Genomic DNA, 56,659 nt, shown 5'->3' on the forward strand with positions numbered 1-56,659 from the left:
ACCCCCATTTTTTATTGTACCGGGGACAGTACCATATTAGCTTATTCTATAGCTAATTTTTTCATAACACTATCCCATATATGTTGGTAAGGATAAGATGAAGACAACAAGAATTTAATGCTCCTAGTATTTCTAATAATTACTGCTCCAATTTTGAACAATTTTAAACGCACCGTTCCTACCAAGGCTTTAGCTAATTCAGTACCTTGTAAAAACTTATCACGTATATATTCTACTAATGTATAGGCAAGGCTTGACAAAATTAGTCTGAGTTGATTATCCCACCATTTATGGCATGAAGTGCGATCGGCAAATAGCTCTAACTGTTGCTCTTTTATACGATTTTCCATATCTCCACGTGCACAGTAATTTTTATCATATAAATCTTCTGGCTTACCTGCTAAATTAGTTACTATATATCTTGGATTCTCACCAAGGCTAGTTACTTCTGATTTACCAACTATCTTACGATGACGACTCCAGCTATCAGCTTTATATTTAAATTCACTAAAAAAGCGTTGCTTCTCTTTGCTAATTGTGAAGGCTTCGTTAGATTGTTGCATCAATGGCTCAAGCAGCTTGTTGAGTCTAGTATTTTGGGCTATTCCGACTATATATTTTACATTATTTTCATCACACCAATCCAGCATCTGATGACGACAAAATCCACCATCACCACGAAAAATAATCTCTACTTCAGGCCACGATTGACGAAAACGCTTGACTAATAGAGATAATATTGCCCAGCTATGCTTTGCTTGTTCTAGCTTTGAGCTGCGAAGATTGCTTACTAACAGCTTTTTTCCACAAAAAACATATAAAGGTAGAAAGCAATTATGACGATAATATCCATGATAAAACTTCCCCTCTTGATTGCCATAAATTTCATCATCAGTGGCATCAAAATCAAGTATTAATTGTTTCGGCACGGTTTTATGAGATTCGACAAACTTGTCAATCATCACCTTATGAGCTTTAAGAGCAAATCCACGATCTGCTTTATTTTCTAAACGGCATAAAGTAGAGCTACTAGCCATATCGTCCAGTGTGTCTATACTTGTTTGCAAAGCTGGACATTTTCTTAAATTATCGTGATCATTTAAATCTTCATAACCAAGAGCAATACCATAAATACGCTGTTTGAGCATTGTTAAAATAGTATGAGTAATTTTATCAGAATCTCGCTTATCAGGAAAAATCTTAGCCAGTTCATTAGTTAGACCAAGTCTTTTATCTGCTTCTCTTAGCAATAATACACCTCCATCGCTACTAATATTACCTCCTGTGAAATTTATTGTCCCAAAATTTGGTTAAAACCTCCGGCTTCAGCCGGAAAAGACTTCAGTCCTTGTTCTAAAATATTTCAATTTACTAATGTTATCATATATATTATTCTCTGAATAGAGAATAATATATATGACTGATTATAGTAAGTCTAGCCACACCGTATTTTACCACCGCTTCCATATCGTTTGGATTACTAAGTATCGATACAAAGTACTCACAGGTAACCTCAGGATTAGAATTAGAGAAATTATTGCTCAGGTAGCAGAATATCTTGGTATCAAAATCATCAATGGAATATTATCTGCCGATCATGTCCATATTATGGCTGAAATTCCACCTCATATATCCATTAGTCAGTTTGTTAAAGCAGCTAAAGGACGTTCATCATATAAAATTCAGCAAGAATTTCCTGAAATTAGAAAAACTTACTGGGGACGCCACTTTTGGGCTAGGGGCTTCTTTAGCTCAACCAGTGGTAATGTCACTGATGATATAATCAATAACTACATTAACAATCATTCAGATGCACATCAGCCTAATAATGTAATGAATATCTCTTTAGAGTAAATCCGTGACTTCTAGTCGCAACTTCAACCTACCAGCTTCAGCAGGTTAGTCAGAACGCCCTCGCAAAGCGAGGGGCTTGACGGTTATGAGCAGCCCAAAGGGCTGCCATTGTTAATTAAAATTCTCCTGATTCGTCAGAGCCTAAACTATCAAGTTGCTCTTGATTCTTAATGTAGTGTTTGATCTGATTCTCTTCAAATCCTACAGTTGAGACCGCATAACCTCTAGCCCACAACTTTTCTCCATTAAAATTACGTTTTCGTCCACCAAACTGCCTAGCAACGGCTATAGCACTTTTCCCCTTGATATAGCCTATTACTTCAGCTACAGAATATTTAGGAGGAATCTTGATGAGCATATGCACATGATCTTGTACCATATGCCCCTCTATGATCTTGCTCCCACGTTGAAAAGCTAACTCATGGAATACGTTCCCAAGATATTTTCTAACCTTCCCGTACAATTCTTTTTTACGACACTTTGGAATAAACACAATATGATATTTGCAATCCCATTTAGAATGATTTAAACTTTCGTATGTTGTCATATATTTTCTCCTTTGACCGTCAAGCCAAAGAAGTTATATATGATAACTTTTTATTTTATACTAAATCTAAAGGCCAAGCCTTGATGGTCTCACTAGTCAAACTAGTGGCTTACCTATCATTGAGTTATTGAGTTCTATTTGACGATTTTTTACTTTCGATTGGTAAATTAATCCTGTACAATTTGTCATGGCAAAACCCTCTATGTAATCTTCTTTTAACACTGATATTATATAGTATTACAAGGGTTTTGTCTCTATTCTTTCATGCAATATTCAGGCTAGGCTCTGTGAACAAAATTTTAATTATTTAGATTTTGAGTATTTTTAAGCGAAAATTAATAAGATTTTTGCCGGAATAGTTAGTTCTATTTCAAAAAAATCTTATAATTTGCAGCTAAAAAGAGTCGAAATCTAGTAATTTAAATTTTGTTCACAAAGCCTAAAGTGGCTCTAAGCCAGATAGCTGTGAATTTAACGTAACGCTAGGAAATTGTCGAATTAGCTATATTATACCGTTGAACGATCCTTATAAAAATACAGAGCTATTAAACTTAAAATAGCACAAGCAATTATGTAATAAATAGACGAAGTAATTGTACCAGTTTCCTGTACAAGATATGCTATCACTAAAGGCGTTGTACCACCAAAAATACTAGTTGCTATATTATAAGATAATGATAAAGCCGTATTTCTGACATTGGTTGGATAGAATTCAGCTTGCAGTGCAGGCTCAGGACCAATATAACAGGCAGCTAAAATTGATAATACTATTTGAGATATAATTATAACACAAAAATCGCCAGTTTCAATTGCCTGTATCAAAAATGGAATAACTAAAATAATTACCAATAAATTGAACACAAAAATTTTCTTGCGACCAACTATGTCCGACAAATAGCCAGAACATAAAGTAACAATTGCCATGATTATATAACAATAATTAGCTAAGTTATTAACTTCATCATTAGTAAAATTACGATTTATCTTCAAAAATGACATGAGATAAGTAGCTTGTAAATAAAATAGTACTGAGCCTGTGGAATTGATAAAGATGGATATTATAATATCAAACCAATAGACAGAGATAACTTTTTTTAGAGGAGACTTTAATATTCCACCATCTTCCTTCATACTTTGAAAACTAGGAGTTTCACTTGTATATTTCTTGATATAAAGTCCAGCAAATAAAATAAAGATTCCTAATAAAAATGGTATTCTCCACCCCCAATCATCAAATTGCTCTGCTGATAAAAAGCTTTGTATGCATTGTGAAATTCCTGAACCAAATAATAAGCCAATACAAATACTGGACATTGATACGCTACTACTAAAACCACGGTAGGCTACACCTGCATGTTCAATAACAAATGAAATTGAGCCAGTAAGTGCTCCGCCCATTGATAAACCTTGCAACATTCGAACTAAAATCATCAATATAGTTGCGGTAATACCTATCTCGTCATAAGTTGGTAACATACCAATTAAAGCTGTTGGCAAAGACATACAAAATATAGATGCACTTAAAGCCGTTCTTCTGCCAAAACGATCTCCAATCACTCCAAAAAACACCCCGCCTATTGGTCTCATTAGATAACCGAGAGCAAATGCCTCAAAAGCATGTAATAAAGACGAGCTAGGGTTTGATCCAGGGAAGAATTTTGCCCCTATTATAGGGGCAAAAAGACTAAATAGTGCGTAATCATACCATTCAAATGCATTTGCTATACCGCTTGCAAAAACTAATTTACGTTTATTCATGCGATATTTTATCATCTTGGGTCATACTATCTTTCTCAGAATATATTATAAACAATGTTGCAGGGATTACTATCAGAGCCCCATATAAAGTGCTACTTTCAGGAATTTCATTAAAAACAATATATCCAGCTGATGCTGAAATGATTAACTCTAAATATCTGTAAGGAGCGATGGCAGTAGCATCAACTAAGGCGAAAGCCTTTAATAGAAAGAATGAAATTACCCCCCCTCCTGATCCTACAATAAATAGCAGAATAAATTCTGAAATATTAGGGGTTTTCCAATACATTATTGATGGTGGTATTGATAATAAAGAGGTTACTAGAGCAGAATAAAATAACATGCTAATCATTGATTCTTTTACTACAAATTTCTTGTTGATAATATCTAACATGGCAAAAGATATAGCAGTTAATACAAAAATCAATATTTGTGGATTAAAATCACTAGCATTAGGTTTCAGAGTAACAACAATGCCAATAAAGCCAAATAAAGTTGCTGCCCATCTTTGCCAAATAATATTTTCATTTAAAAAAAATACTGCCAAAACCAAGGTAAATAAAGGTATAGCCAGGCTAACAACTGTAGCAGTAGTCACTGGTGCAAGCTGTAAACCATAAGTCCAAGATGTTATACCAAAAAATAACAAAACCCCTCTTGCAATATGGACAAAAGGACGATTAGTAGTTAAAGTTTGTTTCCCGTAATAAAAAATAAATGGCACAAGAATTAAAGTACTAAAGAGAAAGCGAAAAAAAGCTACCTCAAAGCTATGTAACCTGAATCCAAGATATTTTGCCGTTATATCATTAGTTACACTAGTTATCATACTTAATACAAACCAACCAATACCAATAAAATAAGTGTTTAATTTATTATTCATATATACCTAAAATTTTTTAGTTTATTTGTTTTTTATACTTAGTGTTTCTTATATTTAATGTTATAGTATCATCATTGTTAGACAAATTTAAAAAATCTTATTATCATTTGATTTTCAGATAATAAGAATATATATAGTACAGCAATATATTTAAAGCAAGAGAAGGTTTATAGTTATGATAAAAGTTACAAAAAAGTTAGGGGTATTTCTATTAATGAGTTGTGTTAGTATTTCTAGCTTTGCTAATCATGATTCAGCTGATAATGATTATGGTGCTGACTATAATGCTAATTATTATGAGAATGATGGTGGTTTACTATTTAGGATGAGAGCAATTGGTATAAAATCTAGTGCAAAGCAAACAGATTTTCCTAATGCTACTGTCAAAGACCCAGTATCGATTGGTACCTTTGCCGAAAATGGTTATGGTATAGAGGCTTCCACCTCAGTATTTTTTGCTAATTACGTTGCCGCAGAGTTATCTTTAGGTTTCGATGTATTACGTAATAAAAATAGCAATTTAAAGAATGTGGCTTATAATTATGGCACTAATCCAGAAGAAGTTGCCAAAAGAAGAGCTCTTTATATGATTCCATTAACTGTTACAGGACAATACCATATAGCTCCTTTTGGTGCTATCAGACCTTATATTGGCGTTGGTTACCATGGAGCTTATTTTGTTAATAGCTCTAAAGGGTGTACGGTCAGAAATGGTCACGGTGCCGTGTTACAGCTCGGAGTTGATTTATATGCTAAGGATGATACATTGATTAACTTAGATATAAAGCAATATTTCCTTAATACCACGGTTGAGTATAAATCTCCTTTAGTAAGAAAACCTATCTCCTCTAAAGTAAAGTTTAATCCGTTAATGATTGCCATAGGCGTTGGTTTTAGGTTTTAGGTATCAGGGCGATTTAAAAGTCTATTGTTGACTTATCAGCTAGAAGAGATTATATTTTTTAGAAAATCACATATTAATATTATATTAGTTTACTATGAATTCACAACAGAAATTACCTATACTGCCTAGAGCAACTGCTATTTGGTTAATTGATAATACCGCATTAACATTTAAGCAGATAGCTGATTTTTGTGGAATTCATGAGTTTGAAATTAAAGGCATTGCTGATGGCGAAGTATCTCACGGTATTAAGGGGTTAGACCCAATCGCTGGCGGACAGTTAACCAAAGAAGAAATCATACGTTGTACAAAAGATTCAACTAGTAGTTTAAGGATTTCTGTTAATGCTGCATACGATTTGATAAATACCAAGAAAAAACAACAATCTAAGTACACTCCTATTGCTAGACGTCAAGATAAACCAGATGCGATATATTGGATACTTAAAAATTGTCCAGAAATTTTAGATAATCAAATTGTTAAGTTAGTTGGTACTACCAAATCTACCATAGATGCTATTCGTGATCGTAGTCACTGGAACATGAAAAATATTCGCCCACGTGATCCAGTATTACTTGGAATTTGTAGCCAAGTGGAATTAGACAAGAATATTGAGCAAGCAAAACTTTTACTCCAACAAGAAGAAAAAACCTCTAAAGAATAGGACTATAGTCAAATTGCGAGGAGGCACTTTAGTGGTGGCGAAGCAATTATAAGTTGTCTATTAGTGAGCCACCGTAGGTGGCGTGGCAATCCATTTTTAATCACTTTTCTGGATTGCTTCGTCGGTCTAAGATATCCTCGCAATGACGGTTTTTCAATTATTGTTTTCTTAAACTGACGCCTATGTGCAATAACGCTGCAGAACCTTCTGTGCATCGCCTAACATAAATAGGGAGCAAATAAATAGTGAATGAATACGGTAATATAATCAACGGTAAATATTTTGCAGAACAAATATTATCTAAAATAAAGATAGAAATCAATTTACTCAAGAAACAACATAATTTGATACCAACTCTTGCTATTATACTAGTGGGCAATAATCCAGCCAGCAGTATATATGTAAGAAATAAGCTCAAAGCAGCAACAAAAATTGGTATGAATGCTTTGCAAATAAATTTGCCGAATGAAGTTCAAATTGACCATCTACTGAATGAAATCAATATACTTAATAATAATTCAAATATCTCTGGGATTATCGTACAACTTCCTTTACCTAAACATATCAATAAAAATTTAATCTTATCTGCTATTGATCCTAGCAAAGACGTTGATGGTTTTCACCCCATAAATGTTGGTTATCTACATATAGTCAATTCAGGAGAATTGGGTAGCAGGAGCGATGGAGCGACGCTTATAAGTAATCGGCGAGCATTGAGCAACGACATCAGCAACTTCTCATCAATTGACTATAGTAACTCAGGTGATGGTTTTATACCTTGCACAGCTCTTGGCTGTATTGAGTTACTTAAACAAGTTGAGAAAAATTTAGCTGGCAAGAATGTTGTAGTTATAGGACGTTCTAATATTGTTGGAAAACCATTATCAGCTTTATTACTTAGAGAAGATTGCACTGTTACTTTATGTCACTCAAAAACTCAAAACTTACATTCTATAACTTCCCGTGCCGACATAGTAATATCAGCTATCGGCTCACCTTTAACATTAACAGAAGAATATTTTAACCGACAATCTATAGTGATTGACGTTGGTATTAGTAAACTTGCCAATAGTGACAAAATGGTTGGAGACGTTGATTTTCCAAACGTTGTAGATAAAGTACGATATATATCGCCAGTTCCAGGCGGCGTTGGACCAATGACCGTTGCTTTCTTGCTGAAAAATACCCTCAAAGCAGCAAAACAAAATAACCACATATATCCATAATAAACTAACGTCATTGCGAAAAGGCGAAGCCGACAGGAAGTGTAATATAGTGAATTATTAAGCAGCATTTAGTACCGCAGTTTTCCATTTGCTAGACCAATCATTACTATGGATTATAGATCTTAATTGCAAAATAGGATTTAACCCCTCTCTAGACCATCTCATGTGTTGCTGCCCTTTACATCTTTGATTGATTAAACTCTCAACAGTTGATTCAGCAAGATTACTAGTAAAGATCAGCCCTTGATCCTTCCTTGTTGAGTAATCCACAATTTTATCTTTATTATTATCAACATATTACGTCAATTCGGGATAAGGATATTGTGAACATGTAGATTAAAATCAAATTTTGTTGAAGGTTTATTTTTCTTTAATGAGTAAGCAACAAGAGTAGATAATATATGGACAAAGGCATTTATTGGTGATCTATGTCTAGTATGTTCAAGGTTCATTTTATTTTTTAGATAATCAAAAACTGTTTCAATTAAGTTACGCTTTCGAAGTAAGATTTTTTCTTTCAAATCCATTAATTTATTTTCCATATTCTTCTTAATTCCATGAATCATTTTTAAGCCTCTTTCATATAAATTTAAGAACAAATTTTGCTTAATATAACCTTTATCAGCTGCTATAATTCCAGTTAATCTTTTTGTTAACTCCGGTACTGGAACCCTATCATCTACATTGCCTTTGGTCACTTTTAATGCCATAAACTCCCCTTTATTATTGATTATTACATGTAATTTAAAACCATAAAAATACCCCATAGAGGATTTACTATGTTTGGCTAATCCTTTAAAAACTTTATTGCTATAACGCCTTTTATTGTGACAAGCTTTAATCGTTGTAGAGTCAATAAAATAAATACCTGTTTCCTCACCAAACAACAAATGAATCAACATATTTAGCGGTATGAATAATCGTGCCATTAATTCAACAAATCTATTATAACTCAAGGCTTTGGGAAAATCATCCTTATGCATGCACTCTATATAACTTTTATAGAAAAATTTAAAATTCTTAGCATAGGATGTATGAAACATAATTATTATTGTTAACATTTCACTTAGACTCATGCTACAACAGCGATTTCTTTGCTTATTTGATGGTAATAACTTTCTCTGTTCATACTCCAAATAAATTTTACAAAAATCATCTATAAAACTATATAATTCTGTGATATCTTTTTTCATGCCTGTAGTTTGTTTTTTTGTTTAAAAATATAAATACTGCAGGCACTCCTTTTTGACAATCCTTTTATCTATTACTATTTCATCTATATCTTATCCCGAACTGACGTATATTGGGATAATTTTTTAATCCTATCATGATGCTGTTCTTCTTTTGTCAGTGCTAATATTTCTTTAAATCTTATCATCGCCTTCTCCACATCTCCTCTCCATAAATGCCACTTGATATGCATCAGATCTTCTTTTAGCCTTTTTGGTAACGATATATTCTCAAATTTCATACCCAAATGAAACCAATCTAAAATATAAGTTATTTTAGCACACAAAGGCTCTAGTGCCTTTGCTATATTCCAGCAATTTGCCGCCCCATCACATAGTGCGGTAATATGTGTTTTTGGGCTTAAGCCTTGTTTCAATGCTGCAATAATAGTAGAACTTATAATTTGTTTTTGACGATCATCCTTAATTGACGCTGCACAATTCTTACTTATAATATAATTCCTGGTATCTTGACTATTTGATTTTATAGATTCTGGTTTGTAAACTACAGCCACCATAGCCTCCATACTACGTTGATCCTCCAGCAATTCCAAATATGACATTATGGATACATAGGGAAATTTTAGCATTGCGATCCACTCAACTTTAAGACGAATAATCTATTTTTCTGTTAAAGATTTGTATGTATTTTCTTGAATTCTATAAATATTTTTATACAAACTTATCATAATTCACGTTATTGTAATCAATTTGGTAAAAACCAACGGTTAGCAATAAATAAGTCTATTGCTCTAGAAAAAGCTTTTGATAGGTCGAATCTATATTGGCGGGACTCTGTAATCTCGTTTGCCAGCTAATATCTCCCATAACATTTCCATTGATTCAAAGAAAAAAAGGTCTACTAAACTTCTTATTCGTTCCCATAACGATCCTAATCTACCAAATTGCTCCCTCATTTCTTGAAATAATTTATCAACTAATTGGTGTATTTGATGAATAGTAAATGCTAACAAAGTAAAATTGTAGAAATTATAACATAGATTCTCAGAACCATGACCGTAATTATGTTCTATATTATAACCATGATTCTTTAAGCTATTAAAGCATTCGTTCTCTATTTTCCAACGTGCTCTTGCTCCGTCTATTATTGTTTTAGCATTATCTGAGGTGATTTCTAGATCAGTAATCCATTTACCATAATACTGACTTTTGTTACTACCATCTTTCTGCGGCACTAGCTCCCATGCCGCTATATAATTTGTTCTTACCTTAGTGCTAGTAAATAATTCAACATCATTAACCCATTCAATTATCAATTTGTTCCTTCTAAGGCTCAATGTCTCTATCTTTGATTTATCTACAGATTGAACATTATCCATTAATGTCTTATGATTATTGGGTTTTACTTTAAAAATATAATTAGCTTTATGATCACGAATTGTTTCTATCACTGGAGTTGTTGCATATAAGGCATCAGCATTGATTATTATCCCTAATTTATCATGATCCTTTCTAAATCTTGTCAAAAATCTCTTGAAAGCATTCGTCTCACAATCCTCTTTCTCATCACCATCTTGTACACGAATTTCCTCAGGCATTACTGGTATTACTTGTCGTAACCCAAATTTTACAATAGCCCCTTGTAATACTTGATGACAATGATATTGGTTATTTTTATGCCCTCTAATTAGGCAACGTTTACAACTCACTTTATCAGAGCTGTAATATTGTGTACCATCAACATTTAATAAGTATTTACCAGGAAATATTTGATATTGTTCTAGATGCTTCCCTCGTTGTAATTTACTAAATAATTCTTTGAAAATAGGTCTAAACGTTACGTCACTATCTACTTGGTCTATTACGTTCCTCATCCCCTGATCGCTAGGAAGCGATTGTACTGTAAACATGCTACGCAGATTATTACGTTGTTCCTTCCTTTCCATACGCCTTTGAAATTCTAGCAAAGATACTGATTGAAAATACATACACGCCAAACCAGATAACATAATATCTGCTATACTATTACTACTATTTACACCCCTTCTATCTTCTATACCAGCAAATCTATCTGCAATCATACTTCTGATTGCACTAAAACTTAAATGTTTCTTTGAATGCATAACTTGATACCAATATTATATTGATATTATCTTAGATAATTTATCCAACTTTGACTACTTTTTTAACTATTCCTCTACGAAAAACTTATTCCATATCCTTTTACTTACCTTCCTTCTATGACATATTTGGAATCGCTGTCATATACACCATAACATTGGTTAGACAAGAAATGATTTTTGATCCATTCCCAAACTTGTTCCATTGCATTAAGTTCCGGTGCATAGGGCGGAAGCGGTATCAAAGTGATATTGCTTGGCACAGTTAGTTTTTTGGCTGTGTGCCAACCTGCATTATCCGTTAGTAAAGCTATATGTCGGTTGCCTTGAATACTGCGAGAAAGCTCTTCTAAGAATTTATTCATTGCCTGTGTGTTTGCATATGGTAAAATTAATGCAAAAGCTTCTCCTGTATCATGGCAAGCAGCTCCATAAATATATGTTGAAATGAATTGCTGTTGCCGAACTTTACGGGGTCTAGTGCCACGCTTAGCCCATATACGAGTTAAGCTACCTTGTTGCCCAACTCGAGTTTCATCCTGAGACCATATATCAACTTTACATCTATCGATATTTTTTGGTAATAATTTTGTTAACATGTCTGGGAAGTTTTTTTATATGTATTTTGAGTCTCTTGATTTGACTTTGGATGCATTGAACGAGAAGTAATCCAGCTAAAACCAAGGCGGTGCATAGTATTGTAGACTGTTTTTAAAGCGCATTTAGCACCATATTCCTCAAGTAACATGATATGTAGCTCCTTTCCAGTTATATACCCACCAGTTTTACTTTCACTGAGCGTATTGATTTTATCAAAAAGAGCAGACTCTTGTATAGTGTTAATCTTCCTAGGGGCGCCGCTTCTTTGTGATTCAAATAATCCTTCAAAACCATGATTCCTAAATCTTCTGAGCCATGATTGCACAGTTTTCCAGTGTGACTTCACTATTTCAGATATGGCTTTTAAAGATTTGCCTAATTGAAGGTGATACATCGCCAATAAACGTATACGATTTCGACCATGCGGCTCATGTTTCATCATTTTTATAAAATCATGACCATGAAAACCTTGTGGTAATATTAACCTAGCCATTTGAGTACCTTTATCAGTTAAAAACCCATTTTACACCACTGCGTTAATTATTGCAATTGGTATAAGTTGGCGAATCTCCATTAGTTTGGAAAGTGAATTTTGTGTAACAGCCCTTGAAGACGCTATAGAAAAATATGGTATGCCAAAAATATTTAATACTGATCAAGGAGTACAATTTACCTCGGAGAATTTTATTAGTATGCTAAAGCTACATAATATCTTGATTAGTATGGATGGTAAGGGACGAGCCTTAGATAATATTTTTATTGAACGTTTTTGGCGATCATTAAAACAGGAAAAAATTTATCGGATTATTTTAACAACAGTAAAGGAGGCAAAGACAGCAATTAACGAATATATGGACTTTTATAATAGACAAAGGATGCATCAAGCTTTGGATTATAAAACTCCAGAATGTGTATATTTTGAAAAAAATATTGTATAAAAACAACAATTTAATTTTTGTGAATTATATCTCTATTTATCTAAATTTTTGTCTAGACAAAGGGGACCACCTTACATCCCTTACTCTCTCAGCTACTTTGCCAGTTAATATTCTTTTACGATATTTTGGTATCACACTAAATGCACTTTTAAATCGTGTTTACTATGGCTATTAGTTCTATAACTCCTCATCTTATTTCACTAATTCGTCGTTAATACGACTTCATTATATCTTCCCTTCGCCTAAAGGCGAGGGTTTTTTATAATCCCCGTTGGGGGACAATAAATTCTTGAAATTATTATTTCCTACCCTTCCGAAGAAAGCCTGCGACATGTATCTTTAACAGAAAAATAGATTGTTCGTCTTAAAGTTGAGTGGGTCGCAATGCTAAAATTTCTCTATGTATCTATAATGTCATAATATTTGGCAATTGATTATATGACCAAGAAATGGGTTATGCCGATTCCAAACTGGAACGAAGCTATGGCTCACTTTTTGATAAAATTTGAAGGTAGAATTTAAGCCCTATGAAAAATTTACACACTTAATTAGAAAGGCTCTTGTTTTTCTTCATTTTTCCTCTTAAGTTTAATTCTCTTTATTCTAACTCATTTCGGAAACTTGAATACACTATTTTCTGTCCATTATAAAAAAAACTTGACTACTAGTTTAATAGTAGTTTTAATTAAAAATTCAGTACACATAAGTTAACCACTCTGCACTTGCAGTGCATATCTTAATATTACGGCATAAATGCCTAATGTATGTACTAAAAATTAGAAACTATTTGTGTATGACTATCCCAAATGCTAAGCCACCGCTTTCAGCGGTGGAATCATAGTGTTTGACATATACTAAAGATATCCCTAAATGATTTTGCCGCTCAAAGCAGAATCAAGAAGGATAATGTATATGCCAAACTATAATAGTTTAAACCACTGTACATGGGAATGTAAGTACCATGTTGTTTTTACACCCAAATATCGCAAGAAAACAATATTTGGATTTATTAGGAAAGAGTTAAAAGAAGTATTCCATCGTTTAGCGGGTCAAAAGGAATGTAAGATAGAGGAAGGATATTTAATGCAGGATCATGTGCATATGCTAATATCCATTCCACCCAAACATTCTATTTCAACCATTGTGGGTTTTATTAAAGGTAAAAGTTCTATATGGGCAGCGATTCCAAATATGTCATAGAAGGAAGGTAAGTAAAAGGATATGGAATAAGTTTTTCGTAGAGGAATAGTTAAAAAAGTAGTCAAAGTTGGATAAATTATCTAAGATAATATCAATATAATATTGGTATCAAGTTATGCATTCAAAGAAACATTTAAGTTTTAGTGCAATCAGAAGTATGATTGCAGATAGATTTGCTGGTATAGAAGATAGAAGGGGTGTAAATAGTAGTAATAGTATAGCAGATATTATGTTATCTGGTTTGGCGTGTATGTATTTTCAATCAGTATCTTTGCTAGAATTTCAAAGGCGTATGGAAAGGAAGGAACAACGTAATAATCTGCGTAGCATGTTTACAGTACAATCGCTTCCTAGCGATCAGGGGATGAGGAACGTAATAGACCAAGTAGATAGTGACGTAACGTTTAGACCTATTTTCAAAGAATTATTTAGTAAATTACAACGAGGGAAGCATCTAGAACAATATCAAATATTTCCTGGTAAATACTTATTAAATGTTGATGGTACACAATATTACAGCTCTGATAAAGTGAGTTGTAAACGTTGCCTAATTAGAGGGCATAAAAATAACCAATATCATTGTCATCAAGTATTACAAGGGGCTATTGTAAAATTTGGGTTACGACAAGTAATACCAGTAATGCCTGAGGAAATTCGTGTACAAGATGGTGATGAGAAAGAGGATTGTGAGACGAATGCTTTCAAGAGATTTTTGACAAGATTTAGAAAGGATCATGATAAATTAGGGATAATAATCAATGCTGATGCCTTATATGCAACAACTCCAGTGATAGAAACAATTCGTGATCATAAAGCTAATTATATTTTTAAAGTAAAACCCAATAATCATAAGACATTAATGGATAATGTTCAATCTGTAGATAAATCAAAGATAGAGACATTGAGCCTTAGAAGGAACAAATTGATAATTGAATGGGTTAATGATGTTGAATTATTTACTAGCACTAAGGTAAGAACAAATTATATAGCGGCATGGGAGCTAGTGCCGCAGAAAGATGGTAGTAACAAAAGTCAGTATTATGGTAAATGGATTACTGATCTAGAAATCACCTCAGATAATGCTAAAACAATAATAGACGGAGCAAGAGCACGTTGGAAAATAGAGAACGAATGCTTTAATAGCTTAAAGAATCATGGTTATAATATAGAACATAATTACGGTCATGGTTCTGAGAATCTATGTTATAATTTCTACAATTTTACTTTGTTAGCATTTACTATTCATCAAATACACCAATTAGTTGATAAATTATTTCAAGAAATGAGGGAGCAATTTGGTAGATTAGGATCGTTATGGGAACGAATAAGAAGTTTAGTAGACCTTTTTTTCTTTGAATCAATGGAAATGTTATGGGAGATATTAGCTGGCAAACGAGATTACAGAGTCCCGCCAATATAGATTCGACCTATCAAAAGCTTTTTCTAGAGCAATAGACTTATTTATTGCTAACCGTTGGTTTTTACCAAATTGATTACAATAACGTGAATTATGATAAGTTTGTATAAAAATATTTATAGAATTCAAGAAAATACATACAAATCTTTAACAGAAAAATAGATTATTCGTCTTAAAGTTGAGTGGATCGCAATGCTAAAATTTCCCTATGTATCCATAATGTCATATTTGGAATTGCTGCTAAAAATAAAGGTGGAGAAATCTTATGCGGAGGTAAAGCTCATGGTAATTTTTTTGAGCCAACAATTATTAGTAATTGTCAGGATAATATGGAGATTTTTAGCACAGAGATATTTGGTCCCGTTCTTGCATGTTATAAATTTGGCAGTATACAAGAAGTTATAAATAGAGCTAATAATACGGAATATGGTTTGCAAGCTTATATATATTGCAATAATATAGCCATAGCTCAAATAATTGCAACAAAACTTGATTTTGGTATGGTATCAATTAATGATTCGCTACCTGCTAATGCCAAGGCAGCATTTGCTGGGCGAAAAAATTCAGGATTTGGAGTAGAAGGTTCAGATGAGGGAATATTTGAGTATTTAAATAGTAAATTTGTAAACTTGCATAATTATGCAGATACAAGTCAATTAACTTTATTATGAGAAAGATTACCCTTGGTTTAATAGCTGAGTATATAGCTATTATTATTTACAAAATTAAATTTTATCAAATTCTCTATCATCGTAAAAGATATTATGTTGGCGAGATTGATATTATTGCTCTGCGTGGTAAACAACTTGTTTTTATAGAAGTAAAAGCAAGATGTTCTGACGTAGATGATAGAATATTATCAACTCATCAACAGATGCGAATAAAAAGAGCTACTAGTATGTTTTTAAGCTCTAACCCCAAATACCAAAATTATCAGGTTAGATTTGATCTAATAATTATTAAACCTTACAGTATACCCATTATTATTGAGAATGCTTGGTAATTGAGATAAATATATAGCTAACCCGGTTAGTATGATGCCTAATTCACAGACGTCATTGCGAGAAAGTATAAGCCAACGAGGCAATCAAGTTTTGTGTCATATATGGACGAGTGAATTTGTCAACAAAGAAAATAAAAAAATAGAGCCACAAAGGAAGCGGTCATATATTCGGCATCGAGTGCCATAATGGTTTCAGAGTCAATCATTTAATTTGTGTGTGCGTCAAGATAAGGTGCATTAATCTTACGGGTGAAAGTCCTGTTATGGAAGGAGTAGCTAGCTCCACCATATAGCGAGTCTTGTGCTGCTGAAGGTAACGACAGTAGTAAAGCGTAGACAGCGAAACATCCGAGCCGAAACCAAATGGTGAACGTGATAGCCCTGAAATGATATTGGTAGTGGAAGTCGATGTGCTACACAACGCAGTAGACAAGAGAAAACTAGAGGTCAAACTAGCGAAAATCCGAAAGTTTTCAACCATCGGGGTCTCAGGCGTCAGCGAGTTTGTAGAGATTAATGACACAACTTGAGAAGTCCTTATAACTCTTACTGAGTTAAGTAAGTATTCAAAGTACAAGTGCCGAAACATAAGGCTTTGGAGATGGTGTTAAGGATGGCTGAGTCAGTTGTAGTAGTGATGAAGCTTCGTAATGGGAGTGGAGCGAAGGGCTGACAGAAAGGTAAGAACGTAAGAGGGAAACAATGACCGTACACAGCATAGACGGAAATACATGGTCAACGAAACTTGAGCGTATAAAGTTGCTATCATCACAAAATCAAGACATAAAGTTTAATAATCTTGGACATATTATTGATTTAAAGATGTTAGAAGAACAATATAAGGAACTTGATAGCAAGAAAGCTGTAGGAATAGATGGTATAACCAAAGCGGTTTATGGTAAGAAGTTGGAAGCAAATTTGCTCTCGCTCCTTACTAAAATTCGCAAGGGGCAATATCAAGCTAAACCTGCACGAATTACATTGATTCCAAAAGAAGATGGAGGCAAAAGACCTTTGGTAATATCATGCTTTGAAGACAAGATAATCGAGTCGGCAGTAAGCAAGATATTAAACTCAGTGTTCGAGCCAATATTCTTAAAATGTTCTTACGGGTTTCGACCTAAATTAAACGCCCATGATGCACTTAAGGAGTTGAATAGACTTACGTATAACTTCAATAAAGGAGCTGTAGTTGAAATTGATATAACTAAGTGCTTCAATTCAATCAAACATTCTGAGTTGATGGGATTCCTAAGAAAGAGAATATCTGACAAAAGATTCCTAAGACTAGTTATGAAACTGATGGAAACACCAATTATAGAAAACGGCATTACAGTTACTAACAAGGAAGGATGCCGCCAAGGGTCTAAAACATCACCAATTTTGGCAAATGTCTTCCTACATTATGTTATTGACTGTTGGTTTGCTAAAATCAGCAAGGAAAACATAAGAGGGCAAACTGGAATGGTGAGGTATTGTGACGATATGGTGTTCGTCTTTGAGAATGAAGAAGACGCGAGGAAGTTTTATGAGGTTTTGCCCAAAAGATTAAACAAGTATGGCTTGAACATCAATGAAGCTAAATCGCAGATGATTCAGTCCGGTAGATACCATGCTGAGGACTTAGCTAAGCAAGGTAAGAAGATCAAGAGTTATAATTTTCTTGGCTTTACTTGCTATTGGGGTAAATCAAGGTTTGGTAACATATGGAGATTAAAATATACCACAAGGAAAGATCGATTTACCGAGAAGCTTAAAGGGCTAAGAGAATATCTACGAAGTCACCTTAATGAGAGGGGCAAAGAACAGATATTATTGCAAGTCATTAGAGCTACAAAGGGGTGGATCAATTATCATGGTATATCAGATAATCAAAGACGAGTAAGTTCATTTATTCACCAAACTAGGCGAGCAATATATGGGTGGTTTAATAGAATGGGTGGGAAGCGTAAGATGAATTGGCAAAGATTAGCTGAAATACTCAAAAGGGTCGACTTTCCAAATAAGTGGAAGACCATTTCAATGTTCTAAAACCAACAAAAAAAAATAGGGTACAAGCCTATCTTACCTTTCGGGAGCCGGATGCGGTAGCTCTGCATGTCCGGTTCTGAGGAGGGGCTTAACCAAGCAATTGGTTAGGTCTACTCACAAAGTTCATTTTTTATTTTCCAATAAATCATATTTAAAATCTCCACAAAGTATTTCAAATTGATTTAAAGCTAAAGACCAATCTTTAATAGGCATGGTCCATTTTTTGGCTGCATTTTGTAGGGATAAAAATATTATTTTTTGAATTGACTTATCATCTGGAAACACCCCCTTATTTTTGATAATTTTTCTAATTTGACGATTTACAGATTCTATAGTGTTAGTAGTATAAATTACCTTTCTGTTCTCTTCAGGAAAGGCAAAAAACGGTATTATCCCAGACCAATTACGTTGCCAAATATCAGAAATTACCGGATATTTTTTATCCCATTTTACACCAAATTGCTGAAGTTTTAAACGTGCCATTTCGTCATTATTAGCTGTATAAATTTGTTTTAGATCTGATGTGACCTCTTTTAAATCTTTATATGACACATACTTTACTGAATTGCGAACCATATGTACAATACATAATTGTACTATAGTACTCGGGAATACACTGCTTATAGCTTCTGGAAAGCCCTTTAAACCATCCACACAAGCAACATAAATTTGTTCAATTCCTCGATTCTTTAACTCAGTAACTACTTGCATCCAAAATTTAGCACCTTCATTTTTGCCTATCCAAATGCCAAGTAACTCCTTTTTCCCTTCTATATTTACAGCAAGTGCTAAATATACTGCTTTATTTATTACTATGTGATTGTCTCTAGATTTTACATAGATACAGTCCAAGTATAATATTGGATACACCCTATCTAAACAACGATTTTGCCACCTAGTTACTTCTTCTATTACCCCATCTGTTATGGTGGATATCAAGTCACCAGATACATCAGTTTGATATATTTCTTCTAAATGCCCTCGGATCTCGCTGACTGTCATACCGCGACCATAAAGGGATATCACTTTCTCATCAAATCCATTAAATCTCCTCAGCCCTTTTGGTATTAATTGAGGATTATACTCTCCTTCCCGATCTCTTGGTACTTCTACTATAATGGTTCCAATATTTTGGACAGAAAAATAAGAAAAATGAGATAGAATTCTTTAGCAAACAAGGAGAGCTAGAGATGAAAAAACAAGTAAGGCAATATAGTGCTGAGGAGAAAGCCAAAATTGTCATAGAAGCAATTAAGGGAGAGCTAACAATAGCCCAGATAACCAGTAAGTATGGTGTTCATGCAACACAGATAAGTAACTGGAAAAAACAAGGTCTTGAGTTGTTAGTACAAGGTTTTAAGAATAAAACACAGAGTGCTGATCCAAATCAGCAGGGGTTAATCAAGAATCTATATGAGCAAATTGGTCAGTTAAGCGTTGAGTGTGACTGGCTCAAAAAAAAATCTGCATTGTTTGGAATTAAAGGTTAGGTGTAATATGATAGAGCCTAATCATAATAAGTTAACAATTGTACAACAGTGTAAGTTATTGGATATTAGCAGGTCAACCTATTACTATCAACCTACTGGTATTAGTGAACAAGATATCAAGATTATGGCAATAATTGATGAGACCTATACTATGCATCCATATTATGGTATGCGGCGGATGGCTAAATATTTACAAGCCCAAGGTTTTTCGGTAGGTCGTAAAGCTGTTAGACGTTACTACAAGATAATGGGTCTTGAAGCTGTTTATCCTAAAATAAATTTAAGCAAGAGGAATCAAGCGCATAAAATATATCCTTATTTACTAAAAGGATTAGAAATAACGTCAATTCGGGATAAGGCAGCAATTCCAAATATGACATTATGGATACATAGGGAAATTTTAGCATTGCGATCCACTCAACTTTAAGACGAATAATCTATTTTTCTGTTAAAGATTTGTATGTATTTTCTTGAATTCTATAAATATTTTTATACAAACTTATCATAATTCACGTTATTGTAATCAATTTGGTAAAAACCAACGGTTAGCAATAAATAAGTCTATTGCTCTAGAAAAAGCTTTTGATAGGTCGAATCTATATTGGCGGGACTCTGTAATCTCGTTTGCCAGCTAATATCTCCCATAACATTTCCATTGATTCAAAGAAAAAAAGGTCTACTAAACTTCTTATTCGTTCCCATAACGATCCTAATCTACCAAATTGCTCCCTCATTTCTTGAAATAATTTATCAACTAATTGGTGTATTTGATGAATAGTAAATGCTAACAAAGTAAAATTGTAGAAATTATAACATAGATTCTCAGAACCATGACCGTAATTATGTTCTATATTATAACCATGATTCTTTAAGCTATTAAAGCATTCGTTCTCTATTTTCCAACGTGCTCTTGCTCCGTCTATTATTGTTTTAGCATTATCTGAGGTGATTTCTAGATCAGTAATCCATTTACCATAATACTGACTTTTGTTACTACCATCTTTCTGCGGCACTAGCTCCCATGCCGCTATATAATTTGTTCTTACCTTAGTGCTAGTAAATAATTCAACATCATTAACCCATTCAATTATCAATTTGTTCCTTCTAAGGCTCAATGTCTCTATCTTTGATTTATCTACAGATTGAACATTATCCATTAATGTCTTATGATTATTGGGTTTTACTTTAAAAATATAATTAGCTTTATGATCACGAATTGTTTCTATCACTGGAGTTGTTGCATATAAGGCATCAGCATTGATTATTATCCCTAATTTATCATGATCCTTTCTAAATCTTGTCAAAAATCTCTTGAAAGCATTCGTCTCACAATCCTCTTTCTCATCACCATCTTGTACACGAATTTCCTCAGGCATTACTGGTATTACTTGTCGTAACCCAAATTTTACAATAGCCCCTTGTAATACTTGATGACAATGATATTGGTTATTTTTATGCCCTCTAATTAGGCAACGTTTACAACTCACTTTATCAGAGCTGTAATATTGTGTACCATCAACATTTAATAAGTATTTACCAGGAAATATTTGATATTGTTCTAGATGCTTCCCTCGTTGTAATTTACTAAATAATTCTTTGAAAATAGGTCTAAACGTTACGTCACTATCTACTTGGTCTATTACGTTCCTCATCCCCTGATCGCTAGGAAGCGATTGTACTGTAAACATGCTACGCAGATTATTACGTTGTTCCTTCCTTTCCATACGCCTTTGAAATTCTAGCAAAGATACTGATTGAAAATACATACACGCCAAACCAGATAACATAATATCTGCTATACTATTACTACTATTTACACCCCTTCTATCTTCTATACCAGCAAATCTATCTGCAATCATACTTCTGATTGCACTAAAACTTAAATGTTTCTTTGAATGCATAACTTGATACCAATATTATATTGATATTATCTTAGATAATTTATCCAACTTTGACTACTTTTTTAACTATTCCTCTACGAAAAACTTATTCCATATCCTTTTACTTACCTTCCTTCTATGACATATTTGGAATCGCTGCATTATAGGTGATATAGTCAATTCAGGAGAATTGGGTAGCAGGAGCGACGCCTATATGTAATAGCCGAGCGACGAGTAACAACGTCACCAACTTCTCATCAATTGATTATATCGACAGATTTTAATAATTAAAATTGTGCTTTAAGTAAAAATATATTATTAAGGAAGAAGCAACAATAAAAAACTACTCATACCAATTGCAATAATTAACGCAGTGGTGTAAAATGGGTTTTTAACTGATAAAGGTACTCAAATGGCTAGGTTAATATTACCACAAGGTTTTCATGGTCATGATTTTATAAAAATGATGAAACATGAGCCGCATGGTCGAAATCGTATACGTTTATTGGCGATGTATCACCTTCAATTAGGCAAATCTTTAAAAGCCATATCTGAAATAGTGAAGTCACACTGGAAAACTGTGCAATCATGGCTCAGAAGATTTAGGAATCATGGTTTTGAAGGATTATTTGAATCACAAAGAAGCGGTGCCCCTAGGAAGATTAACACTATACAAGAGTCTGCTCTTTTTGATAAAATCAATACGCTCAGTGAAAGTAAAACTGGTGGGTATATAACTGGAAAGGAGCTACATATCATGTTACTTGAGGAATATGGTGCTAAATGCGCTTTAAAAACAGTCTACAATACTATGCACCGCCTTGGTTTTAGCTGGATTACTTCTCGTTCAATGCATCCAAAGTCAAATCAAGAGACTCAAAATACATATAAAAAAACTTCCCAGACATGTTAACAAAATTATTACCAAAAAATATCGATAGATGTAAAGTTGATATATGGTCTCAGGATGAAACTCGAGTTGGGCAACAAGGTAGCTTAACTCGTATATGGGCTAAGCGTGGCACTAGACCCCGTAAAGTTCGGCAACAGCAATTCATTTCAACATATATTTATGGAGCTGCTTGCCATGATACAGGAGAAGCTTTTGCATTAATTTTACCATATGCAAACACACAGGCAATGAATAAATTCTTAGAAGAGCTTTCTCGCAGTATTCAAGGCAACCGACATATAGCTTTACTAACGGATAATGCAGGTTGGCACACAGCCAAAAAACTAACTGTGCCAAGCAATATCACTTTGATACCGCTTCCGCCCTATGCACCGGAACTTAATGCAATGGAACAAGTTTGGGAATGGATCAAAAATCATTTCTTGTCTAACCAATGTTATGGTGTATATGAAGATATCGTCACTATGGCTTGTTACGCTTGGAATCAATTTGCTCATAATGTAGATTTAGTAAAATCAATTATGTATAGAGACTGGATAAACACACCGTGTTAATTATTGCAATTGGTATCATATGTTTATTAATGCTAGAACAGACATCTTTCTTCAAAAAGATACATCTGAGCATAATGAGCAAGACTTAAAGGAAGCTATAGAACGAAGCAAAGCTTATGCAGCAGTTGGAGCCGATGGTTTTTTTGCACCAGGCTTAGCAAATGATAATTTTATAAAACAATTATGTGAATCTTCACCTATTCCTGTCAACATAATGGTGCAAGATGTAACAACAGTAAAAAACCTTGTTGATTTAGGGGTATCTAGAATTAGTTACGGTCCTTTCCCATATATTGCAGTAATGCAAGAATTGGAGAAATCGACAACTGAAGTTTTAACATGTATAGATACAAATAAAAAGACGTAATACAGAGGATTAGTACATTTATGGATAATAAAAAAGATACTACCATAAAAGATAAAAAAGAAAAGCCAGAAGAAATAGGTGGTTTTAAAGGTCAAGAACCAACTATCCACGGAGATTGGCAGCATAAAGGCAGGGTAACTGATTTTTAATGCTACAGTTGTAAATTAATTTATGCCAAGTTTTCATCAAGTCAAAATCCTACCATATAATGCCCAAGAATTATTTCACTTAGTTCTTGACGTGAAGTCATATCCTGAATTCTTACCATGGTGTAGGGCTGCTAGAATCGTCTCAGAAAATGAGAATCAAATTATAGCTGAGTTAGTAATTCAGTTAAAAGGTTTTTCAGACAATTATCAATCAAGAATTATCTACTCAAATGATTTAAATAACCAGAGATACTCCATTGAAGTCGAGGCAATCTCCGGACCATTTAAATATTTAAAAAATTTATGGCAATTTTCTCAAGAAGATATTGGTAGTAAAGTAGAGTTCTTTATTGATTTTAAAATGAAGTTTGCCATAGTTGACAAATTAGTTGGTATATTTTTTACTGATGCTACTGAAAAAATGGTCGATGCATTTGAAAAAAGAGCCGATACTATGTTGAGTAAGGTGGGTTCTAACAATTCTTGAAATCACTATAGTCAATTGTAAGTTGTCATTCCCGCATAGATGCATAAGCGTCGGTTTAAGAAAACAATAATTGAAAAACCGTCATTGCGAGGAGACCGTAAGGTCACGAAGCAATCCACTATTCATTAGACCTCTTGCATAACCTAAAGATAATTGAGGAATTTTTAGGAAAAACGAAGTCGAGTATAGTCAATTCAGGGGAATTTGGTGCTAGGAACGATGGAGCGACGCCTATAAGTAATAGGCGAGCAACGAGTGACGACGTCACCAACTTTCTATCAATTGACTATACCACAGCGTACTAAGATGTACGTGAGAAACGGAGACGAGTTTTGACAACAAAATTACCAATTAGATTAGGTTATGCAAGAGGTCTATTGCCTCCTAGTTCTCGCTATCTAAATTTCTTGGCAACAAATAACATTAATATCGGAGCAGATATGAAGATAGAAGAATATGTACCAACTATTATCCCAAAAAATACTAATAAGCTAAAGCTGTGAATAGCTTCTCCACCAAATATTACTAAAGCTAGGTTTGCCAACAAGGTTGTCACAACTGTTAAAATGGTTCTAGACAAAGTCTCATTAATACTCTGATTAATAATTTGTGGCATTGTTTTCTGATATGATTTCCGTAAGTTTTCTCTAATTCTATCATAGATAACTACTGAATCATTGACAGAATAACCTATTATGGTAAGAATAGCCGCTACGGAAGTTAGATTGAAGTCTAACCTCATCACACTCATAAAACCTAAACTTAGTATGGCATCATGTAGCAAAGCTATCAGTATACCAAGACCAAAATACCACTCAAATCTAGCCCAAGTATAAGCCATTATGGCAAGAAAAGAAAGAATTAGAGCCGTTATTCCTGATTTTATCAAATGAGCTCCAACTTGTGGACCAACAAAATCTACTTTACGATATTCAAATTTATAAGGAAATTGGTTGCTTAAAGTCAATTTGATCAGCTCAATATTGTGCATTAAAGTGTCTTCACTATTGCTACCAACTCGTATCGACAAATCATTCTGGTTACCAAAATTTTGCAATACTACTTCACCAATCTTAAGGTTATTAAGTACTTCTCGCATTTTGGTTAAATCAGGCGATTGATCAAGCCGCACTTCTATAACAATTCCACCAGAAAAATCAATACCAAAATTAAACTTATAAATTCCTATCCATATAATGCTCACAAGAGACAAAATAATGGACATCGTATAGCTTACTTTTTTAAATCTGATAAAATCAAAATTAACTTGCTCAGGTAATAGTCTTAACGGATATAATTTCATTATTAAATTCTTTAATTTATATACCTAAAGCTTGCCTGTACAATTCTAAGATTGCATCTTGTTCAGCCAGCTTATTTCTATCAAGTTTTTTTAGTTTTAACACAGACTTCATAGCCTTGGTATCAAAACCACTGGAGCTGGCTGCATCAAATACATCTTTTATTGCTTCAGATAATTCAGCTTTTTCTTGTTCAAGCCCTTCTATTTGATTTATATATTGTTCTAATTGTTCTTTAGCTATCACTTCTGTCATAAAATTAAAATTTTTTGTTTATCAAGACATCATAATTATACCATATATTTAGTTAACCCTTCTCGGTTTACCTATAGTATATATTATTTTTATTAGCCACTAAGTAATTTATAGATAATTTTGCTATAAATGCTAGAAAAATCTTTAAAATGCACTCGATTAACACTTACATAGCAGCGATTCCAAATATGTCATAGAAGGAAGGTAAGTAAAAGGATATGGAATAAGTTTTTCGTAGAGGAATAGTTAAAAAAGTAGTCAAAGTTGGATAAATTATCTAAGATAATATCAATACACGTCAGTTCGGGATAAGATATAGATGAAATAGTAATAGATAAAAGGATTGTCAAAAAGGAGTGCCTGCAGTATTTATATTTTTAAACAAAAAAACAAACTACAGGCATGAAAAAAGATATCACAGAATTATATAGTTTTATAGATGATTTTTGTAAAATTTATTTGGAGTATGAACAGAGAAAGTTATTACCATCAAATAAGCAAAGAAATCGCTGTTGTAGCATGAGTCTAAGTGAAATGTTAACAATAATAATTATGTTTCATACATCCTATGCTAAGAATTTTAAATTTTTCTATAAAAGTTATATAGAGTGCATGCATAAGGATGATTTTCCCAAAGCCTTGAGTTATAATAGATTTGTTGAATTAATGGCACGATTATTCATACCGCTAAATATGTTGATTCATTTGTTGTTTGGTGAGGAAACAGGTATTTATTTTATTGACTCTACAACGATTAAAGCTTGTCACAATAAAAGGCGTTATAGCAATAAAGTTTTTAAAGGATTAGCCAAACATAGTAGGAAGTGTAATATAGTGAGTTGACATTGTTATAAAAAGGCGATACAATAATGTCATTATTAGCAACTATGAGTAATAGGATGACAACAAGAAGATATAGAATAATATATGAATCGTATGATCATAAGCAACCCACTACAACAATTTCAAGAGTAGAAGTACTTAATGGCGAGCTTAACGAACCAAGTAATTGTCTAGATTTTTCCATAGGTTTGGATAATCAAATTGCTTTAATTCAAGGAGTACAGGATATAGTTTTGCAGGAAAAGATTCAATTAATCCATAAACTAACAAAAGTTACTTGCCCTAAGTGTAAAATTAAAATGCATAAGACTGGTGTAAATAAATCTACTTTTCACGATGTTTTCACTGATCATAACATTGTAATACAGAGATTTAAATGCCATAATTGCGGATATGAAACGCACTCTACCGTCCGCACGTTATTGCAGGGAGTAATTTCTGGTGATTTAAAAAAAATACAAGCTACACTAGGTGCTACACATAGTTTTAGAGAAGGAGAGAAATTATTTGAATTATTTTCTGGTAAAGATCGGCAAATTAATAATCATAATCGTATTAAACAAGTTACAGAATCAGTTGGCAATGCTATTGAAGATATCAATGCTGATGAGAAGGAAATGCTCATTACTGAAGATGCTGTTGAACTAATATTAAATGTAGATGGAGGACATATAAAGACAACAGAGGATCAACGTAGTATGGAGGCTATGGTGGCTGTAGTTTACAAACCAGAATCTATAAAATCAAATAGTCAAGATACCAGGAATTATATTATAAGTAAGAATTGTGCAGCGTCAATTAAGGATGATCGTCAAAAACAAATTATAAGTTCTACTATTATTGCAGCATTGAAACAAGGCTTAAGCCCAAAAACACATATTACCGCACTATGTGATGGGGCGGCAAATTGCTGGAATATAGCAAAGGCACTAGAGCCTTTGTGTGCTAAAATAACTTATATTTTAGATTGGTTTCATTTGGGTATGAAATTTGAGAATATATCGTTACCAAAAAGGCTAAAAGAAGATCTGATGCATATCAAGTGGCATTTATGGAGAGGAGATGTGGAGAAGGCGATGATAAGATTTAAAGAAATATTAGCACTGACAAAAGAAGAACAGCATCATGATAGGATTAAAAAATTATCCCAATATGTTGATAATAATAAAGATAAAATTGTGGATTACTCAACAAGGAAGGATCAAGGGCTGATCTTTACTAGTAATCTTGCTGAATCAACTGTTGAGAGTTTAATCAATCAAAGATGTAAAGGGCAGCAACACATGAGATGGTCTAGAGAGGGGTTAAATCCTATTTTGCAATTAAGATCTATAATCCATAGTAATGATTGGTCTAGCAAATGGAAAACTGCGGTACTAAATGCTGCTTAATAATTCACTATATTACACTTCCATTTATACTAGACAATTTAATTTAGGAAAAATTATCTATAATACTGTTTGGCAATGCGATTTTATTCTATATCATCCTACGAAACATTTTAATTGTCTTTTTACTGAATCTAAGTGGCAACAATCAAGTGGTTCTGCAGATGAAAAATATCCTTATATAATATTAAATATTAAGAAACAAAGTGTTTATAATACTATTATTATTATAGATGGAGATGGTTACAAAAAAGGTGCTTTACAATGGTTAAAAAATCAAGTTTATGGAAACTTAAAAGGTGTTTTTAGTATGTCTGAATTTACAACTTGGACAAACAAAATATCTAATGTAATATGTCCCACTAACTATTTAAAAACTACTAAGTAAATATATAAAAAATAAAGGAATTAAGGATTATGTCGTATCAATATGTTTATGTTATGAATGGTTTAAGTAAGACCATCAACGGTAAACAAATTTTAAAAGAAACCTATTTGTCTTTCTTACCAGGGGCAAAAATTGGTATTATTGGTCCAAATGGAGCAGGTAAATCTACTCTTCTAAAAATCATGGCAGCTATTGATAAAGAATATGATGGTGAGGCTTTTGTGGCTAATGGGGTTAAAGTTGGCTATTTAGCTCAAGAGCCATATCTTGATCCTACTCTAAATGTTTTCGATAATGTTATGGAAAGTTTAAATGATAAGAAAGCCTTAATTGACGAATTTAATGAAATAAGCAATAAATTTGCTGAAGAAATGTCCGATGATGAAATGAATGAACTTTTAGCGAGACAGGCTGATCTACAGGAGAAAATAGATAGTTGTGATGCTTGGAGCTTAGAGCGAGAAATAGAGATTGCTATGTTTGCACTAAGATGTCCAGATAAAGATGCCGATGTTACAAAAATCTCAGGTGGTGAAAAAAGGCGAGTTGCGTTATGTAAACTTTTGTTAGAAAAGCCTGGTATGTTATTACTTGATGAACCGACAAACCATTTAGATGCTGAATCGGTCTCTTGGCTAGAAAATTATTTAAAGAATTATAAAGGTACAGTAGTAGTTATCACCCATGATCGATATTTTCTTGATAATGTAACGGATTGGATATTAGAAGTGGATCGAGGTAGATGTGTTCCATGGCATTCTAACTACAGTGCTTGGCTTGAACAAAAGCAAGCAAAACTAGAAATTGAAGATAAAGAAGAAGATGATAGGAGTAAACAATTAAAACGAGAACTTGAATGGATACGCCAATCACCAAAGGCAAGGCAATCAAAAAGCAAGGCTAGAATTACTGCCTATCAAGATCTGTTGCTTAAACAAAAAGAACAGAGATCAAGCGTAGCACAAATTATTATACCGAATGGTTCATGTCTAGGCGATTTAGTCATAGAGGCAGAACATATAGCAAAGAGATATGATGATAAGGTACTGTTATCAGATTTTAGTTTTAAGGTGGTTCCAGGGGCGATTGTTGGTATTATAGGTCCAAATGGAGCCGGCAAATCTACCTTATTTAATATTATCACTGGTAAAACCAACCCAGACCACGGTTCTATTAAATTAGGACAAACTGTTAAGCTTGGTTATGTTGACCAATCAAGAGATACTTTAGATGATAACAACACTGTGTGGAGTGAAATTTCCTCAGGTCTTGAAGATTTACAACTTGGTTCTAGATCAATGAAAAGTCGTGCTTATTGTGCAGCCTTTAATTTTAGGGGGGGCGATCAACAAAAGAAAGTAGGGCAACTTTCTGGAGGTGAACGTAATAGGGTACACATAGCCAAATTATTAAAAGAAGGAGCTAATGTTATCTTACTTGATGAACCATCGAATGATCTGGATGTTGACACATTACGAGCCTTAGAAGATGCTATTTTAGATTTTGCTGGATGTGTATTAGTGATAAGCCATGATCGTTGGTTTTTAGATAGAATAGCAACCCATATTATTGCTTTTGATAAAGATGGAAATGCTACATGGTTTGAAGGAAATTACCAAGATTATCATGATTATATGATTAATTTAACAGGTGAAAATGTTATTAATCCTAAATATCGTCATAAAAAATTAGTATAAAATATGTCTATAGGAGAAATATTAGTGGTTATGTTAGTAGCAATGATAGTAACAAAGCCAGAAGATATTCCTATGATTATAAAAAAAATCCAAGAATTTAAATTATACTGCTCAGCAGTCAAAAATCAGGCATTAACATATATTACAAAAGATTTAAAAATTGATAATGATATTGTAGAAAATGATGCTGAGCAGTTGAACTTTTATTTAGAAAGAATTATTAATATCCAAGGATATTATGATGGTAATTATTCCCTAAATGAACTTAAAGTAAAATATGATAAGCTTATAAAAATAAAAAGTATAGAATATGGGAATATAATGGAAAATCATAAAAAATAATAAATTTTTTCATATGCTATTAGTGCCAGCTTATTTTGTGCTATAGTCAATTGATGAGAAATTGGGAACGTTATCGCAGGCAGCCTCCTAGCCCCAAATTATCCTGAATTGACTATATAATTATATGAATCTGTTTAACTACTTATTAGGTGTATCTTGTTTAAGAAAATACTAAAAATAAAATTTATTTGTGTAACTATTACATTGATTCTACTAGTCAGTGGAATCAATTTTTGTATATTTTACTTATTTGCCCCTGGGACACTTGTAGAAAACAAGACGGTAATAATCAAACCTAGATTGTCAACTGATCAAATTTCTATGACATTAAGTGATCATAACATCATTAAATATCCTGCTTTATTTGCCTTTCTTGCAAAAATATATTCATTAAAACATTCTATAAAGAGTGGGGAATATATTTTTACTCAAAATATTTCTCCTATGCAAACTCTAAGGATATTATCCAGTGGTAAATCAATTATTCATAAAATGCTTATACCTGAAGGTATGCTTGTCCATGAAATAATAAAAAAAATTAATAGCGAAGAACGATTAATGGGAGAGATTATAGGAATAATTCCTGAAGGATTTTTAATGCCATCTACCTATTTCTTTTCATATGGCGATCAAAAAGAGCAAATCATTGATAAAATGCGAAAATTAATGTCTTTACAGCTCGACAAAATTATGGAAAAATTATCACCTGATTCTCCATTAAAAACTCGCCTTGATGTATTAATCTTAGCATCCATTGTGGAGAAGGAAGCTAGCTTAAACTCCGACAAACCTTCAATTGCCGCTGTATTTCTAAATCGCCTAAAAAAACATATGAAACTACAATCAGATGTAACAACAATTTATGCTATAACACTTGGGAAAGATAAACTAACAAGACCATTAACTAAAAAAGATTTTGCAATGCAATCGCCTTATAATACATATTATATTGCTAATTTACCAGTTGGAGCTATTTCTTGTCCTGGAATAAAATCTCTAGAATCTGTAGTAAATCCTGCTAAAATTGATTCATTATATTTTGTTGGTAACGGTGCGGGAGGGCATAATTTTTCTAATAATTTTAATGATCATAGTAAGCACGTTAAGGCTTATCGTAAAACTTTGAAGGAGCCTTAAGCATGGATTATACTAATATGGATAATACCGAATTTGCTAAATTAGCTGAACAAACTATATCTTTAATTGCAGAGATAATTGAGACAGAAGATAAGGATTGCCTTATCGATATTGATTTCCAGGGTGATATTTTAACTTTAGCTACCAACCAAGGCATATTTGTTATTAATAAACACTCAGCGGCTAAGGAAATTTGGTTATCTTCACCAATTAGTGGTCCTTACCATTTTTATTACACTACTGGTATAGTCAATTCAAGAGAATTTGGTACTAGGAGCGATGGAGCGATGCCTATAAGTAATAGGCAAACGATGAGTGACGACGTCACCAATTTCTCATCAATTGACTATAGATGGCAATCAAAATCATCTGATGATTTGATTGATATTTTACAACAGGAGCTAAAAATTAATTTCAAAAATACTTCAAAAACTTAACACTCGATAATCAAGTTTTTTTGTAGATTTGAATAAAATATAGGACAAAGCTTGTCATTCCTGCTTCGGTGCGGGGTCTAGATTCCCGCCTACGCGGGAATGATGGTATGGACGAGTGAAGCGAAATATGCTTTACTTGTACGGAGTCAGCTGAAAAATAGTTTTCAGCTGCTCCAAATTAAATAATAATTTAATTAATAGGTCCATACCATGATAAATAATAGCATAAAAAATACTATAATAGGAATAGATTTAGCAAAAAATAGTATGCACTTGGTGCAAGTCGATCAAAATGGCAAAAAAATAGGTTATCAAAAAGTTACAAGAGATGAGTTAATAGCCTATTTAAGCAATCTCGATAAAAGTTCATTGGTAGCTATGGAAGCATGTGGAGGAGCTAATTATTGGTCACAGGAAATTGCTAAGCTTGGTTTGCAAGTCAAACTAATGAAAACAAAAGATGTAAAAGTTTATGCTACATCGAAACAGAAAAATGATTATAACGATGCGTTAGCAATATGCAAAGCGGCTCGTGATCCAGAATTAAAAACTGTGCTGCCAAAAAGCAAAGAGGAACAAGATATAAAATTTTTGCATAAAATTAGAAGTAATACGATCAGAGATCGTGTGCAAAAAACTAATTCTACAATATCAAGTTTATGTGAATATGGCTATAATACAAAATTAAGTAAAAATAAATTTTGCAAATCATGTAGGCTGGAGGTAGAGTTAGCGTATAGTAAAGGTTATATAAATTCTGGGATACGGTCAATTTTACTTTTAGAATGTAAAGAAATTGAGGATTTATGTGACAAAGAGAAAACTTTAGAAAAGCTGATTATCAGCAATAATAAGCAAAGTGAGAAAGCTACTAGGTTGCAGACAATTTTTGGCATTGGAGCAATCAATGCTAGTTGTTTGAGTGTAGCCCCAATGGAAAGTTATCCAACCCCGAGGGATTTTGCTGCTTCGCTTGGTTTGGTACCAAAGCAACATAGCTCAGGAGATAAGATAGTTTTAGGAGGGATTACCAAACAGGGAGATAGATATGCCAGAACTATGTTGATTCAAGCTGCAAGGACAATAGCAATAAGAGCAAAAAGTGGTAAGGAATCGAAAGATAAACTAGTGCAGTGGGCAGTGAAGAAATTTGCTGAAAATAAATCATATAATACCAATTGCAATAATTAACACGGTGTGTTTATCCAGTCTCTATACATAATTGATTTTACTAAATCTACATTATGAGCAAATTGATTCCAAGCGTAACAAGCCATAGTGACGATATCTTCATATACACCATAACATTGGTTAGACAAGAAATGATTTTTGATCCATTCCCAAACTTGTTCCATTGCATTAAGTTCCGGTGCATAGGGCGGAAGCGGTATCAAAGTGATATTGCTTGGCACAGTTAGTTTTTTGGCTGTGTGCCAACCTGCATTATCCGTTAGTAAAGCTATATGTCGGTTGCCTTGAATACTGCGAGAAAGCTCTTCTAAGAATTTATTCATTGCCTGTGTGTTTGCATATGGTAAAATTAATGCAAAAGCTTCTCCTGTATCATGGCAAGCAGCTCCATAAATATATGTTGAAATGAATTGCTGTTGCCGAACTTTACGGGGTCTAGTGCCACGCTTAGCCCATATACGAGTTAAGCTACCTTGTTGCCCAACTCGAGTTTCATCCTGAGACCATATATCAACTTTACATCTATCGATATTTTTTGGTAATAATTTTGTTAACATGTCTGGGAAGTTTTTTTATATGTATTTTGAGTCTCTTGATTTGACTTTGGATGCATTGAACGAGAAGTAATCCAGCTAAAACCAAGGCGGTGCATAGTATTGTAGACTGTTTTTAAAGCGCATTTAGCACCATATTCCTCAAGTAACATGATATGTAGCTCCTTTCCAGTTATATACCCACCAGTTTTACTTTCACTGAGCGTATTGATTTTATCAAAAAGAGCAGACTCTTGTATAGTGTTAATCTTCCTAGGGGCACCGCTTCTTTGTGATTCAAATAATCCTTCAAAACCATGATTCCTAAATCTTCTGAGCCATGATTGCACAGTTTTCCAGTGTGACTTCACTATTTCAGATATGGCTTTTAAAGATTTGCCTAATTGAAGGTGATACATCGCCAATAAACGTATACGATTTCGACCATGCGGCTCATGTTTCATCATTTTTATAAAATCATGACCATGAAAACCTTGTGGTAATATTAACCTAGCCATTTGAGTACCTTTATCAGTTAAAAACCCATTTTACACCACTGTGTTAATTATTGCAATTGGTATTATCTCAAATATTATTAAAAACCTTGACCGGAAGCCATACTATCACAGTGAAGAATTTTGATAATATCCCAACTAAACTACTTGTCGTAAAACATAGCGTAAGTTTTGCTAATTAAACGATTATTGGAAGCTTATAGTTGCAGTTACTAACATTAATAATCAATTACTATAAGACTTAGTCGGAGTCTAGTAAACGCTTGAAAAGAAGTAAGACTTAAGCTATTTTTTACAAAAAATAGCTTAGTATTGGGATATTATGCAAGCTCCATACTATAAATAGAATGGATTTTGGTTAAGGTTTTAAGTCATATTGTAAGTATTGAGGGTATAGAACATACGACTACTAAAGCTTATTCTCTTCAAATCAACGGTATGTGTAAGATATTTCATAAAACTATGAAGAACAAGTTTTTTGATATTGCTATACGTAAACTGAAGTTTTAACAAAAATGGATCAAATTCAGAAGTAAATATTTATTCTTTAATGAAAATTTTAGTGAGAATAAGATTTTTTCTTTCAGTCAAAATAAACCTATGTAAGCTGATAGCACAAGATTACAAGCCTTCCATAGATACAATTATTGACATACAATATATCTAATATACTATAGAATTAGTATAAAACTTTGATAGTAATTTAACGGGGTTTTGAACAATATATTAATATACTAAAAGCCTAATTAATACCAATTGCAATAATTAACACGGTGTGTTTATCCAGTCTCTATACATAATTGATTTTACTAAATCTACATTATGAGCAAATTGATTCCAAGCGTAACAAGCCATAGTGACGATATCTTCATATACACCATAACATTGGTTAGACAAGAAATGATTTTTGATCCATTCCCAAACTTGTTCCATTGCATTAAGTTCCGGTGCATAGGGCGGAAGCGGTATCAAAGTGATATTGCTTGGCACAGTTAGTTTTTTGGCTGTGTGCCAACCTGCATTATCCGTTAGTAAAGCTATATGTCGGTTGCCTTGAATACTGCGAGAAAGCTCTTCTAAGAATTTATTCATTGCCTGTGTGTTTGCATATGGTAAAATTAATGCAAAAGCTTCTCCTGTATCATGGCAAGCAGCTCCATAAATATATGTTGAAATGAATTGCTGTTGCCGAACTTTACGGGGTCTAGTGCCACGCTTAGCCCATATACGAGTTAAGCTACCTTGTTGCCCAACTCGAGTTTCATCCTGAGACCATATATCAACTTTACATCTATCGATATTTTTTGGTAATAATTTTGTTAACATGTCTGGGAAGTTTTTTTATATGTATTTTGAGTCTCTTGATTTGACTTTGGATGCATTGAACGAGAAGTAATCCAGCTAAAACCAAGGCGGTGCATAGTATTGTAGACTGTTTTTAAAGCGCATTTAGCACCATATTCCTCAAGTAACATGATATGTAGCTCCTTTCCAGTTATATACCCACCAGTTTTACTTTCACTGAGCGTATTGATTTTATCAAAAAGAGCAGACTCTTGTATAGTGTTAATCTTCCTAGGGGCACCGCTTCTTTGTGATTCAAATAATCCTTCAAAACCATGATTCCTAAATCTTCTGAGCCATGATTGCACAGTTTTCCAGTGTGACTTCACTATTTCAGATATGGCTTTTAAAGATTTGCCTAATTGAAGGTGATACATCGCCAATAAACGTATACGATTTCGACCATGCGGCTCATGTTTCATCATTTTTATAAAATCATGACCATGAAAACCTTGTGGTAATATTAACCTAGCCATTTGAGTACCTTTATCAGTTAAAAACCCATTTTACACCACTGCGTTAATTATTGCAATTGGTATTAGATCTATCTGGCTTAGGAACGATCTCAATAATCTTAAGAAACGGCTAGTAGCTTTAGAAACTAAAATGGCTCAGGATGGCATTATACTTACGGAAGCTCAATTACGTGTCTTGGAGAATCGTAAGAATCTTAAAGAGGCACATGGGGAAATAGAGACAGAACATCCAGGCGGTTCTGTCGCATCTATAAATTATGCTATACCAAAATTGTTACAACTTATATTTTGGACATTATGATGCCATTAACATAGCAAAATTCTCAAAAGTAGAAAGATTATCATTAGCTCCAATTATTTGTCTTTTTTGAATCATACGAACATTTTCTATACCGGTAATAGTCATTTCTGCAGAATGAAAACTCTTAAAACCAAGCATTGGCTTTGTACGTTTTTTGATAAACCTATGATCTTGTTCTACAAGATTATTTAGGTATTTTTTCTGAATAACCTTAATTTTATAATCTTCAGGAGCTTCTGTATTCAGATCATTAAGAGCAGCCGTATTACTACCGCTTTTATCAATTACTACTTTCTCAGGAAAATTATTCTCTCTGAAAGCTTTACGAAAAAATGCAAGTGCTGCAGGCTTGTCTCTATGCTTACGTAGCAGAAAGTTTACAGTATTACCAAGACTATCTAGTGCTCTATATAAATAAACCCATTTACCGTTTAATTTAATATAAGTCTCATCCATTCTCCAACTACTACCAACTGGCTTCTTGCTTTTTCTAACCACCTGATCTATCAATGGTACAAATCTTATAACCCATCTTTGTAATGTAGAATGATCAATTTTTGCTCCCCTTATACTCATCATTTCTTCCAAATCTCGATAACTTAAAGAAAATCGGCATTTCATATAGACAAATAACATTATTATTTCTGGTGAAGAACAAAATCCTTTGAAATATGGTAATAATCTTGCAGTAATACGACACATATTAACATCTTTTTTAGGTCATTATATCAATCTTTTTTCTATTGTCCAACATATGCGACAGAACCCGTCCATCTGTACCCTTTCTCCAGGAAGATTACAATTGTATCTTTTAGCTTGTTTACGATAATGCCTTTTCTTTTGCAAATATGGTACATTGTTTTTGCTAAAGATTTTATGGATTGTAGCTAAAGATAAGGAAATATCATACAATCTTTTTATTTCACTTTGAACCCGCCTAACTCCTAATTTACGTTCATTTCTTAGTGATAAAATAAGCTTTTCTTGTTGAGCTGTTATCTTGCTTTGACAGTTATAAGGCTTACGGCTTAGCTCTTTTAATCCATCAACGCCGCTCTTTTCATAACGTTGTAACCATTTTCGTAAAGTAGGTCGAGAAATACCACATCTACGGCATACAATCCCAGCATCCTTTACCTCTTTATATAGTTTTATCCAACTTAAACGTGTTTTTTCTAATCTATCCATTTAGCTATTTTAGCACATCCTAAAATTGAAACAATCTCTATGAATCATACAACTTAGTGCCACAAGTGGTATTTTTTTGAGTTTTGACGGATGGACTATATACTACTAATACTATTGAATCAGCCAATCGGCAAATCAGGAAAATTATTAAAAATAAAGGGGTATTTCCAGATGATAAATCAATTCAGAAAATAATATTTTTGGCATTGACAAACGCTCAAAAGAAGTGGACAATGCCAATTAAAGATTAGTCAGTTGCCTTGAATCAATTTGCCATACTTTGTGGTACTGATGACCAAAAATGGGCAAATGTCGATCAAAGATGGACTAACTCTGATATCATACTTACACAATCTTTCTGATAGACCCGATTTATATGGAAAACTCTACTGTTTTAATATTTTCTCTACGAAAAGTTTAGTCTGGATACCAAACACTTCAAGCCTTTTAGCTCATATTTGGAATTGCTGTTTTTAACTATTCCTCTACGAAAAACTTATTCCATATCCTTTTACTTACCTTCCTTCTATGACATATTTGGAATCGCTGCTTACCATCCTTCTATGCCACATTTGGAATTGCTGCACCTATTAGGTCTATAGATGAATTCTGAGAATATAGTAAATCATACTCCATCGTAGAGGTAATAATTTCTGTGTAATAAGCATTATCATTTTTTACTGTTTCAGTACCATGACCACTAGGATTTGTTTCTTCAATGTTAGCATTAGCAGTACTAGACTCCATCGTAGAGGTAATATCTTCTATGTACGTAACCTGAGTATTTTTAAGTTCTGTTCTAATATCCTGTACTACTTGAGCTCCTATATTGTTATAGTATAAATTTAAAGAAATAACTTGAGTATTTTTAAGTTCTGTTGCAAGGTCCTTTGCTCCTTGATCTCCTATATTGTTACTTGATAAAACTAAAGTCGTAACCTGAGTATTTTTAAGTTCTGTTGCAAGGTCCTTTGCTCCTTGATCTCCTATATTGTTACTTGATAAAACTAAAGTCGTAACCTGAGTATTTTTAAGTTCTGTTGCAAGGTCCTTTGCTCCTTGATCTCCTATATTGTTACTTGATAAATCTAAAGTCGTAACCTGAGTATTTTTAAGTTCTGTTGCAAGGTCCTTTGCTCCTTGATCTCCTATATTGTTACTTGATAAATCTAAAGTCGTAACCTGAGTATTTTTAAGCTCTGTTGCAAGGTCCTTTGCTCCTTGAGATCCTATATTGTTACTTGATAAATCTAAAGTCGTAACCTGAGTATTTTTAAGCTCTGTTGCAAGGTCCTTTGCTCCTTGAGATCCTATATTGTTACGTGATAAATCTAAAGAAGTAACCTGAGTATTTTTAAGTTCTGTTGCAAGATACTTTGCTCCTTGAGCTCCTATATTGTTATGTGATAAATTTAAAGAAGTAACCTGAGTATTTTTAAGTTCTGTTGCAAGGTCCTTTGCTCCTTGAACTCCTATACTGTTACCTGATAAAACTAAAGTCGTAACCTGAGTATTTTTAATACCAATTGCAATAATTAACGCAGTGGTGTAAAATGGGTTTTTAACTGATAAAGGTACTCAAATGGCTAGGTTAATATTACCACAAGGTTTTCATGGTCATGATTTTATAAAAATGATGAAACATGAGCCGCATGGTCGAAATCGTATACGTTTATTGGCGATGTATCACCTTCAATTAGGCAAATCTTTAAAAGCCATATCTGAAATAGTGAAGTCACACTGGAAAACTGTGCAATCATGGCTCAGAAGATTTAGGAATCATGGTTTTGAAGGATTATTTGAATCACAAAGAAGCGGCGCCCCTAGGAAGATTAACACTATACAAGAGTCTGCTCTTTTTGATAAAATCAATACGCTCAGTGAAAGTAAAACTGGTGGGTATATAACTGGAAAGGAGCTACATATCATGTTACTTGAGGAATATGGTGCTAAATGCGCTTTAAAAACAGTCTACAATACTATGCACCGCCTTGGTTTTAGCTGGATTACTTCTCGTTCAATGCATCCAAAGTCAAATCAAGAGACTCAAAATACATATAAAAAAACTTCCCAGACATGTTAACAAAATTATTACCAAAAAATATCGATAGATGTAAAGTTGATATATGGTCTCAGGATGAAACTCGAGTTGGGCAACAAGGTAGCTTAACTCGTATATGGGCTAAGCGTGGCACTAGACCCCGTAAAGTTCGGCAACAGCAATTCATTTCAACATATATTTATGGAGCTGCTTGCCATGATACAGGAGAAGCTTTTGCATTAATTTTACCATATGCAAACACACAGGCAATGAATAAATTCTTAGAAGAGCTTTCTCGCAGTATTCAAGGCAACCGACATATAGCTTTACTAACGGATAATGCAGGTTGGCACACAGCCAAAAAACTAACTGTGCCAAGCAATATCACTTTGATACCGCTTCCGCCCTATGCACCGGAACTTAATGCAATGGAACAAGTTTGGGAATGGATCAAAAATCATTTCTTGTCTAACCAATGTTATGGTGTATATGAAGATATCGTCACTATGGCTTGTTACGCTTGGAATCAATTTGCTCATAATGTAGATTTAGTAAAATCAATTATGTATAGAGACTGGATAAACACACCGTGTTAATTATTGCAATTGGTATAAGTTCTGTTGCAAGGTCCTTTGCTCCTTGATCTCCTATATTGTTATATGATAAAACTAAAGTCGTAACCTGAGTATTTTTAAGTTCTGTTGTAAGGTCCTTTGCTCCTTGATCTCCTATATTACGGTTACCTGATAAAACTAAAGTCGTAACCTGAGTATTTTTAAGTTCTGTTGCAAGGTCCTTTGCTCCTTGATCTCCTATATTACGGTTGAATGATAAAACTAAAGTCGTAACCTGAGTATTTTTAAGTTCTGTTGCAAGATACTTTGCTTCTTCATCTCCTATATTGTTATATAATAAAACTAAAGAAGTAACCTGAGTATTTTTAAGTTCTGTTGTAAGATCCTTTGCTCCTTGAAATCCTATATTACGGTTGAATGATAAAACTAAAGTCGTAACCTGAGTATTTTTAAGTTCTGTTGCAAGGTCCTTTGCTCCTTGATCTCCTATACTGTTAAGTGATAAATCTAAAGTCGTAACCTGAGTATTTTTAAGTTCTGTTGCAAGGTCCTTTGCTCCTTGATCTCCTATATTGTTACGTGATAAATCTAAAGTCATAACCTGAGTATTTTTAAGTTCTGTTGCAAGGTCCTTTGCTCCTTGATCTCCTATATTGTTACTTGATAAAACTAAAGTCGTAACCTGAGTATTTTTAAGTTCTGTTGCAAGGTCCTTTGCTCCTTGATCTCCTATATTGTTACATGGTAAAACTAAAGTCGTAACCTGAGTATTTTTAAGTTCTGTTGCAAGGTCCTTTGCTCCTTGATCTCCTATATTGTTACATGGTAAAACTAAAGTCGTAACCTGAGTATTTTTAAGTTCTGTTGCAAGGTCCTTTGCTCCTTGATCTCCTATCTTATACTTGAATGATAAATTTAAAGTAGAAACATTTAAAATACCACCAACCCACCTATCACTATCCTGTACTGCACGTTTCACCTTAGGAGATTGTCCTTCATTTCCTTCTAAATAGGAGGGCAACAGTTCATTATGATTCAATACTTTTTCTTGTGTTATAGCATTTTTTGTTACAAAACTTAATGTTTTCCCAAATTTTGTAAGATTTTTTCCTACCTTAAATTGGGGAAAATAACTTTCTTGTTTAGGTAGAGTAATCATAAAAGCAGTATTATTGAGTAAAGAAGTCTGATTACTTATTCCTGTAGCATTTTTTACTGCATTTGATAAGCTGCTTTGATTTTCTAGCGAGGTATTATTAGGCATTTTAGGTGTACTTGAAATAGTATTGCCAGTACGAATTGTAGAAGCAAGAGTAGCGAACATTAATAATGATTTTGCAAAATCAGTGTGAGGAATATCACCTCTAAGAACCTCTGCCTCAGTAGATGGTTTATATGTATTATATTTAGGAAAATTATGCTTCCGATATTGACTAGTCCATTCCCCTTTATTATGATTATTAACACGTCGCCCCATTTTATCCTCATTTTTATATAGTTAACCACTCTGCACTGCAAGTGCAGAGCTTAATATTACGGCATAAATGCCTTTAGCCTCAGCTAATTTTCAACTTGAAAGTCCCCCACAGCATCATTTTTACCTTCGTGCTTTTCTATATAGGCTTTGATCATCTGATCTGTGACATTACCTGCAGCAATTCCAAATATGACATTATGGATACATAGGGAAATTTTAGCATTGCGATCCACTCAACTTTAAGACGAATAATCTATTTTTCTGTTAAAGATTTGTATGTATTTTCTTGAATTCTATAAATATTTTTATACAAACTTATCATAATTCACGTTATTGTAATCAATTTGGTAAAAACCAACGGTTAGCAATAAATAAGTCTATTGCTCTAGAAAAAGCTTTTGATAGGTCGAATCTATATTGGCGGGACTCTGTAATCTCGTTTGCCAGCTAATATCTCCCATAACATTTCCATTGATTCAAAGAAAAAAAGGTCTACTAAACTTCTTATTCGTTCCCATAACGATCCTAATCTACCAAATTGCTCCCTCATTTCTTGAAATAATTTATCAACTAATTGGTGTATTTGATGAATAGTAAATGCTAACAAAGTAAAATTGTAGAAATTATAACATAGATTCTCAGAACCATGACCGTAATTATGTTCTATATTATAACCATGATTCTTTAAGCTATTAAAGCATTCGTTCTCTATTTTCCAACGTGCTCTTGCTCCGTCTATTATTGTTTTAGCATTATCTGAGGTGATTTCTAGATCAGTAATCCATTTACCATAATACTGACTTTTGTTACTACCATCTTTCTGCGGCACTAGCTCCCATGCCGCTATATAATTTGTTCTTACCTTAGTGCTAGTAAATAATTCAACATCATTAACCCATTCAATTATCAATTTGTTCCTTCTAAGGCTCAATGTCTCTATCTTTGATTTATCTACAGATTGAACATTATCCATTAATGTCTTATGATTATTGGGTTTTACTTTAAAAATATAATTAGCTTTATGATCACGAATTGTTTCTATCACTGGAGTTGTTGCATATAAGGCATCAGCATTGATTATTATCCCTAATTTATCATGATCCTTTCTAAATCTTGTCAAAAATCTCTTGAAAGCATTCGTCTCACAATCCTCTTTCTCATCACCATCTTGTACACGAATTTCCTCAGGCATTACTGGTATTACTTGTCGTAACCCAAATTTTACAATAGCCCCTTGTAATACTTGATGACAATGATATTGGTTATTTTTATGCCCTCTAATTAGGCAACGTTTACAACTCACTTTATCAGAGCTGTAATATTGTGTACCATCAACATTTAATAAGTATTTACCAGGAAATATTTGATATTGTTCTAGATGCTTCCCTCGTTGTAATTTACTAAATAATTCTTTGAAAATAGGTCTAAACGTTACGTCACTATCTACTTGGTCTATTACGTTCCTCATCCCCTGATCGCTAGGAAGCGATTGTACTGTAAACATGCTACGCAGATTATTACGTTGTTCCTTCCTTTCCATACGCCTTTGAAATTCTAGCAAAGATACTGATTGAAAATACATACACGCCAAACCAGATAACATAATATCTGCTATACTATTACTACTATTTACACCCCTTCTATCTTCTATACCAGCAAATCTATCTGCAATCATACTTCTGATTGCACTAAAACTTAAATGTTTCTTTGAATGCATAACTTGATACCAATATTATATTGATATTATCTTAGATAATTTATCCAACTTTGACTACTTTTTTAACTATTCCTCTACGAAAAACTTATTCCATATCCTTTTACTTACCTTCCTTCTATGACATATTTGGAATCGCTGGGGATAAGGATATTGTGAACATGTAGATTAAAATCAAATTTTGTTGAAGGTTTATTTTTCTTTAATGAGTAAGCAACAAGAGTAGATAATATATGGACAAAGGCATTTATTGGTGATCTATGTCTAGTATGTTCAAGGTTCATTTTATTTTTTAGATAATCAAAAACTGTTTCAATTAAGTTACGCTTTCGAAGTAAGATTTTTTCTTTCAAATCCATTAATTTATTTTCCATATTCTTCTTAATTCCATGAATCATTTTTAAGCCTCTTTCATATAAATTTAAGAACAAATTTTGCTTAATATAACCTTTATCAGCTGCTATAATTCCAGTTAATCTTTTTGTTAACTCCGGTACTGGAACCCTATCATCTACATTGCCTTTGGTCACTTTTAATGCCATAAACTCCCCTTTATTATTGATTATTACATGTAATTTAAAACCATAAAAATACCCCATAGAGGATTTACTATGTTTGGCTAATCCTTTAAAAACTTTATTGCTATAACGCCTTTTATTGTGACAAGCTTTAATCGTTGTAGAGTCAATAAAATAAATACCTGTTTCCTCACCAAACAACAAATGAATCAACATATTTAGCGGTATGAATAATCGTGCCATTAATTCAACAAATCTATTATAACTCAAGGCTTTGGGAAAATCATCCTTATGCATGCACTCTATATAACTTTTATAGAAAAATTTAAAATTCTTAGCATAGGATGTATGAAACATAATTATTATTGTTAACATTTCACTTAGACTCATGCTACAACAGCGATTTCTTTGCTTATTTGATGGTAATAACTTTCTCTGTTCATACTCCAAATAAATTTTACAAAAATCATCTATAAAACTATATAATTCTGTGATATCTTTTTTCATGCCTGTAGTTTGTTTTTTTGTTTAAAAATATAAATACTGCAGGCACTCCTTTTTGACAATCCTTTTATCTATTACTATTTCATCTATATCTTATCCCGAACTGACGTAAATAGTATTGCCAAACCAGGTTTGGAGTGCAGATATAACGTATATAAGACTGAGCCAAGGGTTCGTATATTTAGTAGCTATTATTGACTGGTATAGTCGTTATATTCTAAGTTGGCGAATCTCCATTAGTTTGGAAAGTGAATTTTGTGTAACAGCCCTTGAAGACGCTATAGAAAAATATGGTATGCCAAAAATATTTAATACTGATCAAGGAGTACAATTTACCTCGGAGAATTTTATTAGTATGCTAAAGCTACATAATATCTTGATTAGTATGGATGGTAAGGGACGAGCCTTAGATAATATTTTTATTGAACGTTTTTGGCGATCATTAAAACAGGAAAAAATTTATCGGATTATTTTAACAACAGTAAAGGAGGCAAAGACAGCAATTAACGAATATATGGACTTTTATAATAGACAAAGGATGCATCAAGCTTTGGATTATAAAACTCCAGAATGTGTATATTTTGAAAAAAATATTGTATAAAAACAACAATTTAATTTTTGTGAATTATATCTCTATTTATCTAAATTTTTGTCTAGACAAAGGGGACCACCTTATACTGTCAGCTTACGACCATCCCCATCAATTACTGTCTTCTCATAGCTACCATTACGACGATTATTATCTACTTTTGGCATCTTGCTATGTTTTGAATATCCTAATTCATGATCCAACTCACTTGCTAATATTTTCTCAACTATTTGCTTCTTTAGCTGTTGAAATAAACCATCTCGACCAAATAACTCCGATGGATCTGCTTTTGATAATAATTCTTCTACTAGCTGATTACTGATGTTTAATGTATCTTTATCTGTATCTAATTTTTTAGCCATAATTCCTCCTTGCTTGCTTAAGTTACTTTTTTTACAGTAATCTCTTACTGCTTTCTTTGCAACTTACACAAACTATAGGACAGACTCTGGTTTCTGCATTCTTATAAATATCCTTGAGTGACCTCTCATTCCCACGGCTTCTAGAGCCTCGACATAATTACGGATTTTATTCAGAATACTTATTCATTAACTCTTTAACTTTCGTTCTCTTTATTGTTACTATTCTTTACTCGCAATATTTATCAATTACCAATTTTTATTTAGTTGACATAGTTTCTTCTTTTTTCTCAACTAAACTAATTTGCAACATATTCGCTACCATTGGTGACTACTGCATAAGCAATCCTTGCTAACTTATTTGCTAAACCAACACATATAATATTATATGATTTATTTTCAGCAAATTTCTTCACTGCCCACTGCACGCACTAGTTTATCTTTCGATTCCTTACCACTTTTTGCTCTTATTGCTATTGTCCTTGCGGCTTGAATCAACATAGTTCTAGCATATCTATCTCCCTGTTTGGTAATCCCTCCTAAAACTATCTTATCTCCTGAGCTATGTTGCTTTGGTACCAAACCAAGCGAAGCAGCAAAATCCCTCGGGGTTGGATAACTTTCCATTGGGGCTACACTCAAACAACTAGCATTGATTGCTCCAATGCCAAAAATTGTCTGCAACCTAGTAGCTTTCTCACTTTGCTTATTATTGCTGATAATCAGCTTTTCTAAAGTTTTCTCTTTGTCACATAAATCCTCAATTTCTTTACATTCTAAAAGTAAAATTGACCGTATCCCAGAATTTATATAACCTTTACTATACGCTAACTCTACCTCCAGCCTACATGATTTGCAAAATTTATTTTTACTTAATTTTGTATTATAGCCATATTCACATAAACTTGATATTGTAGAATTAGTTTTTTGCACACGATCTCTGATCGTATTACTTCTAATTTTATGCAAAAATTTTATATCTTGTTCCTCTTTGCTTTTTGGCAGCACAGTTTTTAATTCTGGATCACGAGCCGCTTTGCATATTGCTAACGCATCGTTATAATCATTTTTCTGTTTCGATGTAGCATAAACTTTTACATCTTTTGTTTTCATTAGTTTGACTTGCAAACCAAGCTTAGCAATTTCCTGTGACCAATAATTAGCTCCTCCACATGCTTCCATAGCTAGCAATGAACTTTTATCGAGATTGCTTAAATAGGCTATTAACTCATCTCTTGTAACTTTTTGATAACCTATTTTTTTGCCATTTTGATCGACTTGCACCAAGTGCATACTATTTTTTGCTAAATCTATTCCTATTATAGTATTTTTTATGCTATTATTTATCATGGTATGGACCTATTAATTAAATTATTATTTAATTTGGAGCAGCTGAAAACTATTTTTCAGCTGACTCCGTACAAGTAAAGCATATTTCGCTTCACTCGTCCATACCATCATTCCCGCGTAAGCGGGAATCTAAACCCCTGCCTATGCAGGGGTGACACTGAGTTGTAAATTGTCATCTTTGCGAAAGCAGGTATCTAGGAGGCAGCCTCCTAGGCTATACTTAAATTGTAGAAATTATGCAAAAAATATTCGATAACAAAATTATCTCTCAGATGAACTCTTGCAGTTTGTGCTGTGACTCTAGACTAGCTAAAGCTGGTGATATATTCTTTGCGATTAAAGGAGTGGATTTTGATGGTAATAAATTTATTGATGATGCAATAAATAAAGGGGTGAGATTTATTTTTACAGATGATGCTGAGAGTTTAAACAATCCCAATATTACCGCCAATGATGTACATATAAATCTTGTGAGTGATGCACGGTTGGCACTGAGTCAAGCTTCTAATATTCTCTACCCATTATTACCACCATATATGGTAGCTGCTACTGGTACTAACGGTAAAACCTCGGTAGTATCATATTGTAGGCAATTATACACATTATTAGGAGTACCAAGCTGTTCTATCGGGACTATTGGCGTAGAATGTGCCAGTGGTTTGGATTTAAGCGTCCAAGACATTTTAGACAAATCCCCGGCTCTCACTACTCTTGACCCTGTAACTTTTAAACATATTTTACATAAGCTAGCTGAGAATAACACAAAATATGTAGCTTTTGAGGCTTCTAGCCATGGTTTAGATCAACAAAGATTATGTGGTGTAAAAGTAAATGCTGCTTGCTTTACTAGTTTTAGTCAAGATCACCTTGACTATCACCAAAATATGGCTAATTATCTTTTAGCCAAACTAAAATTATTTACAGATAATTTATTGCCAACAGGAACGGTTGTGTTAAACTCGGAAATAGCACAATTAGATTATATTAAACATTATTTACAACAACGTAATATAAAGTTTTTAACAGTGGGTATGAATGGCGATCTGAAAATTATCGACAGTACAATTCCTGGACATAAGGTTTGTGACTATAAAGGGCAAAAATATAATTTTATTACTGATATAGTTGGTAGTTTTCAAGCTAGCAACTTACTGATTGCCGTTATGATGGTGCATTTGACTGGCTTTCCTTTGGAACAAGTTATATCGAAGTTATCGCAAGTTAAAGCAGTTAAAGGGCGTTTAGAGAGAGTAGGTAATAGTAATGTGTTTATCGACTATGCTCATACCCCAGATGCTTTGGAAAAAAGTTTACTGGAGTTAAGAAAAATAAAATCAGATAAGGGGTTATTAAAAGTAATTTTTGGCTGTGGTGGTGATAGAGATAGCAGTAAAAGACCATTAATGGGGCAAGTTGCGGCGAAAATTGCTGATGAGATTATTATTACTGATGACAATCCAAGAAACGAAGATCCAAAATCGATACGGCAGCAAATTATACCAGCTATTATAGCGATCACTAATAGTTTTATAGAAATAAAAAATAGAAAAATAGCAATTACTGAGACGATACATAATTTACAAAAAGATGATATTTTGCTAATTGTCGGCAAAGGTCACGAAAATTATCAGATAATCGGTAATAAAAAACTACCCTTTAACGACTTCGATATAGCCAATAAAGCTCTACAAAATAAAAATAAACTTATTGACAATTAAAGCAAATTTGGGGTAAGAATTGTCTTGAATTTGCGTAGTGTATAATATTAAAATAATATAATGATTTGGTCAGCAAGAGACTTGAGTAATGCATTGAATATAGAGGTACATCCTGATATTCATGGCGGACAAGTTCAATTCAATTCTAATTCCGTTACAGATGGTGATTTGTTCATTGCTCTTAAACGAGCTAATGATGGACATAATTATGCGTTACATGCTCTAGAACGTAGGGCAAATGCGGTAATTATTAGTCAGGAAATAACAGGGCTGCCTGATGAAAAAGTAATTATGGTTTCTGATACCTTAACTGCTTTACATCAGATGGCAGAGTATAAACGGAAGAAATCTCAGGCGAAGTTTATTGGGGTTACTGGCAGTAGTGGTAAAACTGGAACTAAGGAAGCAATCAAAACTGTACTAAGTCACTTTGGCTCTACTTTTGCTAGTCGAGGAAATTTCAATAACCATCTTGGTGTGTCTATAAATCTTGCTTCTCTGCCGGATGATATAGAATATGCTGTTTTTGAAATGGGTATGAATCATCCAGGAGAAATAAGAGCTCTAACAAAAATGGTTAGACCTGATATATCAGTCATTACTACAATATCAGAAGCTCATCTTGAATTTTTTCAGTCTCAGCTGCATTTGGTTGATGCTAAATGTGAAATTTTTGAAGGAATGTCAAAAGATGGTATAGCTGTTATAGATTTAGATAGCCCATATTATAACCGAGTTTTACAAAATCTTAAGCAATTATCGATTAATAATATATATAGTTTTGGTACATCACCATATGCAGATTGTAGCTTAATATCATATGAATATCAACAAATTACCAAACAAGTTCGTTTACGTTATTCGATTCATAATATAGTCAATTCAGGAGAAGTAGATAGCAGGAGCGATGGAGCGACGCCTATAAATAATAGGCAAGCATTGAGCGACGACGTCACCAACTTCTCATCAATTGACTATACTAAAATAGATATCAAGATTCCCCTTGTACCAGAACATTATGCTAGAAATTATACTATCACTCTTCAGATGTCAGCCATATTGAACTTAGATATTAATGTAGCAGCAAGACAATTAAGCAAAATATTATTAATGGATGGTAGGGGTAAGCTAATCAATGCCAAATATCATGGTCAGGACTACCAAATTATCTGCGATTATTATAATGCTAATCCAGAATCAGTAAAAGCTGCTTTATTATATCTAAAACAGCTTAGTGGCAAGAAAAAAATTGCTATAATAGGTGATATGTTAGAATTGGGGGACAATTCGATAAAATTCCACAAAGATTTAATACCAGCAATTCTCGATTCTGGTGCTAACAGAGTTTTTTTAGTAGGCAATAATACCCAATATATCTATCAATCTTTGCCAGACAAAATAGAAAAAATACATTTTGATAATGTTGATCTGTTAATAGAAAACTTAAGTAAATTACTTAAGGGCAATGAATTAATCTTAATAAAAGGGTCAAATAGTACCCAACTTAGTAAAATCATCCAATCTTTTGAGTTACACTAGTGATATACAACCTTCTTGCCCCCTATATACATAAGTTGCATGTCGCAAATTTATTCCACTATATTACTTTCCGTATCGGACTTGCCATATTATTTAGTTTGACTATTTCTTTTTTGATAGGACCTAGGATAATTAGAGTTTTACGAAATCTACAAAAATATGGTCAACCAATTCGTAATGATGGACCAGAAACCCACAAAGCCAAAGTAGGGACACCAACTATGGGCGGGATAATGATTATCCTCAGCGTTTGTCTGTCTACTATCTTATTTTCTGACCTTACTAATAAATATATATGGATAGTGTTATTTGTCTTTATTAGCTTTGGTATACTTGGTTTTATGGATGATTATGCTAAAGTAACAAAAAACCACCATAAAGGAGTTAGTGGTAAGAAGAAATTATTATTTCAGTTTACTATTTGTCTAATTGCTTGTTTACTGTTAAGGGATGCCAATAATCAAGGAAATAATCTGCTGACTATTCCATTTTTTAAGAATTTGTTGATTGATTTGGGATTGTTTTACATTCCCTTTAGTATGTTTGTTATAGTTGGAGCATCAAATGCGGTGAATCTAACTGATGGTCTTGATGGTCTTGCCATCGTGCCGATTGCTATTACTGCAGGTTCTTTTGCCTTAATTATTTACTTGGTGGGTAATAGTTTCTATGCAAATTATCTGCAAATTATTTATGTACCAAATATTTCTGAATTAACTATCTTCTGTGCTTCAATTGTTGGTGCTAGCCTAGGATTTTTATGGTTTAATGCCCAGCCAGCAGAAATTTTTATGGGAGATACTGGTAGCCTAAGCCTCGGCGGTGCTCTTGGTATTGTTAGCGTTATTGCTAAACACGAATTTGTTCTAGCAATTATTGGGGGGCTATTTGTTGTTGAAACTTTATCAGTAATTATTCAAGTATATTATTTTAAAGCTACCCGTGGAAAAAGACTTTTCAAAATGGCTCCGTTGCATCACCATTTTGAAAAACATGGCTGGTCAGAGTCAAAAGTTGTGATACGTTTCTGGATTATAGCTATAATATTTGCTCTAATTGGTTTGTCTTCGCTAAAACTAAGATGAAAAACTGCTACGTATAGCTCTGTCGGAAATTACTATTTCCGACTTTACAATATAATTCAATTATTTTCTTTTTTTGTATCTTGACTACTATTAATGATAGTTGATTGTTGTTGTCTCGCCAGTTTGTTCTTGTCTTCTAGGAAATTAAGAAAAAAATAAGTAAATGCTAAAAATCCAATTAATATAATGGTTCCAATATTTTGGACAGAAAAATAAGAAAAATGAGATAGAATTCTTTAGCAAACAAGGAGAGCTAGAGATGAAAAAACAAGTAAGGCAATATAGTGCTGAGGAGAAAGCCAAAATTGTCATAGAAGCAATTAAGGGAGAGCTAACAATAGCCCAGATAACCAGTAAGTATGGTGTTCATGCAACACAGATCAGTAACTGGAAAAAACAAGGTCTTGAGTTGTTAGTACAAGGTTTTAAGAATAAAACACAGAGTGCTGATCCAAATCAGCAGGGGTTAATCAAGAATCTATATGAGCAAATTGGTCAGTTAAGCGTTGAGTGTGACTGGCTCAAAAAAAAATCTGCATTGTTTGGAATTAAAGGTTAGGTGTAATATGATAGAGCCTAATCATAATAAGTTAACAATTGTACAACAGTGTAAGTTATTGGATATTAGCAGGTCAACCTATTACTATCAACCTACTGGTATTAGTGAACAAGATATCAAGATTATGGCAATAATTGATGAGACCTATACTATGCATCCATATTATGGTATGCGGCGGATGGCTAAATATTTACAAGCCCAAGGTTTTTCGGTAGGTCGTAAAGCTGTTAGACGTTACTACAAGATAATGGGTCTTGAAGCTGTTTATCCTAAAATAAATTTAAGCAAGAGGAATCAAGCGCATAAAATACGTCAATTCGGGATAAGGATATTGTGAACATGTAGATTAAAATCAAATTTTGTTGAAGGTTTATTTTTCTTTAATGAGTAAGCAACAAGAGTAGATAATATATGGACAAAGGCATTTATTGGTGATCTATGTCTAGTATGTTCAAGGTTCATTTTATTTTTTAGATAATCAAAAACTGTTTCAATTAAGTTACGCTTTCGAAGTAAGATTTTTTCTTTCAAATCCATTAATTTATTTTCCATATTCTTCTTAATTCCATGAATCATTTTTAAGCCTCTTTCATATAAATTTAAGAACAAATTTTGCTTAATATAACCTTTATCAGCTGCTATAATTCCAGTTAATCTTTTTGTTAACTCCGGTACTGGAACCCTATCATCTACATTGCCTTTGGTCACTTTTAATGCCATAAACTCCCCTTTATTATTGATTATTACATGTAATTTAAAACCATAAAAATACCCCATAGAGGATTTACTATGTTTGGCTAATCCTTTAAAAACTTTATTGCTATAACGCCTTTTATTGTGACAAGCTTTAATCGTTGTAGAGTCAATAAAATAAATACCTGTTTCCTCACCAAACAACAAATGAATCAACATATTTAGCGGTATGAATAATCGTGCCATTAATTCAACAAATCTATTATAACTCAAGGCTTTGGGAAAATCATCCTTATGCATGCACTCTATATAACTTTTATAGAAAAATTTAAAATTCTTAGCATAGGATGTATGAAACATAATTATTATTGTTAACATTTCACTTAGACTCATGCTACAACAGCGATTTCTTTGCTTATTTGATGGTAATAACTTTCTCTGTTCATACTCCAAATAAATTTTACAAAAATCATCTATAAAACTATATAATTCTGTGATATCTTTTTTCATGCCTGTAGTTTGTTTTTTTGTTTAAAAATATAAATACTGCAGGCACTCCTTTTTGACAATCCTTTTATCTATTACTATTTCATCTATATCTTATCCCGAACTGACGTATCTTGTATTATTCCATTTTTGACTATTAAAGCTGAAGCAATAGCAGTTATCACTAATAATTTTTCAAATCTATCCAATTTTACAATGTGACTTTTTTCAATATCAAAACCACCGCTTTTTAGGTGCAAAAATAGTCGTTCAACACTCCAACGAAATTTATATAAAGCAAAAATATCTTGCTCTATTTCAATTGAAGACACCAGAACCATCAGCTCGCTCTTATCATTTCTATATGCGGTAAAATTAACCTTTCTATTCCATAATATACCACTACAAGCCCTATACTCTAAGGCTTTAACATCACTAAATATTCTTTCAATGGTTAAAGTTCTTAAACCTTTTGTAAGACGAATTTTATGATCCATTTTTAATGGAATAACAAACTTTAGATGGTTATTTATCAGAAAGTCTAACCATTCTTTATTCATAAATTCTCTATCAGCAAGCAAATATTTTATTCTTTCAACGCCAAAATTATTAATAAATTTCTGTAAAAATTCCTTCATAAATTCTGCAGAACACCCGCCACCATGCGACAAAGTCTTCCAGAATATTGGCACCGATATTTTACCAATTACCATTACTAAAAATAAAATATTAATATCGGATTTACCAAATTTCCAACTTGTCCTATCCATTGCTACGACATAATTTTTTGAAGCAAAAAAGCTTAATAGCAAATAGCCAACCTTCATATAATCAAAATTAAAATCTTTTAAAAAACGATAAATTCTATGAGTTTTTGACGTCGCTTTAGCATCACCTAAAATACCAAGTGCTAAACCTTTTTGATAAATTGAGCTGCCCGTCAGCAAACTAATTACCATACCAACCAAACATTTTAATCTTGATTTATTTCCGTCTATATATAAAATCAATTCTTGAAGTATTATATTATGCATTTTGTTATAAAAATACCTACCTTATACTACTTCACACCACTCTAAATCAACCATTCTTCTTCATCTTCTCAAAATTGTAGGGTACTATAGAATTATTTAGACATATTCGTAAAGAACTCGATATAACAGTAGACAATAGCACCACAAAGAAATTACCTTATGTACCAACAGAAGAGGAAATTAGTAAGTATTATAAGGCTGTATGGAAATCAAGAAATATGAAGCATGTAATAATTATTAAGACGTTACTTTATACTGGGGTACGAGTATCGGAATTGGTAAAAATAAAAATATCAGATATAGATTTAGATAGTTGTCAAATTAGAATTAACCACGGAAAGGGTAGTAAAGATAGAATAGTTCCGTTTCCTAATGCATTTACAGAAGTATTAGCTGTACACATTGAAAGTGCAAAGAAAAATAAGACAGTTTACCTATTTGAATCTAGTTGGAAGAAACCGTATTCTGATCGAGGTATTAGGAAAATATTAATGAATTACACAAAAGAAGCTGGCATTGAGAATTCAATATCACCACATAAATTACGGCATTTTCTTTTTACATGGATGAAGAAAAAAGGCGTGGATGATGCATTAATCCAACCTTATTCGGGGCATGATAGTCGTCAATCACTTGAAATATATTCAAAATTATCACTCGTAGACTGCCAACCAGAGTATGAAAAAAAGATTAAAGAATTCCCTGTTTAAATGTGGCGGCTCATCGCAGCTACCTTAACACTAGTCCTACTCGGGAATACGCTGCTTATAGCTTCTGGAAAGCCCTTTAAACCATCCACACAAGCAACATAAATTTGTTCAATTCCTCGATTCTTTAACTCAGTAACTACTTGCATCCAAAATTTAGCACCTTCATTTTTGCCTATCCAAATGCCAAGTAACTCCTTTTTCCCTTCTATATTTACAGCAAGTGCTAAATATACTGCTTTATTTATTACTATGTGATTGTCTCTAGATTTTACATAGATACAGCCCAAGTATAATATTGGATACACCCTATCTAAACAACGATTTTGCCACCTAGTTACTTCTTCTAGGAAGTGTAATATAGTGAATTATTAAGCAGCATTTAGTACCGCAGTTTTCCATTTGCTAGACCAATCATTACTATGGATTATAGATCTTAATTGCAAAATAGGATTTAACCCCTCTCTAGACCATCTCATGTGTTGCTGCCCTTTACATCTTTGATTGATTAAACTCTCAACAGTTGATTCAGCAAGATTACTAGTAAAGATCAGCCCTTGATCCTTCCTTGTTGAGTAATCCACAATTTTATCTTTATTATTATCAACATATTGGGATAATTTTTTAATCCTATCATGATGCTGTTCTTCTTTTGTCAGTGCTAATATTTCTTTAAATCTTATCATCGCCTTCTCCACATCTCCTCTCCATAAATGCCACTTGATATGCATCAGATCTTCTTTTAGCCTTTTTGGTAACGATATATTCTCAAATTTCATACCCAAATGAAACCAATCTAAAATATAAGTTATTTTAGCACACAAAGGCTCTAGTGCCTTTGCTATATTCCAGCAATTTGCCGCCCCATCACATAGTGCGGTAATATGTGTTTTTGGGCTTAAGCCTTGTTTCAATGCTGCAATAATAGTAGAACTTATAATTTGTTTTTGACGATCATCCTTAATTGACGCTGCACAATTCTTACTTATAATATAATTCCTGGTATCTTGACTATTTGATTTTATAGATTCTGGTTTGTAAACTACAGCCACCATAGCCTCCATACTACGTTGATCCTCTGTTGTCTTTATATGTCCTCCATCTACATTTAATATTAGTTCAACAGCATCTTCAGTAATGAGCATTTCCTTCTCATCAGCATTGATATCTTCAATAGCATTGCCAACTGATTCTGTAACTTGTTTAATACGATTATGATTATTAATTTGCCGATCTTTACCAGAAAATAATTCAAATAATTTCTCTCCTTCTCTAAAACTATGTGTAGCACCTAGTGTAGCTTGTATTTTTTTTAAATCACCAGAAATTACTCCCTGCAATAACGTGCGGACGGTAGAGTGCGTTTCATATCCGCAATTATGGCATTTAAATCTCTGTATTACAATGTTATGATCAGTGAAAACATCGTGAAAAGTAGATTTATTTACACCAGTCTTATGCATTTTAATTTTACACTTAGGGCAAGTAACTTTTGTTAGTTTATGGATTAATTGAATCTTTTCCTGCAAAACTATATCCTGTACTCCTTGAATTAAAGCAATTTGATTATCCAAACCTATGGAAAAATCTAGACAATTACTTGGTTCGTTAAGCTCGCCATTAAGTACTTCTACTCTTGAAATTGTTGTAGTGGGTTGCTTATGATCATACGATTCATATATTATTCTATATCTTCTTGTTGTCATCCTATTACTCATAGTTGCTAATAATGACATTATTGTATCGCCTTTTTATAACAATGTCAACTCACTATATTACACTTCCAACATAGTAAATCCTCTATGGGGTATTTTTATGGTTTTAAATTACATGTAATAATCAATAATAAAGGGGAGTTTATGGCATTAAAAGTGACCAAAGGCAATGTAGATGATAGGGTTCCAGTACCGGAGTTAACAAAAAGATTAACTGGAATTATAGCAGCTGATAAAGGTTATATTAAGCAAAATTTGTTCTTAAATTTATATGAAAGAGGCTTAAAAATGATTCATGGAATTAAGAAGAATATGGAAAATAAATTAATGGATTTGAAAGAAAAAATCTTACTTCGAAAGCGTAACTTAATTGAAACAGTTTTTGATTATCTAAAAAATAAAATGAACCTTGAACATACTAGACATAGATCACCAATAAATGCCTTTGTCCATATATTATCTACTCTTGTTGCTTACTCATTAAA

The 56,659-nt window shown here is 33.1% G+C and carries 63 protein-coding genes and 11 pseudogenes (1 of these 74 only partly in view); 39 read left to right on the top strand and 35 right to left on the bottom strand.

Features of this window, described 5'->3' with window-relative positions:
* Positions 1–41 precede the first annotated feature (41 nt).
* Entirely contained in the window at positions 42–1,295 is a 1,254-nt protein-coding gene (locus NBW66_RS05075; protein WP_250312266.1) for an IS1380 family transposase, read from the bottom strand.
* A gap of 121 nt (positions 1,296–1,416) precedes the next feature.
* On the opposite strand from NBW66_RS05075, the gene tnpA (NBW66_RS05080) reads away from it, so the two are divergent.
* Positions 1,417–1,854 carry an IS200/IS605 family transposase gene (gene tnpA, locus NBW66_RS05080; RefSeq protein WP_250310592.1) on the top strand — a complete coding sequence of 146 codons (438 nt, stop codon included), beginning with the start codon at positions 1,417–1,419 and terminating at the stop codon, positions 1,852–1,854.
* 115 nt (positions 1,855–1,969) lie between these two features.
* On the opposite strand, the gene tnpA (NBW66_RS05085) is transcribed toward tnpA (NBW66_RS05080), so the two are convergent.
* The 4 genes from tnpA (NBW66_RS05085) to NBW66_RS05095 all read right to left on the bottom strand — a co-directional run bounded on the left by tnpA (NBW66_RS05085) (position 1,970) and on the right by NBW66_RS05095 (position 5,042).
* Positions 1,970–2,401, bottom strand: coding sequence for an IS200/IS605 family transposase (gene tnpA, locus NBW66_RS05085; protein ID WP_250310729.1), 432 nt, complete (start codon positions 2,399–2,401; stop codon positions 1,970–1,972).
* A gap of 96 nt (positions 2,402–2,497) precedes the next feature.
* Entirely contained in the window at positions 2,498–2,623 is a 126-nt protein-coding gene (locus tag NBW66_RS14465) for a hypothetical protein (protein WP_284346729.1), read from the bottom strand.
* 285 nt (positions 2,624–2,908) lie between these two features.
* A complete protein-coding gene (locus NBW66_RS05090; protein ID WP_250311923.1) occupies positions 2,909–4,159 on the bottom strand; it encodes an MFS transporter in 1,251 nt (416 codons plus the stop codon).
* Positions 4,152–5,042 (bottom strand): DMT family transporter, encoded by an 891-nt coding sequence (locus NBW66_RS05095; RefSeq protein WP_250311924.1) that lies wholly within the window; start codon positions 5,040–5,042, stop codon positions 4,152–4,154. Before NBW66_RS05095 ends, NBW66_RS05090 begins: the two co-directional genes overlap by 8 nt.
* 175 nt (positions 5,043–5,217) lie before the next feature.
* Here NBW66_RS05095 and NBW66_RS05100 point away from each other — a divergent pair, with 175 nt between their 5' ends.
* From NBW66_RS05100 to NBW66_RS05110, 3 genes are all read left to right on the top strand, one after another.
* Positions 5,218–5,946, top strand: coding sequence for an OmpW family outer membrane protein (locus tag NBW66_RS05100; RefSeq protein WP_250311925.1), 729 nt, complete (start codon positions 5,218–5,220; stop codon positions 5,944–5,946).
* A 94-nt stretch (positions 5,947–6,040) separates the two neighbouring features.
* Positions 6,041–6,610, top strand: a complete 570-nt coding sequence (locus tag NBW66_RS05105) for a cell cycle transcriptional regulator TrcR (protein WP_250311926.1) — start codon at positions 6,041–6,043, stop codon at positions 6,608–6,610.
* A gap of 245 nt (positions 6,611–6,855) precedes the next feature.
* A complete protein-coding gene (locus NBW66_RS05110; RefSeq protein WP_250311927.1) occupies positions 6,856–7,836 on the top strand; it encodes a bifunctional 5,10-methylenetetrahydrofolate dehydrogenase/5,10-methenyltetrahydrofolate cyclohydrolase in 981 nt (326 codons plus the stop codon).
* A 57-nt stretch (positions 7,837–7,893) separates the two neighbouring features.
* On the opposite strand, the gene NBW66_RS05115 is transcribed toward NBW66_RS05110, so the two are convergent.
* From NBW66_RS05115 to NBW66_RS05140, 6 genes are all read right to left on the bottom strand, one after another.
* Positions 7,894–8,106 carry a hypothetical protein gene (locus NBW66_RS05115; RefSeq protein WP_250311928.1) on the bottom strand — a complete coding sequence of 71 codons (213 nt, stop codon included), beginning with the start codon at positions 8,104–8,106 and terminating at the stop codon, positions 7,894–7,896.
* Between the two features lie 32 nt (positions 8,107–8,138).
* Positions 8,139–9,029 (bottom strand): IS982 family transposase, encoded by an 891-nt coding sequence (locus NBW66_RS05120; RefSeq protein ID WP_250310582.1) that lies wholly within the window; start codon positions 9,027–9,029, stop codon positions 8,139–8,141.
* An 83-nt stretch (positions 9,030–9,112) separates the two neighbouring features.
* Positions 9,113–9,628: a hypothetical protein gene (locus tag NBW66_RS05125; protein ID WP_250311929.1), complete on the bottom strand. Its 516-nt coding sequence runs from the start codon at positions 9,626–9,628 to the stop codon at positions 9,113–9,115.
* Between the two features lie 216 nt (positions 9,629–9,844).
* Complete coding sequence (locus NBW66_RS05130) at positions 9,845–11,149, bottom strand: transposase (RefSeq protein WP_250311217.1); 1,305 nt, start codon at positions 11,147–11,149, stop codon at positions 9,845–9,847.
* A gap of 104 nt (positions 11,150–11,253) precedes the next feature.
* Complete coding sequence (locus tag NBW66_RS05135) at positions 11,254–11,745, bottom strand: IS630 family transposase (protein ID WP_250311930.1); 492 nt, start codon at positions 11,743–11,745, stop codon at positions 11,254–11,256.
* A complete protein-coding gene (locus tag NBW66_RS05140; protein WP_250310542.1) occupies positions 11,739–12,239 on the bottom strand; it encodes a helix-turn-helix domain-containing protein in 501 nt (166 codons plus the stop codon). Before NBW66_RS05140 ends, NBW66_RS05135 begins: the two co-directional genes overlap by 7 nt.
* Positions 12,240–12,312: 73 nt before the next feature.
* On the opposite strand from NBW66_RS05140, the gene NBW66_RS05145 reads away from it, so the two are divergent.
* Positions 12,313–12,684: an integrase core domain-containing protein gene (locus NBW66_RS05145; protein WP_348539314.1), complete on the top strand. Its 372-nt coding sequence runs from the start codon at positions 12,313–12,315 to the stop codon at positions 12,682–12,684.
* A 72-nt stretch (positions 12,685–12,756) separates the two neighbouring features.
* On the opposite strand, the pseudogene NBW66_RS15230 reads toward NBW66_RS05145, so the two are convergent.
* Positions 12,757–12,875: pseudogene (locus NBW66_RS15230) on the bottom strand (transposase); the annotation flags it as partial.
* Positions 12,876–13,596: 721 nt separating this feature from the next.
* On the opposite strand from NBW66_RS15230, the pseudogene tnpA (NBW66_RS05150) reads away from it, so the two are divergent.
* From tnpA (NBW66_RS05150) to NBW66_RS05170, 5 genes and pseudogenes are all read left to right on the top strand, one after another.
* A pseudogene (tnpA, locus tag NBW66_RS05150) lies at positions 13,597–13,866 on the top strand (IS200/IS605 family transposase); the annotation flags it as partial.
* Positions 13,867–13,999: 133 nt separating this feature from the next.
* Positions 14,000–15,304 carry a transposase gene (locus NBW66_RS05155; protein WP_250311217.1) on the top strand — a complete coding sequence of 435 codons (1,305 nt, stop codon included), beginning with the start codon at positions 14,000–14,002 and terminating at the stop codon, positions 15,302–15,304.
* A 254-nt stretch (positions 15,305–15,558) separates the two neighbouring features.
* Positions 15,559–15,972, top strand: a pseudogene (locus tag NBW66_RS05160) (aldehyde dehydrogenase family protein); the annotation flags it as partial.
* Positions 15,969–16,304: a YraN family protein gene (locus tag NBW66_RS05165; RefSeq protein WP_094649770.1), complete on the top strand. Its 336-nt coding sequence runs from the start codon at positions 15,969–15,971 to the stop codon at positions 16,302–16,304. The pseudogene NBW66_RS05160 and the gene NBW66_RS05165, both read left to right, overlap by 4 nt.
* Positions 16,305–17,006: 702 nt before the next feature.
* The gene (locus tag NBW66_RS05170; protein ID WP_250310618.1) at positions 17,007–18,335 is read left to right on the top strand and encodes a reverse transcriptase domain-containing protein; all 1,329 of its coding nucleotides are present in this window, start codon (positions 17,007–17,009) and stop codon (positions 18,333–18,335) included.
* 123 nt (positions 18,336–18,458) lie between these two features.
* Here NBW66_RS05170 and NBW66_RS05175 read toward each other — a convergent pair whose 3' ends face one another.
* Positions 18,459–19,499 carry an IS256 family transposase gene (locus NBW66_RS05175; protein WP_348539315.1) on the bottom strand — a complete coding sequence of 347 codons (1,041 nt, stop codon included), beginning with the start codon at positions 19,497–19,499 and terminating at the stop codon, positions 18,459–18,461.
* Positions 19,500–19,525: 26 nt separating this feature from the next.
* Here NBW66_RS05175 and NBW66_RS05180 point away from each other — a divergent pair, with 26 nt between their 5' ends.
* On the top strand, positions 19,526–19,825 hold the full coding sequence (locus NBW66_RS05180) for a transposase (protein WP_094649795.1): 300 nt from the start codon (positions 19,526–19,528) through the stop codon (positions 19,823–19,825).
* A gap of 7 nt (positions 19,826–19,832) precedes the next feature.
* Positions 19,833–20,252, top strand: coding sequence for an IS3 family transposase (locus NBW66_RS05185; protein WP_250311932.1), 420 nt, complete (start codon positions 19,833–19,835; stop codon positions 20,250–20,252).
* A 169-nt stretch (positions 20,253–20,421) separates the two neighbouring features.
* On the opposite strand, the gene NBW66_RS05190 is transcribed toward NBW66_RS05185, so the two are convergent.
* Positions 20,422–21,726, bottom strand: coding sequence for a transposase (locus NBW66_RS05190; RefSeq protein WP_250311217.1), 1,305 nt, complete (start codon positions 21,724–21,726; stop codon positions 20,422–20,424).
* A 391-nt stretch (positions 21,727–22,117) separates the two neighbouring features.
* On the opposite strand from NBW66_RS05190, the gene NBW66_RS05195 reads away from it, so the two are divergent.
* The 6 genes from NBW66_RS05195 to NBW66_RS05220 all read left to right on the top strand — a co-directional run bounded on the left by NBW66_RS05195 (position 22,118) and on the right by NBW66_RS05220 (position 24,480).
* Positions 22,118–22,618, top strand: a complete 501-nt coding sequence (locus tag NBW66_RS05195) for a helix-turn-helix domain-containing protein (protein ID WP_250310542.1) — start codon at positions 22,118–22,120, stop codon at positions 22,616–22,618.
* Positions 22,612–23,172, top strand: coding sequence for an IS630 family transposase (locus NBW66_RS05200; protein WP_250310543.1), 561 nt, complete (start codon positions 22,612–22,614; stop codon positions 23,170–23,172). The genes NBW66_RS05195 and NBW66_RS05200 overlap by 7 nt, the downstream gene beginning before the upstream one ends.
* A gap of 19 nt (positions 23,173–23,191) precedes the next feature.
* Positions 23,192–23,539 (top strand): isocitrate lyase/phosphoenolpyruvate mutase family protein, encoded by a 348-nt coding sequence (locus NBW66_RS05205; protein WP_250311933.1) that lies wholly within the window; start codon positions 23,192–23,194, stop codon positions 23,537–23,539.
* Positions 23,540–23,559: 20 nt separating this feature from the next.
* Positions 23,560–23,688 carry a DUF1674 domain-containing protein gene (locus NBW66_RS05210; RefSeq protein ID WP_094649133.1) on the top strand — a complete coding sequence of 43 codons (129 nt, stop codon included), beginning with the start codon at positions 23,560–23,562 and terminating at the stop codon, positions 23,686–23,688.
* 22 nt (positions 23,689–23,710) lie between these two features.
* Entirely contained in the window at positions 23,711–24,175 is a 465-nt protein-coding gene (locus NBW66_RS05215; RefSeq protein ID WP_250311934.1) for a type II toxin-antitoxin system RatA family toxin, read from the top strand.
* A 134-nt stretch (positions 24,176–24,309) separates the two neighbouring features.
* Positions 24,310–24,480, top strand: a complete 171-nt coding sequence (locus tag NBW66_RS05220) for a palindromic element RPE2 domain-containing protein (RefSeq protein WP_250311935.1) — start codon at positions 24,310–24,312, stop codon at positions 24,478–24,480.
* 89 nt (positions 24,481–24,569) lie between these two features.
* Here the strand turns inward: NBW66_RS05220 and secF are convergent, their stop codons facing one another.
* Complete coding sequence (secF, locus tag NBW66_RS05225; protein ID WP_250311936.1) at positions 24,570–25,478, bottom strand: protein translocase subunit SecF; 909 nt, start codon at positions 25,476–25,478, stop codon at positions 24,570–24,572.
* Between the two features lie 16 nt (positions 25,479–25,494).
* The gene (locus NBW66_RS05230) at positions 25,495–25,731 is read right to left on the bottom strand and encodes a DUF2312 domain-containing protein (RefSeq protein ID WP_094649130.1); all 237 of its coding nucleotides are present in this window, start codon (positions 25,729–25,731) and stop codon (positions 25,495–25,497) included.
* A 402-nt stretch (positions 25,732–26,133) separates the two neighbouring features.
* Between NBW66_RS05230 and NBW66_RS05235 the strand changes: the two are divergent.
* From NBW66_RS05235 to NBW66_RS05270, 8 genes and pseudogenes are all read left to right on the top strand, one after another.
* Positions 26,134–26,553 (top strand): annotated as a pseudogene (locus NBW66_RS05235) (transposase); the annotation flags it as partial.
* A gap of 47 nt (positions 26,554–26,600) precedes the next feature.
* Complete coding sequence (locus NBW66_RS05240; RefSeq protein ID WP_250311117.1) at positions 26,601–27,965, top strand: UPF0236 family transposase-like protein; 1,365 nt, start codon at positions 26,601–26,603, stop codon at positions 27,963–27,965.
* Positions 27,955–28,350, top strand: coding sequence for a PD-(D/E)XK nuclease superfamily protein (locus NBW66_RS05245; RefSeq protein ID WP_250311938.1), 396 nt, complete (start codon positions 27,955–27,957; stop codon positions 28,348–28,350). The genes NBW66_RS05240 and NBW66_RS05245 overlap by 11 nt, the downstream gene beginning before the upstream one ends.
* Positions 28,351–28,379: 29 nt before the next feature.
* Positions 28,380–30,047, top strand: a complete 1,668-nt coding sequence (gene ettA / locus NBW66_RS05250) for an energy-dependent translational throttle protein EttA (RefSeq protein WP_250311939.1) — start codon at positions 28,380–28,382, stop codon at positions 30,045–30,047.
* A 30-nt stretch (positions 30,048–30,077) separates the two neighbouring features.
* Positions 30,078–30,389 (top strand): DUF2672 domain-containing protein, encoded by a 312-nt coding sequence (locus tag NBW66_RS05255; RefSeq protein ID WP_250312268.1) that lies wholly within the window; start codon positions 30,078–30,080, stop codon positions 30,387–30,389.
* Between the two features lie 156 nt (positions 30,390–30,545).
* Positions 30,546–31,526, top strand: coding sequence for an endolytic transglycosylase MltG (mltG, locus tag NBW66_RS05260; RefSeq protein ID WP_250311940.1), 981 nt, complete (start codon positions 30,546–30,548; stop codon positions 31,524–31,526).
* Between the two features lie 17 nt (positions 31,527–31,543).
* Positions 31,544–31,963 carry an iron donor protein CyaY gene (gene cyaY / locus NBW66_RS05265; RefSeq protein ID WP_250311941.1) on the top strand — a complete coding sequence of 140 codons (420 nt, stop codon included), beginning with the start codon at positions 31,544–31,546 and terminating at the stop codon, positions 31,961–31,963.
* 210 nt (positions 31,964–32,173) lie between these two features.
* The gene (locus NBW66_RS05270; protein ID WP_250311942.1) at positions 32,174–33,154 is read left to right on the top strand and encodes an IS110 family RNA-guided transposase; all 981 of its coding nucleotides are present in this window, start codon (positions 32,174–32,176) and stop codon (positions 33,152–33,154) included.
* Here NBW66_RS05270 and NBW66_RS05275 read toward each other — a convergent pair.
* Positions 33,151–33,711, bottom strand: a complete 561-nt coding sequence (locus NBW66_RS05275; protein ID WP_250310543.1) for an IS630 family transposase — start codon at positions 33,709–33,711, stop codon at positions 33,151–33,153. The genes NBW66_RS05270 and NBW66_RS05275 overlap by 4 nt on opposite strands.
* Positions 33,705–34,205, bottom strand: coding sequence for a helix-turn-helix domain-containing protein (locus NBW66_RS05280; protein WP_250310542.1), 501 nt, complete (start codon positions 34,203–34,205; stop codon positions 33,705–33,707). Before NBW66_RS05280 ends, NBW66_RS05275 begins: the two co-directional genes overlap by 7 nt.
* A 375-nt stretch (positions 34,206–34,580) precedes the next feature.
* Between NBW66_RS05280 and NBW66_RS05285 the strand changes: the two are divergent.
* Positions 34,581–34,700, top strand: a pseudogene (locus NBW66_RS05285) (IS481 family transposase); the annotation flags it as partial.
* Positions 34,701–34,967: 267 nt separating this feature from the next.
* Here NBW66_RS05285 and NBW66_RS05290 read toward each other — a convergent pair.
* Positions 34,968–35,528: an IS630 family transposase gene (locus NBW66_RS05290; RefSeq protein WP_250310543.1), complete on the bottom strand. Its 561-nt coding sequence runs from the start codon at positions 35,526–35,528 to the stop codon at positions 34,968–34,970.
* Positions 35,522–36,022: a helix-turn-helix domain-containing protein gene (locus tag NBW66_RS05295; protein ID WP_250310542.1), complete on the bottom strand. Its 501-nt coding sequence runs from the start codon at positions 36,020–36,022 to the stop codon at positions 35,522–35,524. Before NBW66_RS05295 ends, NBW66_RS05290 begins: the two co-directional genes overlap by 7 nt.
* Before the next feature lie 58 nt (positions 36,023–36,080).
* Between NBW66_RS05295 and NBW66_RS05300 the strand changes: the two are divergent.
* Positions 36,081–36,257, top strand: a pseudogene (locus NBW66_RS05300) (IS481 family transposase); the annotation flags it as partial.
* Between the two features lie 60 nt (positions 36,258–36,317).
* Here NBW66_RS05300 and NBW66_RS05305 read toward each other — a convergent pair.
* Both NBW66_RS05305 and NBW66_RS05310 read right to left on the bottom strand, forming a co-directional pair.
* On the bottom strand, positions 36,318–37,025 hold the full coding sequence (locus NBW66_RS05305; RefSeq protein ID WP_250310712.1) for an IS6 family transposase: 708 nt from the start codon (positions 37,023–37,025) through the stop codon (positions 36,318–36,320).
* A 21-nt stretch (positions 37,026–37,046) separates the two neighbouring features.
* Positions 37,047–37,511 carry a helix-turn-helix domain-containing protein gene (locus NBW66_RS05310; protein ID WP_250311943.1) on the bottom strand — a complete coding sequence of 155 codons (465 nt, stop codon included), beginning with the start codon at positions 37,509–37,511 and terminating at the stop codon, positions 37,047–37,049.
* 83 nt (positions 37,512–37,594) lie between these two features.
* On the opposite strand from NBW66_RS05310, the gene NBW66_RS14925 reads away from it, so the two are divergent.
* Entirely contained in the window at positions 37,595–37,762 is a 168-nt protein-coding gene (locus NBW66_RS14925; RefSeq protein WP_410525819.1) for a transposase, read from the top strand.
* Between the two features lie 310 nt (positions 37,763–38,072).
* Here NBW66_RS14925 and NBW66_RS05315 read toward each other — a convergent pair whose 3' ends face one another.
* Both NBW66_RS05315 and NBW66_RS14930 read right to left on the bottom strand, forming a co-directional pair.
* Complete coding sequence (locus tag NBW66_RS05315; protein ID WP_250311944.1) at positions 38,073–38,258, bottom strand: hypothetical protein; 186 nt, start codon at positions 38,256–38,258, stop codon at positions 38,073–38,075.
* Between the two features lie 141 nt (positions 38,259–38,399).
* Positions 38,400–39,047 (bottom strand): annotated as a pseudogene (locus tag NBW66_RS14930) (leucine-rich repeat domain-containing protein); the annotation flags it as partial.
* Between the two features lie 46 nt (positions 39,048–39,093).
* On the opposite strand from NBW66_RS14930, the gene NBW66_RS05320 reads away from it, so the two are divergent.
* On the top strand, positions 39,094–39,594 hold the full coding sequence (locus NBW66_RS05320) for a helix-turn-helix domain-containing protein (protein ID WP_250310542.1): 501 nt from the start codon (positions 39,094–39,096) through the stop codon (positions 39,592–39,594).
* Positions 39,588–40,148, top strand: coding sequence for an IS630 family transposase (locus NBW66_RS05325; protein WP_250310543.1), 561 nt, complete (start codon positions 39,588–39,590; stop codon positions 40,146–40,148). Before NBW66_RS05320 ends, NBW66_RS05325 begins: the two co-directional genes overlap by 7 nt.
* Here the strand turns inward: NBW66_RS05325 and NBW66_RS05330 are convergent.
* The 4 genes and pseudogenes from NBW66_RS05330 to NBW66_RS05345 form a co-directional block, all read right to left on the bottom strand.
* Positions 40,114–41,604 carry a leucine-rich repeat domain-containing protein gene (locus tag NBW66_RS05330; protein ID WP_250311945.1) on the bottom strand — a complete coding sequence of 497 codons (1,491 nt, stop codon included), beginning with the start codon at positions 41,602–41,604 and terminating at the stop codon, positions 40,114–40,116. The genes NBW66_RS05325 and NBW66_RS05330 overlap by 35 nt on opposite strands.
* Positions 41,605–41,687: 83 nt before the next feature.
* A pseudogene (locus NBW66_RS05335) lies at positions 41,688–41,780 on the bottom strand (IS200/IS605-like element ISW1 family transposase); the annotation flags it as partial.
* A gap of 236 nt (positions 41,781–42,016) precedes the next feature.
* On the bottom strand, positions 42,017–43,321 hold the full coding sequence (locus tag NBW66_RS05340; RefSeq protein ID WP_250311217.1) for a transposase: 1,305 nt from the start codon (positions 43,319–43,321) through the stop codon (positions 42,017–42,019).
* A 104-nt stretch (positions 43,322–43,425) separates the two neighbouring features.
* On the bottom strand, positions 43,426–44,343 hold the full coding sequence (locus NBW66_RS05345; RefSeq protein ID WP_250311946.1) for an IS982 family transposase: 918 nt from the start codon (positions 44,341–44,343) through the stop codon (positions 43,426–43,428).
* A gap of 109 nt (positions 44,344–44,452) precedes the next feature.
* Between NBW66_RS05345 and NBW66_RS05350 the strand changes: the two are divergent.
* Positions 44,453–44,941 (top strand): annotated as a pseudogene (locus NBW66_RS05350) (IS3 family transposase); the annotation flags it as partial.
* Positions 44,942–45,012: 71 nt separating this feature from the next.
* Here NBW66_RS05350 and NBW66_RS05355 read toward each other — a convergent pair.
* From NBW66_RS05355 to NBW66_RS05360, 3 genes are all read right to left on the bottom strand, one after another.
* Positions 45,013–45,291, bottom strand: coding sequence for a transposase (locus NBW66_RS05355; RefSeq protein WP_250311947.1), 279 nt, complete (start codon positions 45,289–45,291; stop codon positions 45,013–45,015).
* Positions 45,292–45,587: 296 nt separating this feature from the next.
* On the bottom strand, positions 45,588–45,716 hold the full coding sequence (locus tag NBW66_RS14470; protein ID WP_284346674.1) for a hypothetical protein: 129 nt from the start codon (positions 45,714–45,716) through the stop codon (positions 45,588–45,590).
* Positions 45,688–46,638 carry an IS110 family RNA-guided transposase gene (locus NBW66_RS05360; protein WP_250310785.1) on the bottom strand — a complete coding sequence of 317 codons (951 nt, stop codon included), beginning with the start codon at positions 46,636–46,638 and terminating at the stop codon, positions 45,688–45,690. Before NBW66_RS05360 ends, NBW66_RS14470 begins: the two co-directional genes overlap by 29 nt.
* 236 nt (positions 46,639–46,874) lie before the next feature.
* Between NBW66_RS05360 and NBW66_RS05365 the strand changes: the two genes are divergently transcribed.
* The 5 genes from NBW66_RS05365 to NBW66_RS05385 all read left to right on the top strand — a co-directional run bounded on the left by NBW66_RS05365 (position 46,875) and on the right by NBW66_RS05385 (position 51,876).
* Positions 46,875–48,356 (top strand): UDP-N-acetylmuramoyl-L-alanyl-D-glutamate--2,6-diaminopimelate ligase, encoded by a 1,482-nt coding sequence (locus NBW66_RS05365; protein WP_410525820.1) that lies wholly within the window; start codon positions 46,875–46,877, stop codon positions 48,354–48,356.
* Positions 48,357–48,416: 60 nt separating this feature from the next.
* Positions 48,417–49,895 carry a UDP-N-acetylmuramoyl-tripeptide--D-alanyl-D-alanine ligase gene (locus NBW66_RS05370; RefSeq protein ID WP_250311948.1) on the top strand — a complete coding sequence of 493 codons (1,479 nt, stop codon included), beginning with the start codon at positions 48,417–48,419 and terminating at the stop codon, positions 49,893–49,895.
* Positions 49,895–50,980, top strand: a complete 1,086-nt coding sequence (mraY, locus tag NBW66_RS05375; RefSeq protein ID WP_250311949.1) for a phospho-N-acetylmuramoyl-pentapeptide-transferase — start codon at positions 49,895–49,897, stop codon at positions 50,978–50,980. The genes NBW66_RS05370 and mraY overlap by 1 nt, the downstream gene beginning before the upstream one ends.
* Positions 50,981–51,239: 259 nt before the next feature.
* The gene (locus NBW66_RS05380; RefSeq protein ID WP_094649795.1) at positions 51,240–51,539 is read left to right on the top strand and encodes a transposase; all 300 of its coding nucleotides are present in this window, start codon (positions 51,240–51,242) and stop codon (positions 51,537–51,539) included.
* Positions 51,540–51,546: 7 nt separating this feature from the next.
* Positions 51,547–51,876 (top strand): IS3 family transposase, encoded by a 330-nt coding sequence (locus NBW66_RS05385; protein WP_250311950.1) that lies wholly within the window; start codon positions 51,547–51,549, stop codon positions 51,874–51,876.
* On the opposite strand, the gene NBW66_RS05390 is transcribed toward NBW66_RS05385, so the two are convergent.
* Both NBW66_RS05390 and NBW66_RS05395 read right to left on the bottom strand, forming a co-directional pair.
* The gene (locus NBW66_RS05390) at positions 51,852–52,742 is read right to left on the bottom strand and encodes an IS982 family transposase (protein WP_250310582.1); all 891 of its coding nucleotides are present in this window, start codon (positions 52,740–52,742) and stop codon (positions 51,852–51,854) included. The two genes, NBW66_RS05385 and NBW66_RS05390, sit on opposite strands and share 25 nt — an antisense overlap.
* A gap of 83 nt (positions 52,743–52,825) precedes the next feature.
* Positions 52,826–53,752 carry a transposase gene (locus NBW66_RS05395; RefSeq protein ID WP_250311951.1) on the bottom strand — a complete coding sequence of 309 codons (927 nt, stop codon included), beginning with the start codon at positions 53,750–53,752 and terminating at the stop codon, positions 52,826–52,828.
* Between the two features lie 179 nt (positions 53,753–53,931).
* Here NBW66_RS05395 and NBW66_RS05400 point away from each other — a divergent pair, with 179 nt between their 5' ends.
* Positions 53,932–54,462, top strand: a complete 531-nt coding sequence (locus NBW66_RS05400) for a tyrosine-type recombinase/integrase (protein ID WP_284346819.1) — start codon at positions 53,932–53,934, stop codon at positions 54,460–54,462.
* 41 nt (positions 54,463–54,503) lie between these two features.
* Here NBW66_RS05400 and NBW66_RS05405 read toward each other — a convergent pair.
* Positions 54,504–54,806 (bottom strand): annotated as a pseudogene (locus tag NBW66_RS05405) (transposase); the annotation flags it as partial.
* A gap of 24 nt (positions 54,807–54,830) precedes the next feature.
* Complete coding sequence (locus NBW66_RS05410; protein ID WP_250311117.1) at positions 54,831–56,195, bottom strand: UPF0236 family transposase-like protein; 1,365 nt, start codon at positions 56,193–56,195, stop codon at positions 54,831–54,833.
* A 48-nt stretch (positions 56,196–56,243) separates the two neighbouring features.
* On the opposite strand from NBW66_RS05410, the pseudogene NBW66_RS05415 reads away from it, so the two are divergent.
* Positions 56,244–56,659 (top strand): annotated as a pseudogene (locus tag NBW66_RS05415) (IS982 family transposase) (its annotated part continues 67 nt past the right edge of the window); the annotation flags it as partial.

It is taken from the genome of Rickettsia endosymbiont of Oedothorax gibbosus (genome assembly GCF_936269705.1).
Classification (GTDB): domain Bacteria; phylum Pseudomonadota; class Alphaproteobacteria; order Rickettsiales; family Rickettsiaceae; genus Tisiphia.

What these genes read in the sequence shown, in the direction of transcription:
- tnpA (WP_250310592.1), top strand. Translation starts at nt 1,417, where the DNA reads ATGACTGATTATAGTAAGTCTAGCCACACCGTATTTTACCACCGCTTC.
- tnpA (WP_250310729.1), bottom strand. Translation starts at nt 2,401, where the DNA reads ATGACAACATACGAAAGTTTAAATCATTCTAAATGGGATTGCAAATAT.
- NBW66_RS05090 (WP_250311923.1), bottom strand. Translation starts at nt 4,159, where the DNA reads ATGAATAAACGTAAATTAGTTTTTGCAAGCGGTATAGCAAATGCATTT.
- NBW66_RS05095 (WP_250311924.1), bottom strand. Translation starts at nt 5,042, where the DNA reads ATGAATAATAAATTAAACACTTATTTTATTGGTATTGGTTGGTTTGTA.
- NBW66_RS05100 (WP_250311925.1), top strand. Translation starts at nt 5,218, where the DNA reads ATGATAAAAGTTACAAAAAAGTTAGGGGTATTTCTATTAATGAGTTGT.
- NBW66_RS05105 (WP_250311926.1), top strand. Translation starts at nt 6,041, where the DNA reads ATGAATTCACAACAGAAATTACCTATACTGCCTAGAGCAACTGCTATT.
- NBW66_RS05120 (WP_250310582.1), bottom strand. Translation starts at nt 9,029, where the DNA reads ATGAAAAAAGATATCACAGAATTATATAGTTTTATAGATGATTTTTGT.
- NBW66_RS05125 (WP_250311929.1), bottom strand. Translation starts at nt 9,628, where the DNA reads ATGTCATATTTGGAATTGCTGGAGGATCAACGTAGTATGGAGGCTATG.
- NBW66_RS05130 (WP_250311217.1), bottom strand. Translation starts at nt 11,149, where the DNA reads ATGCATTCAAAGAAACATTTAAGTTTTAGTGCAATCAGAAGTATGATT.
- NBW66_RS05135 (WP_250311930.1), bottom strand. Translation starts at nt 11,745, where the DNA reads ATGTTAACAAAATTATTACCAAAAAATATCGATAGATGTAAAGTTGAT.
- NBW66_RS05140 (WP_250310542.1), bottom strand. Translation starts at nt 12,239, where the DNA reads ATGGCTAGGTTAATATTACCACAAGGTTTTCATGGTCATGATTTTATA.
- NBW66_RS05155 (WP_250311217.1), top strand. Translation starts at nt 14,000, where the DNA reads ATGCATTCAAAGAAACATTTAAGTTTTAGTGCAATCAGAAGTATGATT.
- NBW66_RS05165 (WP_094649770.1), top strand. Translation starts at nt 15,969, where the DNA reads ATGAGAAAGATTACCCTTGGTTTAATAGCTGAGTATATAGCTATTATT.
- NBW66_RS05170 (WP_250310618.1), top strand. Translation starts at nt 17,007, where the DNA reads ATGACCGTACACAGCATAGACGGAAATACATGGTCAACGAAACTTGAG.
- NBW66_RS05180 (WP_094649795.1), top strand. Translation starts at nt 19,526, where the DNA reads ATGAAAAAACAAGTAAGGCAATATAGTGCTGAGGAGAAAGCCAAAATT.
- NBW66_RS05185 (WP_250311932.1), top strand. Translation starts at nt 19,833, where the DNA reads ATGATAGAGCCTAATCATAATAAGTTAACAATTGTACAACAGTGTAAG.
- NBW66_RS05190 (WP_250311217.1), bottom strand. Translation starts at nt 21,726, where the DNA reads ATGCATTCAAAGAAACATTTAAGTTTTAGTGCAATCAGAAGTATGATT.
- NBW66_RS05195 (WP_250310542.1), top strand. Translation starts at nt 22,118, where the DNA reads ATGGCTAGGTTAATATTACCACAAGGTTTTCATGGTCATGATTTTATA.
- NBW66_RS05200 (WP_250310543.1), top strand. Translation starts at nt 22,612, where the DNA reads ATGTTAACAAAATTATTACCAAAAAATATCGATAGATGTAAAGTTGAT.
- NBW66_RS05205 (WP_250311933.1), top strand. Translation starts at nt 23,192, where the DNA reads ATGTTTATTAATGCTAGAACAGACATCTTTCTTCAAAAAGATACATCT.
- NBW66_RS05210 (WP_094649133.1), top strand. Translation starts at nt 23,560, where the DNA reads ATGGATAATAAAAAAGATACTACCATAAAAGATAAAAAAGAAAAGCCA.
- NBW66_RS05215 (WP_250311934.1), top strand. Translation starts at nt 23,711, where the DNA reads ATGCCAAGTTTTCATCAAGTCAAAATCCTACCATATAATGCCCAAGAA.
- secF (WP_250311936.1), bottom strand. Translation starts at nt 25,478, where the DNA reads ATGAAATTATATCCGTTAAGACTATTACCTGAGCAAGTTAATTTTGAT.
- NBW66_RS05230 (WP_094649130.1), bottom strand. Translation starts at nt 25,731, where the DNA reads ATGACAGAAGTGATAGCTAAAGAACAATTAGAACAATATATAAATCAA.
- NBW66_RS05240 (WP_250311117.1), top strand. Translation starts at nt 26,601, where the DNA reads ATGTCATTATTAGCAACTATGAGTAATAGGATGACAACAAGAAGATAT.
- NBW66_RS05245 (WP_250311938.1), top strand. Translation starts at nt 27,955, where the DNA reads ATGCTGCTTAATAATTCACTATATTACACTTCCATTTATACTAGACAA.
- ettA (WP_250311939.1), top strand. Translation starts at nt 28,380, where the DNA reads ATGTCGTATCAATATGTTTATGTTATGAATGGTTTAAGTAAGACCATC.
- NBW66_RS05255 (WP_250312268.1), top strand. Translation starts at nt 30,078, where the DNA reads ATGTTAGTAGCAATGATAGTAACAAAGCCAGAAGATATTCCTATGATT.
- cyaY (WP_250311941.1), top strand. Translation starts at nt 31,544, where the DNA reads ATGGATAATACCGAATTTGCTAAATTAGCTGAACAAACTATATCTTTA.
- NBW66_RS05270 (WP_250311942.1), top strand. Translation starts at nt 32,174, where the DNA reads ATGATAAATAATAGCATAAAAAATACTATAATAGGAATAGATTTAGCA.
- NBW66_RS05275 (WP_250310543.1), bottom strand. Translation starts at nt 33,711, where the DNA reads ATGTTAACAAAATTATTACCAAAAAATATCGATAGATGTAAAGTTGAT.
- NBW66_RS05280 (WP_250310542.1), bottom strand. Translation starts at nt 34,205, where the DNA reads ATGGCTAGGTTAATATTACCACAAGGTTTTCATGGTCATGATTTTATA.
- NBW66_RS05290 (WP_250310543.1), bottom strand. Translation starts at nt 35,528, where the DNA reads ATGTTAACAAAATTATTACCAAAAAATATCGATAGATGTAAAGTTGAT.
- NBW66_RS05295 (WP_250310542.1), bottom strand. Translation starts at nt 36,022, where the DNA reads ATGGCTAGGTTAATATTACCACAAGGTTTTCATGGTCATGATTTTATA.
- NBW66_RS05305 (WP_250310712.1), bottom strand. Translation starts at nt 37,025, where the DNA reads ATGTGTCGTATTACTGCAAGATTATTACCATATTTCAAAGGATTTTGT.
- NBW66_RS05310 (WP_250311943.1), bottom strand. Translation starts at nt 37,511, where the DNA reads ATGGATAGATTAGAAAAAACACGTTTAAGTTGGATAAAACTATATAAA.
- NBW66_RS05315 (WP_250311944.1), bottom strand. Translation starts at nt 38,258, where the DNA reads ATGGAGTCTAGTACTGCTAATGCTAACATTGAAGAAACAAATCCTAGT.
- NBW66_RS05320 (WP_250310542.1), top strand. Translation starts at nt 39,094, where the DNA reads ATGGCTAGGTTAATATTACCACAAGGTTTTCATGGTCATGATTTTATA.
- NBW66_RS05325 (WP_250310543.1), top strand. Translation starts at nt 39,588, where the DNA reads ATGTTAACAAAATTATTACCAAAAAATATCGATAGATGTAAAGTTGAT.
- NBW66_RS05330 (WP_250311945.1), bottom strand. Translation starts at nt 41,604, where the DNA reads ATGGGGCGACGTGTTAATAATCATAATAAAGGGGAATGGACTAGTCAA.
- NBW66_RS05340 (WP_250311217.1), bottom strand. Translation starts at nt 43,321, where the DNA reads ATGCATTCAAAGAAACATTTAAGTTTTAGTGCAATCAGAAGTATGATT.
- NBW66_RS05345 (WP_250311946.1), bottom strand. Translation starts at nt 44,343, where the DNA reads ATGAAAAAAGATATCACAGAATTATATAGTTTTATAGATGATTTTTGT.
- NBW66_RS05355 (WP_250311947.1), bottom strand. Translation starts at nt 45,291, where the DNA reads ATGGCTAAAAAATTAGATACAGATAAAGATACATTAAACATCAGTAAT.
- NBW66_RS05360 (WP_250310785.1), bottom strand. Translation starts at nt 46,638, where the DNA reads ATGATAAATAATAGCATAAAAAATACTATAATAGGAATAGATTTAGCA.
- NBW66_RS05365 (WP_410525820.1), top strand. Translation starts at nt 46,875, where the DNA reads ATGCAAAAAATATTCGATAACAAAATTATCTCTCAGATGAACTCTTGC.
- NBW66_RS05370 (WP_250311948.1), top strand. Translation starts at nt 48,417, where the DNA reads ATGATTTGGTCAGCAAGAGACTTGAGTAATGCATTGAATATAGAGGTA.
- NBW66_RS05380 (WP_094649795.1), top strand. Translation starts at nt 51,240, where the DNA reads ATGAAAAAACAAGTAAGGCAATATAGTGCTGAGGAGAAAGCCAAAATT.
- NBW66_RS05385 (WP_250311950.1), top strand. Translation starts at nt 51,547, where the DNA reads ATGATAGAGCCTAATCATAATAAGTTAACAATTGTACAACAGTGTAAG.
- NBW66_RS05390 (WP_250310582.1), bottom strand. Translation starts at nt 52,742, where the DNA reads ATGAAAAAAGATATCACAGAATTATATAGTTTTATAGATGATTTTTGT.
- NBW66_RS05395 (WP_250311951.1), bottom strand. Translation starts at nt 53,752, where the DNA reads ATGCATAATATAATACTTCAAGAATTGATTTTATATATAGACGGAAAT.
- NBW66_RS05410 (WP_250311117.1), bottom strand. Translation starts at nt 56,195, where the DNA reads ATGTCATTATTAGCAACTATGAGTAATAGGATGACAACAAGAAGATAT.